50 protein-coding genes and 7 pseudogenes (2 of these 57 cut by a window edge) are annotated in these 57,671 nt (G+C 45.6%); 8 read left to right on the plus strand and 49 right to left on the minus strand.

Translation table 11 applies throughout. From position 1 onward, the window contains the following. From mutS to DW996_RS03055, 31 genes and pseudogenes are all read right to left on the minus strand, one after another. Nucleotides 1-233, minus strand: the 5' portion of a protein-coding gene (gene mutS / locus DW996_RS02915; protein WP_243098645.1) for a DNA mismatch repair protein MutS. The gene continues 2,440 nt to the left of window position 1, outside the view; the window shows 233 of its 2,673 coding nt (coding positions 1-233); the start codon lies at nt 231-233; its stop codon lies beyond the left edge, outside the window. Continuing rightward, a pseudogene (locus DW996_RS14735) lies at nt 223-1,845 on the minus strand (NAD(P)/FAD-dependent oxidoreductase). Before DW996_RS14735 ends, mutS begins: the two are co-directional and overlap by 11 nt. Continuing rightward, on the minus strand, nt 1,842-3,095 hold the full coding sequence (locus DW996_RS02925) for an NAD(P)/FAD-dependent oxidoreductase (protein ID WP_118281230.1): 1,254 nt from the start codon (nt 3,093-3,095) through the stop codon (nt 1,842-1,844). The pseudogene DW996_RS14735 and the gene DW996_RS02925 overlap by 4 nt, the downstream one beginning before the upstream one ends. 70 nt (nt 3,096-3,165) lie before the next feature. Continuing rightward, complete coding sequence (locus DW996_RS02930; RefSeq protein WP_118281231.1) at nt 3,166-3,525, minus strand: hypothetical protein; 360 nt, start codon at nt 3,523-3,525, stop codon at nt 3,166-3,168. Between the two features lie 42 nt (nt 3,526-3,567). Further along, nucleotides 3,568-4,572 carry a lipid II flippase MurJ gene (locus tag DW996_RS13920; protein ID WP_334294512.1) on the minus strand — a complete coding sequence of 335 codons (1,005 nt, stop codon included), beginning with the start codon at nt 4,570-4,572 and terminating at the stop codon, nt 3,568-3,570. A gap of 98 nt (nt 4,573-4,670) precedes the next feature. Continuing rightward, nucleotides 4,671-5,231 (minus strand): oligosaccharide flippase family protein, encoded by a 561-nt coding sequence (locus DW996_RS13925; RefSeq protein WP_330428735.1) that lies wholly within the window; start codon nt 5,229-5,231, stop codon nt 4,671-4,673. Nucleotides 5,232-5,248: 17 nt separating this feature from the next. Beyond that, nucleotides 5,249-6,343 (minus strand): DUF3048 domain-containing protein, encoded by a 1,095-nt coding sequence (locus tag DW996_RS02940; RefSeq protein ID WP_118534804.1) that lies wholly within the window; start codon nt 6,341-6,343, stop codon nt 5,249-5,251. After that, nucleotides 6,336-6,839: an rRNA maturation RNase YbeY gene (ybeY, locus tag DW996_RS02945; protein ID WP_118281234.1), complete on the minus strand. Its 504-nt coding sequence runs from the start codon at nt 6,837-6,839 to the stop codon at nt 6,336-6,338. The genes DW996_RS02940 and ybeY overlap by 8 nt, the downstream gene beginning before the upstream one ends. Continuing rightward, nucleotides 6,836-8,035: a hypothetical protein gene (locus DW996_RS02950; RefSeq protein WP_118534805.1), complete on the minus strand. Its 1,200-nt coding sequence runs from the start codon at nt 8,033-8,035 to the stop codon at nt 6,836-6,838. Before DW996_RS02950 ends, ybeY begins: the two co-directional genes overlap by 4 nt. After that, complete coding sequence (locus DW996_RS02955) at nt 8,010-9,032, minus strand: PhoH family protein (RefSeq protein ID WP_118281236.1); 1,023 nt, start codon at nt 9,030-9,032, stop codon at nt 8,010-8,012. Before DW996_RS02955 ends, DW996_RS02950 begins: the two co-directional genes overlap by 26 nt. A gap of 132 nt (nt 9,033-9,164) precedes the next feature. Beyond that, entirely contained in the window at nt 9,165-10,259 is a 1,095-nt protein-coding gene (locus DW996_RS02960) for a sporulation protein YqfD (RefSeq protein WP_118534806.1), read from the minus strand. Beyond that, a complete protein-coding gene (locus DW996_RS02965; RefSeq protein ID WP_118281238.1) occupies nt 10,256-10,546 on the minus strand; it encodes a YabP/YqfC family sporulation protein in 291 nt (96 codons plus the stop codon). Before DW996_RS02965 ends, DW996_RS02960 begins: the two co-directional genes overlap by 4 nt. Nucleotides 10,547-10,594: 48 nt before the next feature. Continuing rightward, nucleotides 10,595-11,074 carry a 23S rRNA (pseudouridine(1915)-N(3))-methyltransferase RlmH gene (gene rlmH / locus DW996_RS02970; protein WP_118534807.1) on the minus strand — a complete coding sequence of 160 codons (480 nt, stop codon included), beginning with the start codon at nt 11,072-11,074 and terminating at the stop codon, nt 10,595-10,597. 73 nt (nt 11,075-11,147) lie between these two features. Then, nucleotides 11,148-12,341 carry a chitobiase/beta-hexosaminidase C-terminal domain-containing protein gene (locus tag DW996_RS02975; RefSeq protein WP_118534808.1) on the minus strand — a complete coding sequence of 398 codons (1,194 nt, stop codon included), beginning with the start codon at nt 12,339-12,341 and terminating at the stop codon, nt 11,148-11,150. 9 nt (nt 12,342-12,350) lie between these two features. Beyond that, on the minus strand, nt 12,351-13,196 hold the full coding sequence (gene folD / locus DW996_RS02980) for a bifunctional methylenetetrahydrofolate dehydrogenase/methenyltetrahydrofolate cyclohydrolase FolD (RefSeq protein ID WP_118281241.1): 846 nt from the start codon (nt 13,194-13,196) through the stop codon (nt 12,351-12,353). A gap of 26 nt (nt 13,197-13,222) precedes the next feature. Beyond that, a pseudogene (locus tag DW996_RS02985) lies at nt 13,223-14,892 on the minus strand (formate--tetrahydrofolate ligase). A gap of 53 nt (nt 14,893-14,945) precedes the next feature. Continuing rightward, nucleotides 14,946-17,792 carry a DNA translocase FtsK gene (locus DW996_RS02990; RefSeq protein WP_118534809.1) on the minus strand — a complete coding sequence of 949 codons (2,847 nt, stop codon included), beginning with the start codon at nt 17,790-17,792 and terminating at the stop codon, nt 14,946-14,948. A gap of 26 nt (nt 17,793-17,818) precedes the next feature. Next, nucleotides 17,819-18,691 (minus strand): undecaprenyl-diphosphate phosphatase, encoded by an 873-nt coding sequence (locus DW996_RS02995; RefSeq protein WP_118281244.1) that lies wholly within the window; start codon nt 18,689-18,691, stop codon nt 17,819-17,821. 82 nt (nt 18,692-18,773) lie between these two features. Beyond that, nucleotides 18,774-19,436 (minus strand): ClpP family protease, encoded by a 663-nt coding sequence (locus DW996_RS03000; protein ID WP_118534810.1) that lies wholly within the window; start codon nt 19,434-19,436, stop codon nt 18,774-18,776. Nucleotides 19,437-19,531: 95 nt separating this feature from the next. Further along, nucleotides 19,532-20,986 (minus strand): glycogen synthase GlgA, encoded by a 1,455-nt coding sequence (gene glgA / locus DW996_RS03005; protein WP_118281246.1) that lies wholly within the window; start codon nt 20,984-20,986, stop codon nt 19,532-19,534. Between the two features lie 27 nt (nt 20,987-21,013). Beyond that, nucleotides 21,014-21,742: a YebC/PmpR family DNA-binding transcriptional regulator gene (locus DW996_RS03010; RefSeq protein WP_118534811.1), complete on the minus strand. Its 729-nt coding sequence runs from the start codon at nt 21,740-21,742 to the stop codon at nt 21,014-21,016. A 53-nt stretch (nt 21,743-21,795) separates the two neighbouring features. Then, nucleotides 21,796-23,094 carry a hemolysin family protein gene (locus tag DW996_RS03015; protein WP_118534812.1) on the minus strand — a complete coding sequence of 433 codons (1,299 nt, stop codon included), beginning with the start codon at nt 23,092-23,094 and terminating at the stop codon, nt 21,796-21,798. A gap of 49 nt (nt 23,095-23,143) precedes the next feature. After that, nucleotides 23,144-23,491 carry a type II toxin-antitoxin system PemK/MazF family toxin gene (locus DW996_RS03020; RefSeq protein WP_118281249.1) on the minus strand — a complete coding sequence of 116 codons (348 nt, stop codon included), beginning with the start codon at nt 23,489-23,491 and terminating at the stop codon, nt 23,144-23,146. 171 nt (nt 23,492-23,662) lie between these two features. Further along, nucleotides 23,663-24,729: pseudogene (gene alr / locus DW996_RS03025) on the minus strand (alanine racemase); the annotation flags it as partial. Then, complete coding sequence (locus DW996_RS03030; protein WP_442969911.1) at nt 24,726-25,721, minus strand: NAD(P)H-hydrate dehydratase; 996 nt, start codon at nt 25,719-25,721, stop codon at nt 24,726-24,728. The pseudogene alr and the gene DW996_RS03030, both read right to left, overlap by 4 nt. 3 nt (nt 25,722-25,724) lie before the next feature. After that, nucleotides 25,725-26,218, minus strand: a pseudogene (locus DW996_RS12970) (NAD(P)H-hydrate epimerase); the annotation flags it as partial. Then, complete coding sequence (locus DW996_RS03035; protein ID WP_118281252.1) at nt 26,215-26,892, minus strand: hypothetical protein; 678 nt, start codon at nt 26,890-26,892, stop codon at nt 26,215-26,217. The pseudogene DW996_RS12970 and the gene DW996_RS03035, both read right to left, overlap by 4 nt. 21 nt (nt 26,893-26,913) lie before the next feature. Then, nucleotides 26,914-27,543 (minus strand): redox-sensing transcriptional repressor Rex, encoded by a 630-nt coding sequence (locus DW996_RS03040; protein ID WP_118281253.1) that lies wholly within the window; start codon nt 27,541-27,543, stop codon nt 26,914-26,916. A 110-nt stretch (nt 27,544-27,653) separates the two neighbouring features. Next, nucleotides 27,654-29,597 carry an ABC transporter ATP-binding protein gene (locus tag DW996_RS03045; RefSeq protein ID WP_118534814.1) on the minus strand — a complete coding sequence of 648 codons (1,944 nt, stop codon included), beginning with the start codon at nt 29,595-29,597 and terminating at the stop codon, nt 27,654-27,656. A gap of 9 nt (nt 29,598-29,606) precedes the next feature. Then, nucleotides 29,607-30,815 (minus strand): NADP-dependent isocitrate dehydrogenase, encoded by a 1,209-nt coding sequence (locus DW996_RS03050; protein ID WP_118281255.1) that lies wholly within the window; start codon nt 30,813-30,815, stop codon nt 29,607-29,609. 53 nt (nt 30,816-30,868) lie between these two features. Continuing rightward, nucleotides 30,869-32,083 (minus strand): AraC family transcriptional regulator, encoded by a 1,215-nt coding sequence (locus DW996_RS03055; RefSeq protein ID WP_158575172.1) that lies wholly within the window; start codon nt 32,081-32,083, stop codon nt 30,869-30,871. 123 nt (nt 32,084-32,206) lie between these two features. On the opposite strand from DW996_RS03055, the gene DW996_RS03060 reads away from it, so the two are divergent. Beyond that, nucleotides 32,207-34,906, plus strand: a complete 2,700-nt coding sequence (locus DW996_RS03060; protein ID WP_118534816.1) for a glycoside hydrolase family 3 protein — start codon at nt 32,207-32,209, stop codon at nt 34,904-34,906. 109 nt (nt 34,907-35,015) lie between these two features. Here DW996_RS03060 and DW996_RS03065 read toward each other — a convergent pair whose 3' ends face one another. Further along, the gene (locus DW996_RS03065; RefSeq protein WP_118534817.1) at nt 35,016-35,360 is read right to left on the minus strand and encodes a hypothetical protein; all 345 of its coding nucleotides are present in this window, start codon (nt 35,358-35,360) and stop codon (nt 35,016-35,018) included. Between the two features lie 62 nt (nt 35,361-35,422). Between DW996_RS03065 and DW996_RS03070 the strand changes: the two genes are divergently transcribed. Next, nucleotides 35,423-35,635 carry a chorion class high-cysteine HCB protein 13 gene (locus DW996_RS03070; protein ID WP_118534818.1) on the plus strand — a complete coding sequence of 71 codons (213 nt, stop codon included), beginning with the start codon at nt 35,423-35,425 and terminating at the stop codon, nt 35,633-35,635. A gap of 49 nt (nt 35,636-35,684) precedes the next feature. Here the strand turns inward: DW996_RS03070 and DW996_RS13075 are convergent, their stop codons facing one another. Beyond that, a complete protein-coding gene (locus DW996_RS13075) occupies nt 35,685-35,840 on the minus strand; it encodes a hypothetical protein (RefSeq protein ID WP_199642614.1) in 156 nt (51 codons plus the stop codon). Nucleotides 35,841-35,920: 80 nt separating this feature from the next. Here DW996_RS13075 and DW996_RS03075 point away from each other — a divergent pair, with 80 nt between their 5' ends. Together DW996_RS03075 and DW996_RS03080 are read left to right on the plus strand one after the other, a co-directional pair. Next, nucleotides 35,921-36,256, plus strand: coding sequence for a hypothetical protein (locus tag DW996_RS03075; protein WP_118281263.1), 336 nt, complete (start codon nt 35,921-35,923; stop codon nt 36,254-36,256). Beyond that, complete coding sequence (locus DW996_RS03080; protein ID WP_118534819.1) at nt 36,256-36,534, plus strand: hypothetical protein; 279 nt, start codon at nt 36,256-36,258, stop codon at nt 36,532-36,534. Before DW996_RS03075 ends, DW996_RS03080 begins: the two co-directional genes overlap by 1 nt. 51 nt (nt 36,535-36,585) lie before the next feature. Here the strand turns inward: DW996_RS03080 and leuS are convergent, their stop codons facing one another. Both leuS and DW996_RS03090 read right to left on the minus strand, forming a co-directional pair. Next, the gene (gene leuS / locus DW996_RS03085; RefSeq protein ID WP_118281265.1) at nt 36,586-39,003 is read right to left on the minus strand and encodes a leucine--tRNA ligase; all 2,418 of its coding nucleotides are present in this window, start codon (nt 39,001-39,003) and stop codon (nt 36,586-36,588) included. Nucleotides 39,004-39,259: 256 nt separating this feature from the next. Then, nucleotides 39,260-40,489 carry an InlB B-repeat-containing protein gene (locus tag DW996_RS03090; RefSeq protein WP_118534820.1) on the minus strand — a complete coding sequence of 410 codons (1,230 nt, stop codon included), beginning with the start codon at nt 40,487-40,489 and terminating at the stop codon, nt 39,260-39,262. A 133-nt stretch (nt 40,490-40,622) separates the two neighbouring features. On the opposite strand from DW996_RS03090, the gene aroF reads away from it, so the two are divergent. The 3 genes from aroF to aroA are packed head-to-tail and all read left to right on the plus strand — an operon-like array spanning nt 40,623 to nt 44,046. Beyond that, complete coding sequence (aroF, locus tag DW996_RS03095) at nt 40,623-41,636, plus strand: 3-deoxy-7-phosphoheptulonate synthase (protein ID WP_118281267.1); 1,014 nt, start codon at nt 40,623-40,625, stop codon at nt 41,634-41,636. A gap of 19 nt (nt 41,637-41,655) precedes the next feature. Continuing rightward, entirely contained in the window at nt 41,656-42,750 is a 1,095-nt protein-coding gene (locus DW996_RS03100) for a prephenate dehydrogenase/arogenate dehydrogenase family protein (protein ID WP_118534821.1), read from the plus strand. 18 nt (nt 42,751-42,768) lie between these two features. Continuing rightward, nucleotides 42,769-44,046, plus strand: a complete 1,278-nt coding sequence (gene aroA / locus DW996_RS03105) for a 3-phosphoshikimate 1-carboxyvinyltransferase (RefSeq protein WP_118534822.1) — start codon at nt 42,769-42,771, stop codon at nt 44,044-44,046. Between the two features lie 75 nt (nt 44,047-44,121). Here the strand turns inward: aroA and DW996_RS03110 are convergent, their stop codons facing one another. Continuing rightward, nucleotides 44,122-44,631, minus strand: a complete 510-nt coding sequence (locus DW996_RS03110; protein ID WP_118534889.1) for an SEC-C metal-binding domain-containing protein — start codon at nt 44,629-44,631, stop codon at nt 44,122-44,124. Nucleotides 44,632-44,807: 176 nt separating this feature from the next. Between DW996_RS03110 and DW996_RS03115 the strand changes: the two genes are divergently transcribed. Continuing rightward, nucleotides 44,808-45,026: a hypothetical protein gene (locus DW996_RS03115; protein ID WP_118281270.1), complete on the plus strand. Its 219-nt coding sequence runs from the start codon at nt 44,808-44,810 to the stop codon at nt 45,024-45,026. On the opposite strand, the gene DW996_RS03120 is transcribed toward DW996_RS03115, so the two are convergent. From DW996_RS03120 to folP, 13 genes and pseudogenes are all read right to left on the minus strand, one after another. Beyond that, on the minus strand, nt 45,023-45,565 hold the full coding sequence (locus DW996_RS03120; RefSeq protein ID WP_118534823.1) for a DUF4340 domain-containing protein: 543 nt from the start codon (nt 45,563-45,565) through the stop codon (nt 45,023-45,025). The two genes, DW996_RS03115 and DW996_RS03120, sit on opposite strands and share 4 nt — an antisense overlap. Then, a complete protein-coding gene (locus tag DW996_RS03125; RefSeq protein ID WP_118534824.1) occupies nt 45,566-47,707 on the minus strand; it encodes a Gldg family protein in 2,142 nt (713 codons plus the stop codon). It abuts the gene before it with no gap. Nucleotides 47,708-47,712: 5 nt separating this feature from the next. Continuing rightward, nucleotides 47,713-48,420, minus strand: a pseudogene (locus DW996_RS03130) (ABC transporter ATP-binding protein); the annotation flags it as partial. Between the two features lie 172 nt (nt 48,421-48,592). Continuing rightward, complete coding sequence (locus DW996_RS03135) at nt 48,593-49,876, minus strand: adenylosuccinate synthase (RefSeq protein ID WP_118281274.1); 1,284 nt, start codon at nt 49,874-49,876, stop codon at nt 48,593-48,595. Between the two features lie 25 nt (nt 49,877-49,901). Further along, nucleotides 49,902-50,770 (minus strand): annotated as a pseudogene (locus DW996_RS03140) (DegV family protein). A 135-nt stretch (nt 50,771-50,905) separates the two neighbouring features. Next, nucleotides 50,906-52,525 carry a chaperonin GroEL gene (gene groL / locus DW996_RS03145; RefSeq protein WP_118534825.1) on the minus strand — a complete coding sequence of 540 codons (1,620 nt, stop codon included), beginning with the start codon at nt 52,523-52,525 and terminating at the stop codon, nt 50,906-50,908. Between the two features lie 29 nt (nt 52,526-52,554). Beyond that, nucleotides 52,555-52,839 carry a co-chaperone GroES gene (locus DW996_RS03150; RefSeq protein WP_118281277.1) on the minus strand — a complete coding sequence of 95 codons (285 nt, stop codon included), beginning with the start codon at nt 52,837-52,839 and terminating at the stop codon, nt 52,555-52,557. Nucleotides 52,840-53,002: 163 nt separating this feature from the next. Continuing rightward, entirely contained in the window at nt 53,003-54,181 is a 1,179-nt protein-coding gene (locus DW996_RS03155) for a DUF2974 domain-containing protein (RefSeq protein WP_118534826.1), read from the minus strand. Between the two features lie 21 nt (nt 54,182-54,202). Further along, complete coding sequence (locus tag DW996_RS03160) at nt 54,203-54,940, minus strand: DUF308 domain-containing protein (RefSeq protein ID WP_118534827.1); 738 nt, start codon at nt 54,938-54,940, stop codon at nt 54,203-54,205. Nucleotides 54,941-54,958: 18 nt separating this feature from the next. Continuing rightward, nucleotides 54,959-55,429 carry a methylglyoxal synthase gene (locus tag DW996_RS03165; protein ID WP_118281280.1) on the minus strand — a complete coding sequence of 157 codons (471 nt, stop codon included), beginning with the start codon at nt 55,427-55,429 and terminating at the stop codon, nt 54,959-54,961. Nucleotides 55,430-55,468: 39 nt separating this feature from the next. Further along, complete coding sequence (locus tag DW996_RS03170; protein ID WP_118281281.1) at nt 55,469-56,119, minus strand: CPBP family intramembrane glutamic endopeptidase; 651 nt, start codon at nt 56,117-56,119, stop codon at nt 55,469-55,471. Further along, nucleotides 56,112-56,939, minus strand: a complete 828-nt coding sequence (gene folK / locus DW996_RS03175) for a 2-amino-4-hydroxy-6-hydroxymethyldihydropteridine diphosphokinase (RefSeq protein ID WP_118534828.1) — start codon at nt 56,937-56,939, stop codon at nt 56,112-56,114. Before folK ends, DW996_RS03170 begins: the two co-directional genes overlap by 8 nt. 2 nt (nt 56,940-56,941) lie before the next feature. Continuing rightward, nucleotides 56,942-57,671: pseudogene (gene folP / locus DW996_RS03180) on the minus strand (dihydropteroate synthase) (it continues 79 nt past the right edge of the window).

Raw genomic sequence — 57,671 nt, forward strand, 5'->3', positions numbered from 1 at the left:
TCTGCTGCGTGATATGGCACGCCACACATGGGAGCACGTTCCTCAAGCCCACAACTTTTTCCGGTCAAAGTCAGTTCCAGTTCCTTGGATACGATCTCAGCATCCTCAAAGAACATTTCATAGAAATCACCCAGACGATAAAACAGGATACAATCCGGATTGGCATCCTTAGTCTGTATGTAATGCTGCATCATGGGCGTTAATTGTTCAAAATCTACACTTTTATGATTCATAATTCACCTGATATCTCTTTATAATCTCTTCTGCAACTTTCATGCCATCCATGGCAGCAGACGTGATCCCGCCTGCATAACCGGCACCTTCTCCGCAAGTATATCCCCTCCACACTGCCGACAAAGGATCCGTCTCTATGGATGCGGATAGGCGAAGATGTCCTGCTTTCAATGCCGGATAATATGGCATCTTTTCGGTCAAAGCCTGTCATTTTATGCCCGAACAAGGTCATGCCCTCCACAAAAGATGCATTGATCTCCTCAGAAAAAAGTTCCCGCAGATTGGCAAAATCTGTCTTTCCCTTGGTAAGCGAAGCAAAATCGCCATAGGAAGAACTTTTGACATTGCTGCAAAAATCACCGTATAACTGCTGGGGAACGGCTCCCTTTGCCAGGGTATAAGCCTTCTTTTCCAGTGCCATCTGATAAGCGATCGCTCCCATGGGATCATCTAGGGCATACTCGCCCGCCCCCACGGAAACCACAATGGCACTGTTGGCATTGGCAGAATCCCGCTTGGAATAACTCATACCGTTGACCGCCAGATGTTCCTGCATGGAAGATGCATTGACGACATAGCCACCCGGACACATACAAAAGGAATAGACACCACGTCCGTTTTTTAATTTGGTCGCCATCTTATAAGGGCTGCCGCCAAAAAGCCCGGCGCATCCTTACCGTATTGCGCCTCCTGGATCATGGTCTGTGGATGTTCAATGCGCAGTCCGACCGCAAATTCCTTGGCACTCATGGAGAGTCCGCCCTCATAAAGCATCTGAAAGGAATCCCTGGCACTGTGTCCTAAGGCAAGCACCGCCACTCCGGCATCCAGCCTAATGGTCTCATTTAGACCTGCCTGTCGGATCTTTAAGGCAGACAAAACGCCATCCTTGACCTCGAAATCCTCAAACTTTGTCTCAAAATAGACAAGTCCACCCAGGCGCCGGATCTCCTGTCGCATATTCTTTACGACTTCCTGCAGGATGTCCGTACCGATATGTGGCTTTGCATCCCAAAGGATCTGCCTTGGTGCCCCAAATTCCACAAAAGTCTGCAAAACAAATTGATTTCTGCCGGTCTTGTCCTTAGTCAATGTATTTAATTTACCATCCGAAAAGGTTCCGGCTCCGCCCTCACCAAACTGCACGTTGGACTCTGTATCAAGCAATCCGGTCTGCCAGAATTTTTCCACATCCGCCTGTCTATCTTCGACTGCGCGTCCTCTTTCCAAAAGGATGGGTGAAAAACCGGCGCGTGCCAGCAAAAGCCCGCAAAAAAGCCCTGCCGGTCCCATACCGACAATAACCGGGCGCTTAGAGAGTGGCTGTTCTCCGCTCTTTGGCATCTGAAAAGTCATCGGTTGATACAGGGAAATGTCCGTATCCTTTGCGCATTTCTTTAATAACTTCTTTTCCTGATGGATGTCCAGACGAACCGCCACGGTATAAATATAAAAAAGATCCGGCTTTTTCCTTGCGTCGATCGAACGCTTCAAGATCTCTATCTCGTAGATCGATGCCACCGTAATATGTATTTTCTTTGCGACCGCCTGCCGTATGCCTTCTGTCTCCTGCTCCGACACGGCAACCTTTAACTGTCTGATTAAGATCATTTTCTTTTTCCTATACAATGCATGCCTGCAAGGGCTCCGCTGGACCATGCCCATTGCAGATTATAGCCTCCACAGATACCGTCCACATCAAGGACTTCTCCTGCAAAGAAAAGTCCCGGCACAAGTTCAGATTCCATAGTCTTTGGATCGATCCTGTCGGTCTTTACGCCGCCTGCCGTAACCTGCGCATTGGAAAATCCATGGGTATCCGTGATCTTTACTACATAATGACGCAGGGCTGCCAAGAGGCAGGTCACATCCTCTTTGTCACAATCTCCTGCCAGTTTTTCTGCCGAAAGCCCGGCTCTTTTTAAGATCGGGGCGATCAGTTTGTCGTGCAAGAGTCCCTGTAAACTCTGCTCCAAGGTCAGGTTTCCTTCCCGCATATGCAAACGTCTCTGTAAGAGTTCTTCCGCCTCTGTCTTAGCATACTCTGGCAAAAAGTCCACATCCAGACAGACATCTTTTTTCTCCAAGAGTCCATATGCCGCCAGCCGGCTGGACTGAAAGACTACAATGCCTGAAAGCCCATAATCAGTGATCTGTAATTCTCCCTGCCAGAAAGCGGTCTTCTTATCGTCGATCCAGGTCGTGATCCCGGCATCTGCCCGAACACCCGCAGCCATTTTTACCAAAGGATCCGCCGCATGCAGTTGCACAAGTGCCGGTACCGGCTCTGCGATCTCATGCCCCAGACAGGACGCCAGATAATAACCGTCCCCCCGGCTGCCACGGATAGCAGATGCCTTGCCGCCACAGGCAAGAATGACGCTTCCTGCCGTAAAGGTCTCTTTATCCGCCGTCGTAACGAGAAATCCCGGATCTGTCATTTCGATACGTTTGACCTGTTTTTCCATGACCAGCGTCACAGACAGCCTTTGGATCTCTTGTAATAAAGCCCCCTGAACACTCTTTGCCTGCTTGCTCCGCGGATACAAAAGCCCCTCCTGTTCATAGGGCTCAATGCCAAGCCCTCGAAAGAAATCTTCCGTATCCTGCTCTGAAAAGGCAGCAAAGACCTGCTCTAAGAAAGCCCTGTCGGCTCCATAATAATTGTGCAAGTCTATAGCCCGGTTGGTGTAATTACACTTGCCGTTTCCGGTCGCCAAAATCTTTTTTCCAAGTCTATCATTAAATTCGATCACAAGGACAGATGCACCGGCTCTGGCTGCAAAAATAGCCGCCATCATACCTGCGGCTCCGCCGCCTGCCACAATGACATCATATCCCCTACTGCTAGTATTCTTCATAAAAATCACCACATGTCATTGTAGCATAAGCCCTGTCAATTCTCAACACTGGCGAGGCAGTTTTATATAACTAACTGCTGTAATTTTCCAAAAAGGCAAAGAGATCTTTTTCGCTGGAAAAATCCATGCCGTCTCTTAAGTCTTCGACCACATCTTCCGGCAGGCGCTCCTTTGCGATATCCGTCGTCAGATACTTTTTCCAGTCAACGATCTCATAAACTACGACCGTGTCATTTTCTAAGAGCACCATATACTTTGCCTGGTTTTCACTGGCACTTGGTATGCTGGAATTTTCGGTCAGAAGCATCCTGTCTTCTTCCTCCGCCTCTCTCTGGTCTTTTTCACTTGTTTTTGCAATGGCAAAAAAGATGAGTGCCAGAGCCACCAGTCCAATACATAAAAAAATACAAATACTGTTTGTTCGTTTCATTTTCATCACCACAAACAGTATTTGCATTTCAAAAAAATATATTCATGATTCCTGCAACAAGTGCATTTTCTTTGCCAGCGCAATGATAGTATTGCCTTTTGGCATACGCGCCAGTTCGGATTCTGTCAGTCCCTTCATCAGCAAAAGCAGAACAAAGTAGATCAGAACACCGACACAGATACTAAGAATCGTTGCAATTGCATTGGAATTGATGATCTTGTGCACCAGTTCATAGGACAGGAAAACTCCGATTCCCATCACGATGGACGCAAACAGCGGAATGATATAGGTCTTTTGCAGATTCACGCTTGCTCCACTATAACGGCGCAGTGCCAGATCATTTAAGATGCAGACACACAGTCCGTAAATATTATTAGCGATCACGACCGCATAGATATTCAGATCAAACAGTTCCATCAAAAGGAATAAGGCTATGACATGTACCAACAAAGAGATCACAGCATTGATAACCGGTGTCTTCATGCGGTCGATCCCCTGCAAAAGTCCATTGGTCAGGGTCGATAGTCCAAAGAGTGCAATGGAAATGGTTCCCAGCAGCATGATCATCATAGTCGTCTTGTCTCCATCATGGAATAAAAGCAGGTTGAGCGGTCTGCCCAAGATTGCCATGCCAATCGTTGACGGAATTGCAATGACCATAATAAAACGTGTCGCCAGAGAGATCTGTCGATTTACCGTATCAAAATCTTTGGCATGGTATGCTGTAGAAAGACTCGGTACACTGGATGCCGCCAAAGAAGATGCAATGGAGATCGGCACATTGGTCAGAACAATAAACTGACCGGAATATACACCCCACCATTCCGAAATCTGCTTTGCGGAATAGCCTTGTAAAGATGCGATATTTTTAAATACCCCCTGGTCAATAAGGGTGCTGACATTGTAAACGATCGTGCTGAGCAGGATCGGGAAAATGGTCAGTAAAAGCATCTTTAATACATGTCCATAGGACTCCTGCTCGCGATGATGGTCGCGCCGCATACGCTTTTTAAAGCGTTTCCGATAGACCAGATAAACAAAGAGCACAAATAGGAAAGCCAGAAAGGCACCTGCCGCCGTACCAAGGGTTCCACCCGCAGCACCATAGGCTGCCGCGTAAGCATCCGCATCACCTAATACCGCTCCTACCCTCTTTCCGTAGGATAAAGCATATAAGCGGCAACCACACTGACGATGGCATTTAAGATCTGCTCCGCTACCTGGGAAAAGGCACTCGGCATCATGGTATTTAAGCCCTGGAAAAATCCTCGGAATACACCGAGCAGAGCCACGACAAATACGGTCGGTGCCAGAACCTTAAGAGCGATTGCACTCAAAGGTGTCTTTAGCAGTGTCCCGGTAAAGTAATCGGCACCAAAATACAAGAGCAAAGCACCAAGCCCGCCACTAACGATAGCAAATCCAAGCGCTCCCTTAAATACCCGGAAAGCATCTTTTGCTCTGCCATTTCCCATTCTGGATGCGACCAGTTTGGAGACCGCCAGCGGCAGACTGAATGATGACATGATCAATATAATATTGTATATACTGTATGCCGTTCCATAATAATCATTACCCGTCTTTCCAATGATCGCCGTCAACGGGATACGATAAATAAGTCCCACGATACGGCTGATAATGGATGCAATGGCAAGGATGGATCCCTGCATAATAAAACTGGCATCACTGTTCTTTGACTTACCCAATTTTTACCTCTTAACTCTTACTGTGCTGATGAAAATTCATCTTCGGTCGCATAGAATGCGGAGTCATCTGCATACTGACTCTGGATGATGCATACCCATGTCTTACCCTGATTTAAAACGATCTCATTGCCGTCGTTGTCATAGTAATGTGTGATACCGTCATCGCCCTTGCGCCATGTGATGTCGATCATCTTACCCTGGGTAAAGAACTTACCTTCTCCGGAACCGGAAACGGTAATATTTAAGTACTGGGTTCCCTCATAGATACTATTATTGACGTTCTGGAAAATAATATTCGAAACCTCTACCTGCTTACCGTCCACAGCGTCGATCTGCTCAGCGCCAAACTGGTATCTGGCATAGGTCTGGCTATCCTTATTGTAAATAAAATACGGATGGTTGTAGAAATAATACGGCTTTACAACCACACAGTCTGTGCCTGCGGATAAGGTATTTGGACTGTCATCCTCTGCAAAGATATAGTGTCCGTCATAAGATGCATCATACTGTGTGTCGTATCCCTTCTTTGCAATACCACTGGCGATACCCTCTGCACTCGTATATGCGTTGTGTGGTGCAGCATGTTCGCTGGTACGGTAGAATGTATCTCCCAAAGATCCGTCCAAGCCGCTCAGATTATCCACGATACCGGTAGCAAGCAGCTGCTCGCCCTGTACGCTCTGTCCGAAATGCACATAAATGGCATCAAACTCTGCAGCAAACTGGGCATAATACGGACGACAACTACGCACATTTCCCATCTGTGTCAGATCGGCATAATCTTCGTAGATCGCCATCATTCTGGTGATCGAGCCTTCAACCGGAGCCTCATACAAAACACCGGCAGAATTGATACCATACTGTGGCAGAGCCGCTTTGGTATTCTCTGTCATGACGGCAACGGCACGACTGCGGCCGATCGACTGATCTACCCATTCTCCGGTCAGATAAGATTTGACCTGTCCGTCATGGTTGACTTCTTCCTCTTTTTCAACGACCTCTTTGGTCTGCCCATCATCTTTTTTCTGATGGGTGACAACAAATGCAGCAGTGCCTCCTGCGAGCGCCACTACAACGGCACAGATAATGCCGATCAATGCTTTCTTAGACATTCTTTTCTTCCTCCCTCGTAATATGTAATAAATCTAAGATATAAGACTGTTTTTCTTCCATAAGGGTTGCCTCATCCGGGGTCATATGATCATAGCCCATCAGATGCAGCATACTGTGTGCGATCAAAAAAGCATATTCCCTCTTCCGGGAATGTCCGTATTCTTTTGCCTGCGCCAAAACATGATCTACAGAAATCACAATATCTCCTAAGATCAGTTCATCATTTTCTGATGTTGCCGACAGATCAAGCAAAGAAAAGTCTCCCGGTGCCGGATAATCCATCATAGGAAAAGACAATACATCCGTAGACCGGTCCATTTCCCGGAATTGCTGGTTTAATTCATGGATCGCCGCGTCATCGGTAAGTACCAGGCTCACCTCGACTTCGTATGGAAATTCTTCCACTTCCAAAGCCTTATCAATGACATCCTCTGCCACCTTGCGGTAGTCAAAGGAAAATGGGATATCCACCTCTTCTTCTAATAATAATGTCATAACAAAGAATCCTCCCGGACTAATTTCTCACGGATCTTCAAAAACTGATTGATGCTGAGCCCCGACTCGTCATAGATCCCCTTTTGCGATAATTCATTCAACGTCTGATATATTACCATATCTTGGTTCCATGTGCTAGACATAGTATCCTGATCCAAAAGTTCGATCTTGGTCACCAGAGCATCTACCATGTGCACGATCGCCGATTCTGGTGTCTGTGGCAGGCGCAAAATACCCCCGTATTCCTCCATGACCGCCATGACATCAGTCGGAAAACAATGGTTGTTTGCCAGCCGCAGTGCATTGTCAATCTCCGGCTCGCCTTCCATCTTGCCCAGTCGGTAATAAAATCCTGCCATCATAGCACAGGGTGCATCTGCACCGATCTCACCCGCGCAGACCCCCGCCAGACGCGAAACCCTCCTGCCGTGATTGTATTCTGCCATAGAAAACCGTCGGATATCCATGACCAGCGGATAGGTATCTTCCAAAAAAAGCCGATATGATCCTTCCAGTTCTGTCTGATTTTTTTGTAGAAGCCAGGGAACCAGGGCAAGAACTACAAAAGCGTAGGCTATGCCATCCCCCAATCCCCACAAGACCTGTCGGATCCCCAGTGTGTGATGGGAAAGATAATAAAATACGATCGGCAGTAAAAATCCCAGAACAAAATAAAGCAAATGAATGCCAAAAAAAGACGTCTTTTCCCTGCCCTGCAAATAAGGGGTCAATAAAATACCACAGATGACCAAAAGGCTATAGCAGACGATCTCATACAGGCTGAGACTTTGTGTGATACCTAAGAGTAAGACCATATAAAGTCCAAGTCCTAAGGCAAGCACATCATCCATTGCCGGAAACAAAAGTATGCCGATCAGCAAGACCGGTGTAAAAAAATGCGGACAAAAGGATCCTGCAAGCAGGACTGCCCACGCCGGCAAGACCGATAAAAATACCTTTTGATAAGAAGCGGACTGCTTCTGGGGAAGTTCTCCTAATAAGCGGTGCTTCATCAGGGCAAGCATAAAGATCAGAAAGAAACTGATGTCTAAAGTTACAAGGCATAAAAGTTGATCCAAAAGGATCTCTTGTCCTAGGCAAAGCAAGACCTGCCCCGCCAGGAAAAGAAGTCCCATACCCAGACAGTATGTCAGTCTTTTGCTGGAAATATTATTTTCTTCCACGGTCTTTTCCATGTGTCTTTCCAACCTTTTTCTTTTTGTTTTTCGTATCTTCTTTCTTCTCGTAGACCTCGTATGCGTGTACGATCTTTTGTACCAGAGGATGTCGGACAACATCCGCACCGCTCAATTTACAGATACTGATCTCATCTACACTGCTAAGGACATCCACAGCCACATCCAGACCGGATCTGGCACTTGCCGGAAGATCCTTTTGTGTCGCATCTCCCGTAATGACCGCCTTGGATCCAAAACCGATACGGGTCAGAAACATCTTCATCTGCGCCGGTGTCGTATTCTGTGCCTCGTCTAGGATGATAAAGGCATTATCCAGAGTCCTGCCTCGCATATAGGCAAGCGGTGCCACCTCAATCAGACCTTTTTCCATATTGCGTGCAAAACTCTCTGCCCCCATGATCTGATAAAGGGCATCATACAAAGGACGCAGATAAGGATCTACCTTGCTCTGCATATCCCCCGGCAAAAAGCCAAGTTTCTCTCCGGCTTCGATCGCCGGTCGTGTCAGGATGATACGGCTGACTTCTTCCCGCTGAAAGGCCGTGATCGCCATTGCCATGGCAAGATATGTCTTACCGGTACCTGCCGGACCGATACCAAAAGTGATCATCTGATCCCGGATCGCATCCACATAGGCTTTTTGTCCGATCGTCTTGGGCTTGATCGGCTTACCGGAGGTCGTATGACAGATACAGTCGTCTGCCAGATCTTCCACCGCCTTGGTCGGCAGTTTCTGTTCGGTCAGTCCCAGCAGATAATTGACTTCCTGCTTGGTGATCGTCTCTCCTTTTTTTGAAAGTGCATAAAGACGCTGCATGATATCAGCTGCACTTTTGATCTTGTCTTCCTCTCCGATTACCTTTAAGCGGTCGTCGCGTGCGATAAAGGTAACCGAAAGTGTCTGTTCGATCAGTTTAATATTGGCATCAAACTGCCCAAAGATATTCTCCAGATGTTCTACTGGTATATCAAGAATACATTCTTTTTCACTCATAAATGCTTTCCTTTATATCGGATATTTCCGGCAGGTCCGTTTGTTTCTTTTCGGTCGCCGGAGATTGCAAAAGCAATTCTCCGTGCATGGTGCACAAATCATTACTGTATTCCATAATAACATTTTTATCCATTATTTGAATACCTTTTTCCTCAAAGTTTTTTTGCAAGTCGTCAAGATGTATTTGCATGATTTCCTGCATTTCTTTTTACTATGTGACGTTTTCTGCAATTTATAGGATTTTTCTGTCAAATAGTTGCAATAGATTGGAAGATCCCAAACGCCTCCCAGAGAGACCGGATGGATCTCTCTTAAGGTCGTATGCTGTGTTTTTCCCAACATATAGGGAACGACATTAAAATAAGAACCATTGGTGCCAAAGACAAGGTATTCCCTACGCTGCCCCATCTCGATCCTTTTCTGATAGGTCATTTCTTCCGCAAAGGAAAAGGCATAGACGCCCTCGATCAAAACATCCCCGTCCGCATTTTTTGGATCATATGCCAAAGTCTGGTCTCCGGCATCGTTGGTGATGGCGATCCAGCCATAGATCAGGACATCCCCCTTTTTGACATCGCTTCCCTTTTCCACTGCCGCCGTTCCATCGCGTACATAAAGAGACGTGACCTTACCATCGCATGGTGCAAGCAGGTCCATGCCGCTTTCTTCTTCCGTCTGCGCTTCTTCGGCTGCCGCCATCTTTTCTTTCATAGCGATCTGTAAGGAGGAACCTTTCATGGAAACCGATACCCAGATGACCTCCGGAAAATCTGCAAGGATTTCTTTTTCCAGAATCTCGCAATCCATGTCTTTCTTTTTGCTGCCGATTCCCTGTCCTTTCCGGCTCAGATAGGATTCCAGCATTTCCTCCGTCACAAAGGAATTGCCCGACACCCGGATCATCCAGATATAGCCTGAGACATAAAAAAGAAGGGCAAGCATGGCGAAGATGCCCAGGACATAGCCAGCCTTGTGACGGTATCTGTGCAAAGAAAAAGGCAGACCGATCTTCTTTTGTATCCGCACCTTAGATTTGGTCTTATGCAGTATGTCATGCAATTTCCAGACATCGTTTCCGTAGAGCATAGCCTGCATATGATAAGGATCCTGACTCTTTACATCCCATAAAAAAATCCCCCTGCTAATACATATTCTGATCAGACGGGGAAGATCATCTCCTGTAAATGCTACGCACACATAGCCTTTAAGAAAACGAAATAAGATCAATGATTCTTTTCCTTTACCTCTATTTTTTCAATGTTTCCGGCAATCTGCATCTCGGTCCTGGTATAATAGCAGATCCGCAGATGATCTCCCAAAATGCTGACTTCCTCCTCCTTGGACTGCACAATGATCAGTTTGTCATGATACTCGATCAGACCCTTGTAATTTTCGATCAAGGCGCTGCGGTTTCCCAGAAGGGTCAATTGGATCATACCGATCATCAAAGGATTTTCCAGCGGTTCCTCCCGCTCTAAAAGATTGCCGATCGTCCTCTTATCATTTTTCATCATAATGCAGTATATGAGTCATGCCAGAAACATATGCCTCAAAAGGTCTTTTTACTTGTGATATGGCTCGCCACGCATAATGCGGTAAGACCGGTAGATCTGCTCCAAAAGAATGACCCGCATCAACTGGTGTGGAAAGGTCATCTTTGAAAAACTCAAGGCATAGTCACTGCGTTTTAAAACAGCGGTATCCAAACCGATCGAACCACCGATCACAAAGACCAGACTGGACTTACCCGCCAGTCCCAGACGGTCGATTTCCTTGGATAAGCCTTCCGATGTCAGCATCTTTCCATCGATTTCTAAGGTGATGCAATAATCGCTGTCTTTGATGTGTTTGAGCAGACGCTCACCTTCCTTTTTGCGGATCAGATCGTTTTCCGCTTCGGATGCATTTTCCTTGGTCTTTTCATCGGCAACTTCGATCATCTGCAATTTGCAGTAGCGGCTCAGACGCTTTTGGTATTCTGCGATCGCATCACGAAAATATTTTTCCTTGATCTGTCCGACACACAAGATGGTAATATTCATACCTTAATTTCCTCCATATAAGTAAAGCATTAAAGCCACAGGAAATTCCTGCGGTCTTAATGCTTCTTTCTTACTATTGTGGTATATATTTGTAATTACACTCTAAAACGTCACTGGTCTTGCCATGCTTATCTACAAGGATCAGAGATAAGATATTGTTGCCCTCCATCATCTCGATCGGTCCTGTGTACTTGGCAGAAGCCTGTGTCGGTGTCGTACCGTCCCAGGTATAATAGACACTTGCACCTTCCGGCACTTCCACAGTGATCGTCGTTGGCGTCGTGAAACTGCCGCCGGATGGGGTGACAACCGGATAATCCGGGTCAGCATAGGTGATCTTATAATTCTTTTCAACTACCTGACTGGTCTTGTCGTCATTTTCACATACCGCCTTGACCGTCGTCGTGCCCTCCTCTAAAGTAAAGGCTTCCGTATAAAGAATGCCGCCCTCAGTCGGATCACTGCCATCTAAGGTATAATAGATCTTGCCTGTCTTGCAGGAAAGTTCGATGGTAACATCATCATCATATTTTCCTCCGTCTACGGAAAAGACCGGTGCGGACAAGAGGTTGTCATTAAAGAGATCCAGTAGTTTCTGGCTGGAAACCTGTGTCTGTAAATTGGTCAACTTATCATAATCGCCTGTGGCCAGATATAGAACGATCAGCGATTTGTAGGCAGAAACGTTATCATCATCTTGAGCGATCACCTCTAATAATAAACTTTCCGCTGTATCATATTCTTCCAACTTGATATAGTCATTGGCTGCAAGTATCTTCGCCTTTGTCTTGGTATCGTTCTTTTCTATGGCACGATTGTAATAGACCAAAGCACCTGTATAATCCTCTTTTGTATCCAAAGTCTTGCCCTTGGCGACATAATGGTCGTAAGATGTCATATAAACGGTCAAAAAGACCAGCACAAGACACAGGGCAATGATCCCACCGATCAAACCAGCTCTTGCCTTCTTATTTGCCCAAAGCCCCGCAAAGCCCTTTTTCTTTTCCGGATTCTCTTCTACTGCCTTTTTAGCGGTAGAAGCACTCTTGCCACCGGCGGAAGTCTTCTTATCCGACTGGACATTTTGTCCAACTGTCTCCGGCTGATTTTCTTCCGTTTTTCCGGCTGATTTTTCTTCTTCCAGAAGGGATATCAGAAAATCATCCTCTAAGATATTGTAGTCCGGCACCATCTGCACCGGTTCCCCACATTTTTTACAAAAAACACTGCCGGCATCAATCTCGGCTCCACATTTACTACATTTCATAGCAATCTCCTATTTTTGCAGATCAACGGATTCCAGACAATTATGCATGAGCATAGCGATCGTCATCGGTCCAACACCACCCGGAACCGGTGTAATGGCGGAACAATGCGATGCTACCTCATCATATGCCACATCCCCACACAAATGGTTGTTCTCATCCCGATGCATACCAACATCAATGACAACGACTCCCTCTTTGACATAGTCTGCCGTAATAAACTGCTTCTTGCCGATCGCAACGATCAGGATATCTGCCTGTCTGGTCACAGAAGCAAGATCTTTGGTCTTGGAATGGGTCACAGTGACCGTAGCATTTTCGCGCAGCATCAAAAGTGCCATCGGTTTTCCAACGATATTGCTGCGTCCTACGATCACACAATGCTTGCCTTCCATGTCAATATGACTGCGCTTTAACAACTGGATAATGCCTGCCGGTGTGCAGGATACAAAGCCCGGCAGACCGATGGAAAGTGCACCGACATTCTGCGGATGAAAACCATCAACATCCTTAAGCGGATCAATGGCTCTGGTGATCTTGTCCTCGTCCATATGTTTCGGGAGCGGCAGTTGTACCAAAATACCATTTACATCCTTGTCGCCATTTAATTTGTCAATGAGCGCCAGCACCTCTTCTTCGCTGGTATCCTCTGCCAGTTCATAGGACAAAGAACGGATGCCGATGTACTCACAGGCTCTTTTCTTATTGCGCACATAAACGCAGGATGCCGGATCCTGTCCTACCAGAACCACTGCTAAGGTCACTTCCTGCCCCTGCGCATGCATAGCGGCTACTTTTTCCTTTAACTCGTCCTTGATCTCCTGTGAAATCTTCTTTCCATCAATGATTTCTGCCATTGTATCTTCTCGCTTTCCAGTCTTTTTTAAAATAATCCGGTGATCACACCGTCATCTGAAACATCAATTCCAAATGCTGCCGGCTTCTTTGGCAAGCCCGGCATAGTCATGATGGCTCCTGTAACAACCACCACAAAGCCTGCACCGGCACTTGCATAGACTTCTCTTACATTCAAGGTAAAGCCTTCCGGTCTTCCCAGTTTCTTTGCATCATCAGAAAGGGAATACTGGGTCTTTGCCATACAGACAGGGAAATCTCCCATCCCTAGTTCCGTAATATGAGCCAGTTCTTTTTCCGCAGCCGGTGCATAAGAAACATCTGCGGCACCATAGATCTCCTTGGCGATTGTAGCGATCTTGTCCTTTAATGACATTTCAGACGGATAGATCGGTGCGAAATGACTTTCCTTATGATCTAGGACATCCAAAATGGTCTCTGCCAAGCAACGCCGCCCTGACCGCCTTTTTCCCATACTTCGGATAAAGCGAAGGCACAGCCGCGTTTCTCACAGAAGTCACGGACAAAGGCTGTCTCCTCCTCGGTATCTGTAATAAAGGAATTGAGGGTCACTACGACCGGCACATCAAATTTCTGTAAGTTTTCAATATGCTTTTCCAAATTGACAATGCCCTTTTTCAAAGCATCCATATTTTCCTCTGACAAGGCATCCTTTGCCACGCCGCCATTGTATTTGAGGGCACGGATCGTTGCTACCAGAACAACGGCATCCGGGTGTAAACCTGCCATGCGGGACTTGATGTCAAAGAACTTCTCTGCGCCCAGATCAGCACCAAAACCTGCCTCTGTCACACAGATATCTCCCATTTTCAGTGCCATCTTTGTCGCGCGCACACTGTTGCATCCATGTGCGATATTGGCAAACGGACCACCATGCACCAGTGCCGGTGTATGCTCTAAAGTCTGGATCATATTTGGCTTCAAAGCATCCTTTAGCAGGGCTGCCATGGAACCGACTGCCTGCAGGTCTGCTGCCGTAACCGGTTCTCCCTTAAAGTTGTAAGCCACGATAATGCGGCCGAGTCTTCTCTTTAAGTCTGCCATATCATCTGACAGACAAAGGATCGCCATGATCTCAGATGCAACGGTAATGACAAAATGATCCTCTCTTACCATACCGTCCATCTTGCTGCCCAAGCCAACGACAATATTACGGAGCACTCGGTCATTCATGTCCAGACAGCGTTTCCATTTGATCTGTCTTGGATCAATGCCAAGTTCGTTTCCCTGCTGGATATGATTGTCTAAAAGGGCTGCCAGCAGGTTATTTGCAGAAGTAATCGCATGAAAATCTCCGGTGAAATGCAGATTGAGATCTTCCATAGGAACGACCTGGGCATAGCCACCGCCCGCAGCACCACCTTTGATACCAAAGCAAGGTCCTAAGGAAGGCTCACGAAGTGCAAGGACTGCCTTTTTTCCTAACTTTGCAAATGCCTGTCCAAGGCCTACACTGGTCGTCGTCTTTCCCTCGCCTGCCGGTGTCGGATTGATTGCAGTGACAAGTACCAGTTTGCCATCTTCTTCCTTTGCCAAGCGCTCCATACACTCATCTGACAACTTAGCCTTGTATTTTCCATACATTTCCAAGTCATCTGGCGTAAGTCCTACCTGTTCTGCAATCTCGGTGATCGGAAGCATGGTCGCTTCCTGTGCGATTTGGATGTCTGTTTTCATGTTCTCTCTCCTTACATAAGTAAAATGTTGTCTGGTCTCTAGTAACCTCTATCCTAAAAGTCATCGCTGACCGGATATTCCTCTTCCACCGCTGAAACTGCTGATGGATTTAAGAATTGCTCAAACTGGGTCGGTGTCATATGTACCGTTCTAGGTTTGGTTCCCATTTCCGGTCCCACGACTCCGGCCTCCTCCAACTGATCCATAATGCGGGCTGCTCTGTTAAAGCCGATCTTGAAGTTGCGCTGTAACATGCCGATGGAGCCCTTTTCCTTGGATACGATCAGACGACCTGCCTCTGCAAAATAGGAATCCCTCGTATCTTCAAAACCACTGCCGCCTCCGATAGCGGTAGCACCATCACTGCCGTCCGCGCCGGACTCAATATGCTTGGTCACATTTTCATCATAGGAAGCCTCTTCATTGTTACCCTTGATATAGTCGACTACATCCTGCACTTCCTCATCTGAGACAAAGGCACCCTGCACACGCAGCGGCTTGGTATAGCCCTGTGGATAATAAAGCATATCTCCGTTTCCTAGGAGTTTTTCAGCCCCGAACATATCCAGAATGGTTCTGGAATCCACACCACTGTTGACCGCAAATGCGATACGGGACGGCATATTCGCCTTGATCAGACCGGTCACGACATCAACAGATGGTCGCTGGGTTGCTAAGATCAAATAAATACCGGCGGCTCTGGCCTTTTGTGCCAGACGACAGATGGATTCCTCGACTTCCTTGGCGGCAACCATCATAAGGTCTGCCAACTCGTCTACGATCACGACCATTTCCGGCATCTTTTCAAAGGTACCCAATTCTCCATTGGAATTGATCGGTAACTGATAATTATGTTCTTCCAGTTTTTTATTGTAAGATTTGATGTCACGCACACTGGCATCCGCAAATTTCTGATAGCGGTCATCCATTTCCGTAACCGCCCAGTGCAATGCCCCAGCCGCCTTTTTGGGATCGGTAACGACCGGGATCAACAGATGGGGTATGCCATTGTAAATACTAAGTTCAACGACCTTTGGATCGATCATGATAAACTTGACCTCGTCCGGTCTTGCCTTATATAAGATACTCATGATGATCGTATTGATGCAGACGGATTTACCGGAACCTGTCGTACCGGCGATCAAAAGGTGGGGCATCTTGGCAATATTTGCCGTAATGACATTGCCCGCAATATCCCGCCCTGCACAGAAAGTCACCTTGGACTCTGCCTTTTTAAATTCTGCGGAGGAAGCCATTTCCTCAAAGGATACCATGACTTTATTTTTGTTTGGCACTTCGATACCAACGGCTGCCTTTCCCGGGATCGGCGCTTCGATACGGATATCCGTAACCGCCAGATTCAACTTGATGTCGTCTGCCAGATTGGTGATACGGTTGACGCGGACACCCACTTCCGGCTGCAACTCATAACGGGTAACCGTCGGTCCACAGGTGACATCTGTCACCTCTACATTGATGCCAAAATTGCGGAGGGTCTGTTCCAGTTTGTCTGCCGTGGCTTCCAATTCTGCCTTGGAATTTCCGTTTCCGCTCGCCGCCTTCTTTTTCAAAAGTGACAGGGTTGGAAATTTATAGGCTGCCGCCGGCTTTGTCTCCTGCTTGCTCTTGGCGATCTCATCTGCCACCTGATCTGCACTCTTTCGGGTCTCCTGCATGCTTGCCGCTGTCTTGCGTGGACGTTTTTCCGGGGGTGCCACAGCCTCAGCCGCTGTGGGTGCTGCCGTCTCCTTTTCCTCAGCCCTGACAACTTCCGGCGTAGAAGGCATAACTGCCTGCCTTTGTGGCTGTACCGGAGAAGTCGGTCTTACCGGATCATTTTCTGCCTTTGGCGCTTCCGTGGTCACATTGGCGACAGGTGGGGTCGATAAATTAATGCGTCGGCTTGGACGTACCGATTCTGCCTTAACAGCTTCTACCGGTTTTTCCACATCCAGACCAATGACAGACGCAGATCCGGTGCACTTGGAAGATAAAGGCACACGCTTAACATTCTTAACCTCGACATCCTTTTGCGGTGCCATATGTACCTGTTCCACCTCATCCGAGGATGCCTGCACCGCCTGGATCTCAGGTTCCATCTTGGTATCAAATGCCACACCTGAGATCTTCCGATCTCTGCGCGGCGCGTTTTCATCTACCTGACCGGCAGCCGCCTGCCGTTTCTTATCGGCCCGGATCCTTGCCAGTCTTGCCTCGCGGTCTTCATTTGGATCTGCATAGCGTCTTTTCTTTCTACGTCTGCGACTGCCTGCCTGCTGTAGCAAAGAGCGTTCCGTAATGAGAATCAGGCAAACGATCATGATGACAAAGGTAAGCACATAAGCACTGATCAGCCCAAAACCTTCCACCAGCCCGGATGCAATCATTCCTCCCAAAAGCCCGCCGCCAGCCTTGCTCTCTCGTCCATAGTAAAAAGCACGCATGGCTGCATAAGGAGCATCCCCGTGGGCAAACAATTCCACCAAAACACTAAGAAAAACCGTAAGCACGCCACCGGCGATCAGTTTGATCGTGGCGATCCGGTTTCCCTGATTGGAAATGCCAAAGAAAGTAGCCACCAGAAGCAGGATGGGAAACAGATAGGCAACCAAGCCGAAAATGCCAAAGAAGAAACTACTGACAGCATTACCTACGATCCCACCGATCCCCAGATTACTCAAAAACAAGAGAACACAGACCGCAAGGAAGATCCACAAAAAGATCTCTTTGATGGCTTCTGCCTTTGCAACATCGACCACTTCCGCCTCGACTGTGACATTTTTGGCAGTTGTTTTCGGTTTTGTCCCCTTTTTCGTCGTCTGTTTCTTTGTGGCTGTAGACTTTTTGCTTGCGGAAGTCTTGGTCGTATTCCGTTTTGCACTTGTCGTTTTATTAGCCATAATTTACGAATCCCCTAATCTTATAATCACATACATCCTACGATCACTGCAATCACACCAACGATCATGCAATATACAGAAAAGATGGTAAATTTCTTCTTGCGGACAACAAGAAGCATGGTCTTGATACAAATATATCCTACGACAGCGGCAACCACCATACCGACAACATAATTGACGATCTCAGAAGATGCTGTTGTTGCAAGACTCAAATCCTTCAGTTCCAAAACGGCTGCCCCAAGCACTGCCGGAATGGACATGATAAAGGAGTATTTTACTGCGAAAGTGCGATCGAAGCCGCTCAAAAGACATGCCGTGATCGTTGTTCCTGAGCGGGATAAGCCCGGAAGTGTAGCAAAGCCCTGACATACGCCGATCACAACCGCATTGCCATAACTTGCGTTTTCTTCGGTCTTTTTACCGGTTTTCACACGATCGGAAATAAAGAGCAAAATACTTGTGATGATCAGACAGATGCCCGGAACCAATACCGTCGCAGATGCTGCTTCGATCAGGTTCTGTCCCAGAACACCCATGATACCGGTAGGGATAGTCGAGACAATGATCAACATAACAAAGCGGCGATACGGTGTATCCACCATCTTGCGGTACTTCTTTTTCCTGGAAGAAGAAAGATTGCCGATCGCGATGCCAACATTGGCAAGAAAGTCGATCACGATAGATACGCCCTCACAGATCAACTCCCAGATATCTTTATAGTAAACAGCAAAAATAGCAACCAGAGTCCCTAAATGCAGTAAAACGTCAAACATAATCCCGGTATCTGTCTGCACATGAAATAATGCCTTAAAAAGTGCAAGATGCCCGGAACTGCTGACCGGCAGGAACTCTGTTAATCCTTGAATCAGCCCCATGAAAATAGATTGCAATAATGACATAATGACCTCCATATATGTGATTTTACCAACTTTTTAATATTACCATATTTTCCAGAAGCTGTCATTATTACTTTTCTACAGATTACACGCCTTTTTGCGCCGTCTTTTTGCCTGCTATCATTCTTTCCAAGGTCAGCATGGCATCCCCCAGACTGCCCACATGAGAGATCAAACCTTCATTGACTGCTTCTTCGCCTACCAGAATAGTTCCCAGATCCTTTGCCATGGTATCTTTAGCAAGCATGAGTTCTTCCAGACGTGTCTTTTTGATAGCCGCATGCCTACAGATAAAACCAATGATCCGCTCCTGCATCTGGTTGAATTGATAATAGGTCTGGGGTGCTCCCAGTACGGTTCCACTCATACGTACCGGATGTGCCAGCATAGTCGCGGACGGCACGATAAAAGAACAATCCGTTGCGACTGCCAGTGGGATGCCGATGGAATGGCTGCCGCCGATCACAAGAGAGATCGTTGGCTTTTGTATGGCAGCAATCAATTCTGCCATCGCCAGACCGCACTCCACATCCCCGCCAATGGTATTTAAGACAAAAAGAATGCCGTCTACAGAGGCATCATTTTCCATGCCGATCAGAAGCGGTATCATATGTTCATATTTAGTTGTCTTAGCATTTGCAGCCAGAAGCGTGTGTCCTTCGATCTCGCCTATGATGGTCACAATTCCGATCCTGTGTCCCTTTTCTGTTGTAATGACTTCCTGTCCATATTCCTTCACACTATCCATTTTAATCTTCCTTTTTCTTTTTAGTGTGCATCAAAGAATATGAAAAAATACAAAAAGCGCCCGTTCCTAAGAACTGACGCATCTTTTTGTATCTATTACGACTCGCCCATCAGATAGGAGTAAAGTCCCTCATAATTGGCTTTAGAGTTTTTCCATGAATAATCTTTTTGCATGCCACGGTCTACCATCTTGTTCCACTCTGCCTTCTTTTCAAAGAAAACATACTTGGAATAATTGACAGTGTTCAAAAGTTCATCCCCATTATAATTGGCAAAGGAGAAACCATCCCCGGTATGCTCATATTCATTGTAAGGGATGACCGTATCCTTTAAGCCGCCTGTCTCGCGCACGATCGGCACGGTACCATAGCGGAAAGAGATCAACTGGGTCAGACCACACGGTTCAAAGCGCGACGGCATCAAAAAGGCATCTGCCGCTGCGTATAACTTGTGAGCCAGATCCTCGGAATAACAGATGTTTGCGGATATTCGGTCCGGGTATTTCCATGCAAAGTGACGGAACATATTCTCGTACTGGGCTTCGCCGGTACCGATTACGACCAGTTGGGTGTTGTCATCCACCAGACGCTCGATACAGTAATTGACCAGATCCAGTCCCTTTTGGTCTGTCAGACGTGAGATCAGCCCGATCATGTACTTTTTCTTGTCTACGACAAGCCCAAGCAGCTCCTGTAACTTCTCCTTGTTGACCTTTTTGTTTGTTCTGAAATTGGATGCACTGTAATTTTTGAAGATCAAATCATCCTTTGCCGGATCGTACATAGCATAGTCAATACCATTGACGATACCGCGCATGTCAAAATGTCTGGCTGACAGAAGTCCGTCCAAGCCCTCGCCATAATAAGGGGTCTGGATCTCCCCTGCATAGGTATCACTGACGGTCGTAATATAGTCTGCATAGACCAGACCGCCCTTTAACATATTGGCACCCTTTTTGAACTCCAATTTGTCCGGTGTAAAGAGTTCCATCGGCAGACCGGAGATCCCCTGAATGGTCTCGATATCCCAGACACCCTGGAACTTGAGGTTATGTATAGTCATGACTGACTTCATACCCCAGAAGAAAGGATTACCGGCAAATTCTGTCTTTAAATAAACAGGGATCAATCCTGTCTGCCAATCATGGCAGTGAATGATATCCGGCTGAAAGTCAATGAGCGGTAACATGGAAAGTACTGCCTTGTCAAAGAAAATAAATTTCTCGATATCGTAGCGCGTATCCCCATAAGGATAAAAGCACTCAAAGTACTCCAGATTATCGATAAAATAGTATGTGATTCCCTGATACTCATACTGCATGACGCCTACATAGCGCTCGCCGATATAAGATCCCATCCCCATCTGGAAATGACACACATACTGAAAGGAATCACGGTATTGTGGCGGGATACAGGTATAGTCCGGCAGGACCACACGGATATCCCATTCTGATCTGTCAAATTCTTTTGGCAAGGCTCCTACCACGTCAGCCAATCCCCCGGTCTTGACAAATGGCACACACTCGCTTGCCGCAAAAAGTACTTTCTTCATAGTAACCCCTCCTAATGAATCAAAATACTACTCGTCCCAGTTATGATATACTTCTTGAACGTCATCATCTTCATCCAGCAAAGATAAGATCTTGTTGATGTTGTAAAGATCCTGCTCATCTGTAAGTTCTACATAGGTCTGCGGGATCATGGTCACCTGTGCATCTGCCATAGCGATCTTCTCCTGCTCCAATGCTTCACGGACAGCAGAAAAATCATCCGGATCTGTCAGCACGATGAAGGAATCTTCTTCCTCTGTGAAATCCTCTGCACCTGCATCCAGTGCCATCATCATCAGATCATCTGCATCCAGATCACACTCTTCCTTGTCAATGATGATCTGTCCCTTTTTATCAAACATGTAAGATACACAGCCCTGGGTTCCAAGACTGCCCTTGCCCTTGGTGAAAGCGCTGCGCACATTGGCAGCGGTACGGTTCTTGTTATCGGTCAAAGCATCAACGATGATGGCTGTACCGTTTGGTCCATAGCCTTCATATGTAACCGATTCATAATTGACTGCATTTGCATCACCGGCAGCTTTCTTGATACCTCTTTCAATGGTATCGTTTGGCATATTGTTGGCCTTTGCCTTGGCAATAACATCACGAAGTCTGCTGTTATTGTCAGGATCCGGTCCGCCTTCCTTGACCGCTACTGCGATCTCACGTCCGATAATGGTAAATACCTTACCCTTTGCAGCATCATTTTTCTCTTTCTTATGCTTAATGTTAGCAAATTTTGAATGTCCTGACATAAAATTATATCCTCTTTTCTAAAGTATTCTTATCCAGTGTATCATTTTTTGTTTTATATGGCAAACACCTGTACCTGCCGGATCATTTTTCCTTCTACATCCAGCACTTTGAAGCGGTAGCCCTTGTATTGCACTTCAAAAGTCTCATGTTCCTCCGGGATCTTGTCAATATGGGAGATCAAGAAACCATTTAAGGTCTCGTAGTCCTCCGGGAAGGTAATCCCCAGAACCTCTGCCGCTTCTTCTAGGGAAGTGCCGCCATCCATGCGGTAAAAATTCGGTGCGACCTGTTCGATGGACGCTTCCTCCTTGTCGTGTTCGTCCTGGATATTGCCCACGATCTCCTCTAAGATATCCTCCATAGAAATAATACCGCTGGTCTGCCCATACTCATCCACCACGATCATCATGTGCTTTTTCTTGGACTGCATCTTGGCAAATAAGGTATTTAAACTGTGGGTCTCCGGCACAAATTCCGGTGAGTGCAGTAGTTTGTCAAAATCCCGCAGTTTCTGCCCGTAAGTCTTATGGTCTTTGGCAAAGACTAGTGCATCTTTAATATGTAAAAGACCGATGATATTATCCAGATCGTTCAAATAAACCGGATAACGGGAAAAAGGTGCATCCTGCATAAAGGTAAGCGCCTCGCCAAAGGTCATTTCGCCATCCAGGGCAATGATCTGCCTGCGGTGGACCATGATATCCTTGGCGTCCTTGTCGCCAAATTCAAAGATGTTATGTATCATGGCGGCTTCACTGGCTAACAGCACCCCATGCTCATGTCCCTCATTGACAATGGAAATGATCTCATCTTCCGTGACATCATCCACTTCCTCCTTGGGATCTACCCCAAAAAGACCGCTGATCTTCTTGCTGAGAAGATCATACAAAAGGATCAGAGGTCGAAAAACTTTTCGCAAGGTCTCATAGGCTCCCAGATAGCGCAGTGCGATCTTACAATGCTTTTTGGAACTGATACGATAAAGAGTTCCAAAAAAGAAAACCGCATATAATACGACAAAGACCACATACACAAGAATTGCAAATAAGACCCTTTCCCATGTATTTTCTGCAATGTCCGACAGTCCATTGTAAAGCAGGTAAAAAGAACTTGCTACAATGCCGATCCCGGAAAAAATCCGCAAAAAGGAACTGCTGATGACCAGCAAATGATCATCACTGTGATAACGCTCTAAGCACCCTGCCTTGGCAGGATCCCCTTTTTGTAACTCCTCCAGATCACTGTCGTTGATATGATCGATCGCGATCTTAAAACTACTAATGATGATCTGCATGATAGCACATAGGCAAAATACGATCATGCAGATCAAACACCTGACTCCTTCATCCATGGTATTCTATTCCCTCATTTCCTTTCTTATGTGAAAATCTTTGAAACTGCTATGTAAGCAATTCCAGACTGATCTCTAATGCTTTATCAATCTCAAATAAAACCTGATTATCCAGATGACATATCTTATCCTTAAGTCTGGTCTTATCGATGGTGCGAAGCTGCTCCAACAGTACGACCGAATCCTTGACCAGATCATATTTACCACTATCCAATGAAACGTGTGTCGGCAATTTTGCCTTGTGCAACTGTGATGTAATCGCTGCACAGATCACGGTCGGAGAATGGATATTTCCGACATCATTTTGAATAATCAGTACCGGTCGGATCCCGCCTTGTTCCGAGCCGACGACCGGTCGCAAGTCTGCATAATAAATATCGCCTCTTTTAATTGTCATACTACACTCTCCAAAATTGAATTTATAAATAGTATTTCCACAATTTCAAAAGCTATTCATATTAGATTATGCAAAATAATTCATTTCGTCAACGCATGCGCCGTCCTTCTGATAAAAACGTGGAATGCGGTCTCCCAGATCACATGCCAGTTCATAGTTAAAACGCCCGGACATTTCTCCCAGTGTCTCCATAGAAATGACTGCGTTCCCATCCTGACCGATCAAGGTCACGCGGTCCAGATACTCTGCATCCGGGATATCCGTTACATCCACCATCATCTGATCCATGCAGACCCTGCCCACGATCGGTGCAGGCTTGCCGCGCACAAGCACATAGCCCTTGCTGGATAAAGAACGAGGATAGCCGTCGCCATATCCTACCGGGATCGTCGCGATCCGGCTTTCTCTTTCAGTGACATAGGTGCCGCCATAACTGATCGCACTTCCCGCCGGAAGGGTCTTGATGTGTACGATATGACTGTAAAGAGATAAAATCGGATACAAAGGAAAGGCATGATCCATCTCCTCTGACGGCCACAGACCGTATAAAGTAATGCCTGCACGCACCATATTTTCATGATAGCCCGGCAGTTCTAAGATAGCGGCACTGTTGCAGCAATGGCATATCGGAAATGTAATGTCCTCTTTTTGCAGTGCTCCTATCATATCCTTGAATAAGCTATATGCCTTTTTTGCATAAGATTTATCCGCTTCATCCGCTCTGGCAAAATGGGTAAAGATACCTTCCAGGCAAAGATGTTTGAGCCCTGCAATATCTTTGATCTCTTCTACCGATTCCTGACAGACCGGATAGCCGATCCTGTGCATACCGGTATCGATCTTGATGTGGATCAGTGCCTTTTTATGACATTTTTCCGCTGCCGCATCCAAGCTTGCGCCACATCCTTGCGGTAAATTCCAAAACGGATATCCTGCAGAATCAGATCTTCATAATCTTTTTCAAAGACATAGCCTAAGATCAGAATCATCTTCCCAATGCCTGCTTTTCGCAGTTCCAAGGCTTCTTCTGCCGTTGCAACCGCATAACCGCTGATGCGGTCATTGTCCTCTAAATGCTTAGCAATTGCCTTAGCACCATGCCCGTAGGCATTGGTCTTGATAACAGCCATCATGCCGACGTCCTGCGGCAGTTTTTCTTCCATTGCCTGCACATTTTGATCTAAGGCATCAAAATCTACGATGGCGTAAACACGCCTTTTTTCTATTTCCACTGTCATCTTCCTTCTTTCTGATAGATCGTTTTTATTCCTTTTATGATGTCACCTGCCTGCATGCAAAGATTAGCCTCTGTCCTTGCGGCCTCCTCTCCCGCAAGTCCATGCAGGTAAACGCCCAGTGATGCCGCATCTTCCGGTCTTAAGCCCTGCGCGATCAATCCTGCGATCACACCGGTCAAGACATCACCACTGCCGGCTGTCGCCATACCGCTGCAGCCGCTCGCATTGATATAAGTCGTGGCATAAGGCACGGATACGATCGTAGCCGCATCCTTAAGTGCACAAATGACCTGATAATCTCTTGCAAAATCCTGTGCTATGGATAATTTATGGTCAGTCACATACATAAGCGGACTGCCCATCAGGCGTGCCATTTCACCCAGATGCGGAGTGATGACGGTCTCTGTATGCGGCTTTTTCAGCCACTGTAAATGTTCTGCCAGAATCCCCAACGCATCCGCATCCACCACCATCGGCACTGCAGCATTTTCTAAAGTCGTGCGAACCAGGTTCTCCGCCAGATTAGACTTTCCAAGCCCCGGTCCTATGGCTATGGCATCCGCCCAAGCAAGTTCTTCCAACAACTGCTTTTCATTCCATTTATCATAGGTAACAAGAATGGCTTCCGGGAATCGTGTCAAAATGATGTCACGATTGCATCTTGGTGTATAGACCTTGACCATGCCGGCACCACTCGTCAGAGCACTTTTCGATGCAAGATAAGCCGCGCCTGCCATATCCTCACTGCCTGCGATCACAAGCACCTTTCCCCGGCTTCCCTTGTGATCATCCGGGCTTGCCTGCGGTAGTTGTTTTAGATCTTCTTTTTCCAGGCTCTTACAAGGAAGAACCTGATCTGCCAGACTGCATGATTCGATTCCGATTGCAGATACGATCAATTCACCACAGTATTTTTTCCCCGGATAAAGCATCTGTCCGACCTTGGCAAAAGCAAAGGTTATGGTCGCATCCGCCAAAAATGCCTGCCCCATGATCTGTCCGTCATCCGCAGATACACCGGATGGTATATCCACCGCCAGCCGGTAGGCATCCATGGCATTGACCTCTTGCAAAAGTGCAGGATAGTCACCGCCCAATTCTCTGGAAAGCCCGATACCAAACAGGGCATCCACGATCACCTGGGCGTCTGCAAGTGTATCCGTAGAACTAGACAATTCCATGCCATACTGCCGACAGATCTTTTGCTGCGCCATGTTTTCCGGCGAAGCTTGGAAAAATCGCCCACCAGGAATACCGACACCTGCCCCCCCTCTAAGTATAAAAGCCTTGCAATGGCGAGTCCATCCCCACCATTGTTGCCACTTCCACATAGTATGACGATCTTCTTTTGCCACAAATCTCTTTCATGCAAAAATGAAACAACCGATAACGCGGCTCTCTCCATCAGCACCATGGAAGGCAGACCATAATGCTCGATCGTGCGGCTATCGCATTGTTTCATTTCGCGACTGTTTAAAATATATTTCATACGTCTCCTTTTTGTACATCTTTTGATAACTGTTTGTCCTGGGTCGTATCACCGGACGGGCGATCCTCTCCTGTGATCAGATCCACATCATCATTTTGCACATCAAAAAGATTGATGATATCTTTTCCAAATATATCATGCATATATGCATAGATTTCTTTATTGTTGATCTCCCGATTCTGTTTGCGGATGATGTTCTTTTTTAATTCTACCCGGACCTTTTTGATCCATTCCGCAATCTCCTCGGCTTCTTTGCAATTGGTGCGCAGACGATCATAACAAAAGGTCATGGTCTCCATCATCAGCGCGTCATTGCAGGTCTGTATCTCCTTTGGGATCTCCAAAAGGGCATCCTCGTTGGCTGCGATCTTTTCCTTGACTTCCTCGATCAGCCGTTTGTTCTCGTCCATCTGCCGGCTGTGCGTCTCCTTGTCCTCCTCTGCGTCCATATGCTCTACGATATTCTGCATAAGGGATGACTTGACCTTCTTTAAATCCTTTAACTCCTGCGTCAGGCGTCCCTGCCGCTCCAAGATCTCCTTCAACTGGCTTTCCAGTTCCTGCACCTCTTTGGGCTTGCCATCTAAGGCAAAAAGCCGGTGCCATTTCTGGTCCAAGACCAGAATGGGTATTTTTGTTTTCGCCAGTGCTTCTGTAAACGCCTGTCGTTCCATACGCTCACCTTCTTTTGAAAACTATTTTTTGTGGTTGGCAATATTGTAAGAAAGCTGCATCAGACTATCGGACAGATGCACATTCTCTACGACCATATCCTCCACATCATCCAGATCGACATGGGCAAAATTCCAGATGGCATGTACGCCCAGGGAAGATAACTGTGCCGCGGTCGCTTCTGCATTCTGCTTTGGCAGGGTCAGTGCCGCAATATCCACACGTGTTGTCTTTACAAATTCTGGTAATTCCTCCAACATACGGATTGGGATATCTCTTACCTCTTTCCCCTTCAATGCCGGATTGACATCAAACAGACCGACGATCTTGAAACCTAATTTTTCAAACTTAACATAATTGGCGATTGCCTGCCCCAAGTTACCGATACCGATCACGATCACATTGTGTGTCTCATTCAATCCTAGGATCTTGCCGATTTCATCATATAAGTACTGAACATTATAGCCATAGCCCTGCTGACCGAAACCACCAAAATTGTTGAGATCCTGCCGGATCTGGGATGCCGTCACATGCATACAACTGCTGAGTTCGTTGGACGAAATGCGCTCCACTCCTGCATCAAGCAATTCTCCTAAATATCTGTAATATCTTGGCATACGACGAATGACTGCCTGGGATATTTCCTTTTCCACGTTAAATTCCCCCTACTTCCACTGTCAATGATGACATGTATATCATATTTATATAAAAATTATAAATATTTTAAATATATATGTCAAATTTTTAACAGAATCCGCCTATCCTATGCGAAATCATTTGTCAGTGTCTCCGACAATTCTTCCCAACTTTCATAGAGGGCATCCAATTCTTCCTGTAACTTTTCCTGTTTTTGTGATAATTCATTAAGCTTTGCCGAATTTGTCGCCACATCGTCCTTGGCAAATTCTTCCTCGATCTGACGCAGGTCTTCTTCGCAGGCGGCAATGCGGTCTTCCACCTCTGCCAGACGATTTTCTACCTTGCGCTTTTCGCTCTGGATCTTCTTTTGCTGCTTCCAATCCGTCTTTCCTTCAGATTGTCCGGAAATCGATTCTGTATCACCACGCTTTGCGTCTTGTACTGCTTTTTCCTGTGCCATACGCTCTGTTTTCTTTTGGATGAAATAATCATAATTCCCCAGATATACGCTGAACTGATGGTTTTCAAGTTCTAAAATCTTGTCTGCAGTCTGGTTGACAAAATAACGGTCATGTGACACATAAAGCACCGTTCCCTCATAGGCATTGATGGCATTTTCCAGGATCTCCTTGGACTCCATATCCAAATGGTTAGTCGGCTCATCTAAGATCAAAAAGTTGGCACCGGACAACATGAGTTTGGCAAGGGAGATACGTCCACGCTCTCCACCGCTCAGATCGCCGATCCTCTTGTAGCAGTCATCCCCTAAAAACATGAATGCCGCAAGCACATTGCGAATCTTTGTATTGTTTAAGTTTGGATAGGCATCGCTCATTTCTTCAAAGAGTGTTTTGTCATCATCCAAAACCTGTTGTTCCTGATCGTAATAACCAATCGTAACATTTGCGCCGAGCCGGAAAGAGCCGGAATCTGCGGTCACAATCTCATTGATGATCTTAAGCAATGTTGTCTTTCCTGTACCGTTATCACCAAGGATGGCAACGTGCTCACCTCTTTGCAAAAGGAAATCTACGTTAGAAAAGAGCGTCATGCCATCATAGGATTTTGAAAGTCCGATCAGTTCCAGTACATCATTGCCGCTTGTCACATCTGGTTGCAAGGATAATTTCATATGTTCCTGCGCATCGATCGGTTTTTCCATAACATCCATTTTATCGAGGGCTTTCTGACGGCTCTCTGCACGTTTGATGGATTTTTCACGGTTAAACTGTTTTAACTTATCAATGACTTCCTGCTGATGGGCAATGGATGCCTGCTGTTTTTCATATTCACGCATCATGGTCTTACGAATCTCTTCTTTTTGCATGGCAAAGGCAGAATAATTCCCTTTGTAAACATGTGCAGTATGCATGCTGATATCAATAACCTTTGTAACGATACGATCCAGAAAATAACGATCATGTGCTACAATAACAACGGTTCCCTTATAATTCATAAGGAAGTTCTCTAACCACTCAATAGAATTCAGATCCAAATGGTTGATCGGTTCATCTAAAAGCAGGATGTCCGGTTTCAAAACAAGGAGTCTTCCGAGAGATACACGGGTTTTTTGTCCACCGGAAAGCATATCCATCGTCTTTGAAAAATCCTCTTCGGAAAAACCAAGTCCACGAAGCACGCCCTGTACTTCCGATTCATACGCATAACCGTTCATATGATCAAAAACATCATGCATCTCATGATAGCGGACAAGCAGTGCATCTAAGGCATCATCTGTCAGTTTTGTCATCTGTTCTTCCATTTTTTGCAGGTTTTTCTGCATTTCCAAAATATCTGTACGCGAAGAATAGACGGTCTGATAGACCGTCTCATTTCCTTCCATATTCTGATACTGCGCCAGATAACCGATGGTGGTATCCTTGGCAAAAACAACCGTTCCTGCATCGGTATCCAACTCACCCGTTATCATCTTTAGCAGTGTTGATTTTCCTGCACCATTATTTCCGACAATGGCTACCTTGTCTCCTTCATTGATCTGAAAAGAGACATTCTTTATGATGTCATCACTTCCGAAAGATTTCGAAAGATTCTGGCAGGATAAAATCATGGCTTCCTCCTATAACATGCCCTCAAGCCTTGTTCTGATGGCTTTGATAAATTCCTCACTATTCAAAACGACTGGATTTGGAATACTTGTGATCAGAGCAAGATCTTTTGTCATCTTTCCATCCTCAATCGTCTTGATGCATGCCTGTTCCAATTTGTCTGCAAAATCGCAAAGTTCCGGTGTGCCATCCAACTCACCGCGTTTTCTCAGTGCGCCTGTCCATGCAAAGATCGTAGCAACAGAGTTCGTGGATGTCTCCTCTCCCTTTAAGTGCTTGTAATAATGTCTCTGTACGGTTCCATGAGCCGCCTCATACTCATAGACGCCCTGTGGAGATACCAGAACAGAGGTCATCATGGCAAGAGATCCAAAAGCAGACGATACCATGTCACTCATGACATCGCCATCGTAGTTCTTACAAGCCCAGATGTAACCGCCCTCAGACTTCATCACACGAGCTACGGCATCATCGATCAGGGTATAGAAATAAGTAATGCCTGCCTCGGCAAACTTATCCTTATAAGACTCCTCATAAATCTCCTGAAAAATATCCTTAAAGGTATGATCGTATTTCTTAGAGATGGTATCCTTGGTCGCAAACCAAAGATCCTGCTTTGTATCTAAGGCATAGTTAAAGCAAGCCTTTGCAAAACTTTCGATAGAATCATTCAGGTTATGCTGTCCCTGAACGACACCGGTGCCGGTAAAGTTATGTACCACTTCTCTCGTCTCACTGCCGTCTTCAGCCGTATAAACAAGTTCTACTTTTCCCGGTCCCGGAACAATCATCTCTGTATTTTTGTAGACATCTCCATATGCATGACGCGCGATCGTGATCGGTTTCTTCCAATTCTTTACGCAAGGCTCAATTCCTTTTACGATGATCGGTGCGCGGAATACCGTTCCGTCCAAGATGGCACGGATGGTTCCGTTTGGACTCTTCCACATCTCTTTCAGATCATATTCACGCATACGCGCTGCGTTTGGTGTGATTGTGGCACATTTTACAGCAACGCCGTATTTCTTTGTTGCCTCTGCTGAATCGATTGTCACCTGATCATTTGTCTCATTACGATATTCAAGACCGAGATCATAGTATTCTGTCTTTAAATCTATAAACGGCAGTAACAATTCATCCTTGATCATCTTCCAAAGGATCCTTGTCATCTCATCACCATCCATCTCAACCAGTGGTGTCTTCATCATAATCTTGCTCATGTCATTTGCCTCCTTAGCATTTTCACTATTGTACTTTAGTATAGCAAAACTTTTTACTGTGGTAAAGTCACGAATATTCCATGTCGGTAAGCGTGGGGGCTTACCCCCACTGTTTGCTTGAAAATTCTGGTAAAACTGGATGCATTCTCGTATCCACACTCCATTGCGATTCTTTCCACGGGCAGTGTGGTATCCCGCAAAAGCATCTTTGCTCGTTCCATCTTCATATCGCGAATCACATCTTTAAAATTTTTCCCTGTTGCATTCTGCACAATGCGGATCAACTGGCGTCTGCTATAATGAAACCTATCCTCCAGTTCTTCCAGAGTCACACTGCGATAATTCTCACTAATATACCAAAAAATCTTAGCATATTCCTTTTTCCAGTTGGCTTTACAGTCCTGTGGAAAAACCAGATTCTGTTCATAATAGCGAAGCAAGTGCACAAAAATCGCATTCATGATAGTCTCACACATCTCACTGTGGTATTTTTCCTTGCATTTCTGTTCCTCCCAAAGATGATCAAACAAACGTGCAACCGTCATATCCGGCTTATCCTTTTCTGCTGTATGAAAAAGAATATAACTTATCTCTTCCTCTCCACGGAAAATCCGTTGAAAAAAAGAATATAGTAAAGGATTGCCGGAAAATACCCGAAAGAAAATCTCTAAAAAGGTCCGCTTGCGGATCGCTGATGTCATCGTCCTGCCATCGAGATCTCGCACACCTTCTCCATGCTCAATATCCGGCGGCACGATCAGCACATCCCCCGCAACCAGTTCAAGTTTCTCCTGACGGAAAAAGCACTGACTTTCTCCCTCCATAACATAAATAATATCGAAATAATCATTCTTATGCCAGTGTGGAAGCATGCCCGGCTGCAAAAAGGCAGATGAAATACTGCTATCATTTTGTAAAAAAATTTCTTCCTGCTGTACACGGAAGATCTCCTGCAGACGCTTTTGCGCATCCTGATCAGGTTCACTTTGTACTTCCAGAAACAATTGTGCCAAGGGTGTCCTATAACTTTGTGGCAATTCGCTGACTGTTTCAAATGCCTGCCAGCGATATTCCCTGTCATTCTCCTCTTTCAGACATTGGGCTGTCCGTATCATGCAGGCAATATAGTCATCGTTCTCCAAAATCTCGCAATCCCCGGAACATAGACTGCGAAAGATCCTCCCATACTCCTTTTGCATTTCCTCTTTCTGTCTCATATAGTCGTCCCTGCTTTCCGATTCTTTTTCCCCCTCGTCAAATGCATTCATGTTTTCTACCTCTGTTGATATACATGTCACTTTCTGCATATTTTTCTGTCATTTTATCCTATTCCATTTTTTCTTTTTCTGCAATATGCTTTAGGTAGAATTTATTTATTCAAGGAGGTTTTTATGTACACAGAAAACACAAGCATAGGAGAACTCTTAGAGTTGCCCCAGGTCATGGCACTTCTGGAAAAAGCCGCACCACAGATGGTTAGCGGTCCTGCCAAGGGCTACCTGCCCCCCCTTACACTTGCACAGTTAAAAGTCGCACAACCGGAATCTGCACAACTTGCCGATGCCATACTCGCGCTGGCAAATGGAGCGGACGTGGATCTGACGCCTTTGGATCCAAGTAAGAAGAAGCCCATCCTAAAGGGAGGTTCAACCGTGGCACAATATGACATTGATGATGTCGATGGCAAGATGTATATGCTCAATCATGCCTTTTCCGGTTGTTTCATCCTTTCCTTTTCCAAACCGATAGATGAACATATCAAAGGTCAGGTCACTTACGATGGAATTCCTGTCAAATACATTCTTTCCACCATGTCTATTGCGGGCGGTGTGCAGTTAATGGGCGTCTATGTTCGCGACATCTGCACCCAATACGGCACAGACTATACCTTCCACTTTGAAGGATTTACTGATACCGACGGTAATGTTATGGATCCACAGGATTATATCATTTCCACGGTTGCTAAAAATCTGCCGGATCCTGCCTACGCTACCCACGAAGCCATCGCGCAAAAGGCTGCTGAGGAAGGCATGGTTCTCTTAAAGAATGATAATGGACTGCTTCCCCTTGTCAAAGATGCTAAACTCGCCGTGATCGGTGAGGAAAATTTCCGTGACGGTGCTGTCGGTGCCGGAAAGATCAATCCGCGCTACCATGTACGCCTTGGACAGGCATTGGCAGACAGTAACTTTATCCTCACTGAAGATGCCGACACCTGTCTTTTTGTAATCTCACGCGCATCCGGAGAGAACTTTGACAACGGAACTTTTCAGGGGGAGTTTTATCTGACCGATGCGGAAGAAAAACAGATTTGCGAAGCCAAGAAAAAATATGCCCACATAATTGCTATCATCAATTCCGGCTATCCTATGGATGTCCGCTGGACACTGGACGTGGCAGTTGAGGCTGTTATCTGGACCGGATTTTCCGGCATGCTTGGCGGTAAGGCACTGGTAAATATCTTAAACGGAACGACCAATCCATCCGGTAAACTGCCAGATAGCTGGAGTCTCGATTACTTTGATATTCCTTCTGCACATAACTTCTATGTTGCACCAAGTGCAGAAGAATCCGTTGGCGCAGATGATGATATCTGGATCGATACCGTGTATGAGGAAGATATCTATGTAGGCTATCGTTATTTTGAAACGTTCAAAAAAGATGTCGCCTATGCATTTGGACACGGTCTGTCCTACACCAACTTTGCCATCCAATCTTTATGCACGGGACAGGACTTATCTCATATTTCCATTTCTGCCACTGTCACCAATACAGGAAAGGTAAGCGGAAAAGAAGTCGTTGAGATCTATGCCACCATCCCGGATGGGAAACTGGAGCAACCGGCACTGCGTCTGGTTGCCTTTTCCAAAACATCACTGCTTGCTGCCGGAGCCTCCGAGATTTTAACACTGGATGTTCCTGTAGAAAACCTTGCTTCCTACGATGAAGAAAGGCATGCCTTTATCACAGAGGCTGGCGAATATCATTTCTATTGCGGGGATGACATCCATGCCCTCACAGAAGTGGCTTCCATTACAGCAACAGAAACCCAGACCATCAAAATTGTTGGTGATTATATGAAACCACCGGTAGACTTTACCCGCCTTTCCAAAAAGGATGAAAACACGTATCCTAGCGGCAAAAAGAGTGGTATCATCGCAGACGTGCATGAACTTCAGCATAAGACCATCCGTGCAAACATTCCGGATACAGAAGCCATCGACGATTCCTTTATCGATGACTGGTCTGTCGAGGAACTAGCCCGCTTCTCTGTCTGTGCAAGTTCCGGCTGGGGTATGCAGGATGTCGGCGTTGCCGGACGCATCTATCAATTGGAAGGACGAGATATTCCTTACTTTGCTGTTGCAGACGGCAATAATGGTGTCAATATCAACAAACCAAATATTGGTATGCCTACCTCTAATCTGGTCTGTGCTAGTTGGAATCCTGATCTGGCTTACCAAGTCGGTCGCGTGATTGCCGAAGAAGCCAGAGAAAATAATGTGCAGATGATTCTGGCGCCGGCCATGAACCTGCATAGGAATCCACTCTGCGGCCGTCATCCGGAGTATTTTTCTGAGGATCCGCTGCTGGGCGGCATCATGGCAGGAAATCAATGCAAGGGATTGGAAGAAAATGGCGTATCTGCATCCATTAAACATGTTTGTTGTAACAATGCAGAATCATCCAGAAAGCGTAATCATTCCATCGTCTCACAGCGTGCCCTCCGCGAACTCTATCTGCGCACCTTTGAGGTAGCCTTTGACATCCACATACCGGATTCTATCATGACCGGTTACAATGCATGTAATGGTGTCTTTACAGCCGAGGACGAAGAGATGATCCAGGGCATCTTCCGAAATGAATTCGGCTTCAATGGCTATGTAATGACAGACTGGAACAGTTACGATACCGCCGATGTTGCCAAAGCCATTGCCGCAGGCAACTGCTGGATGACACCAGGCACTACGGACGATACCTATGTAAGTCCGATTATCGAAGGTATTAAAAATGGCACAATTAGCGAAAATCGCCTGCGCCAGAATATCAAGTATATGTATCGCGTCATCCGTAAGCGGACACAGGCCTAAATAAGCCCCTTCTATTTATAGACAGTAAAAAGCAGTTTGTGAAGACAATCTATCATGTCTGATCACAAACTGCTTTTCTATTTTACACTTATATATGTTATCACTTTGTTTATATAACTGGTATCCGACATTCTACCAATGAGCCATCTTCTGTCTTAGCCTGAACCGTGACAACATTGGCATCCGTCACCCGGATGACCGCCAGTGCATTACCGTAGTATGTCGTATATTCCCCGGCATCAAAGCGATCTTCCGTTCTTGGATTGGCACTGCCAAAGCCAAGCAATTCTCCGCCTTCGACGGTAACTTGTACCTTGCTATCCTGATTGGATTCCACATTGCCGGAATCATCCGCGAGCACTGCCTTGACATAAACAATTATAAGTATAAAGAGAAAATGCGGTTCGCAATACCGTTTTCTTGCCTTTATTGCCGTTTGCTTTACTTTTTGCATTTTCTGTAACCAATTGTAAAAACCAGCATAAGATACAGTGTAAATATTTAGGAGGGTTTCTTATGAGTGACCTAGTTGCAACAAATTGTGGATGTGGAAATGACAACAATAACGGATGCTGCTCTTCTTTGATCTGGATCATCCTGATCTTAGCATTGTGCGGCAATGGATCAACATTTTCAAATGACGGATGCGGATGTGGAAACAGCATCTGGATCATCCTCTTACTTCTTTGCTGCTGTAACGATGGCGGCGGCTGCGGAAGTTTCTTCTAAAAACCTTCATCGAAAAAGGCGTCCTTATTTAGGGCGCCTTTTTATTATGCTATCTTCCTCTCTTTTTCCTGTCATTCCAACGATCGTCTTTTCCTTTTTCGTTCTTTTTACAGTGCATATATTCTTCTCCCTGCATTTTCTTTTTCCGCAGGCATTCCTCATCCACTTCAAAACATTCATTTCCACGCAGGATCAATCGTCTCATATTTCTATTTTCCTATAAGTATTTTCTTATTATCTTATTCTAACTTTTAAAATCCGTCATATAGTAAATAAAAAACGCTTATGGAAAATGAATCTCTTTCTCTTTATGACAACCGTTTACAAAATAAGGAAATAAACATATTAAAAACGATCCTGCCTTACCTGGGATCGACGGCACAAAAGAATATCTCCATGATGATCTCCTATCTGCAAATGCAAAAGACGATGGAATATTTTGAAAATCCGGAAAATACCATGCAGATCAGTGCCATGGAAAAAAAGAATTCAACATCTGACATCTTAAATGCCATCAAGGTCTATTGTAACGACAATGAAAAGAGACAGATCGATCAGGTATTAAACGCCATGCAGATGTTATCCACCTACGAAATCCTATTTAACGGAGGCAACGACTAATGGATCCTTCTTTTCTGAACAACCCGATTTTCCAATCCATTCCCAAAGAAAAGCAACAGTTTTTGCAGGCTTTTGCCGCCAGATCCCACACGGGGACAGCCAATGAACTGGCAAGCCAGTTATCCAGTGCCGCAATGGAGGCAAGATCCAAGGGACTGACTTTTACCGATTCTGAGACGACACTGCTCATCGGTATGTTAAAGCAGAACATGTCACCGGAAGAACAAAAAAAGGCGGATCGTATCATCCAACTGGTACATACTTTCCGCCCACATTAAGACAGACAATAAGGACGACCCACATGAGTCGTCCTTATGTATATCTTGCTCTTATTTTGCTACGATGTTGACAATGCGTCCCGGTACATAGATCTCTTTGACAATGTTACCGGTCAACTTATCTGCAATAGATTCTTTTGCTTTTGCAATAACATCATCTTTTGCATCGTCTTTACCAATGGTTATCGTTCCTTTTGTCTTTCCGTTGATCTGTACTGCGATCTCAACGGTTGACTCCACGGTCTTTGCTTCATCATATTCCGGCCATGTCGTCTGGTAAAGGTATCCCTCTCCACCAACGATCTGCCATAACTCTTCTGTAATATGAGGTGCAACCGGATTCAATAAGGTGATCAGGGTCTTATATTCGCCCTTGGTAACGGCATTCTTCTTATAGAAGTCATTGATCAATGCCATCATTGCTGCAATTGCTGTGTTGTATTTTAAGTTTTCAAAGTCATTGCTGACCTTCTTGATGGTCTGATGCATCTTTGTCTCTAAATCCGCAGAATAACCTTCCTCATCTGTCATGATATCCTGTAATTTCCAGACACGCTCTAAGAAACGGCGGCAGCCTTTTACGCCATCTTCTGACCAGGATGCTGCCAAGTCAAAGGCACCGATAAACATTTCATAAGTTCTTAAGGTATCAGCCCCGTACTCTCTTACAATGTCATCCGGATTTACGACGTTTCCTCTTGACTTAGACATCTTTTCGCCATTCTCACCGAGGATCATTCCGTGGGATGTTCTCTTCTGATATGGTTCCGGTGTCGGAACGACCTTCTGATCATAGAGGAATTTATGCCAGAATCTTGAATAAAGCAAATGCAGGGTCGTATGCTCCATACCGCCATTGTACCAGTCAACCGGAAGCCAGTATTTTAACGACTCCGGACTGGCAAGTGCCTTATCATTATGCGGATCACAGTATCTTAGGAAATACCATGAAGATCCTGCCCACTGCGGCATGGTATCTGTCTCACGTTTTGCCGGTCCTCCACAACATGGACAGGTGGTATTTACCCAGTCTGTCATGGCAGCAAGCGGTGATTCTCCGTTATCGGTAGGCATATAACTCTCTACTTCCGGAAGCATCAATGGAAGTTCGCTTTCATCAATCGGCACATAACCGCATTTCTCACATTCTACAATCGGGATCGGCTCGCCCCAGTAACGCTGGCGTGAGAACACCCAGTCACGTAATTTGTAGTTTGTCTTTGCAGTACCGATTCCTTTTTCCTCTAAGTAAGAGATCATCTTTTCTTTTGCATCTTTTACTTCCAATCCGTTTAAGAAATCGGAATTGATCAAAACTCCTGTTGCAACATCTGTAAATGCTGCCTCATTGACATCAACAGCCTCGCCATTTTTTGCGACCACCTGAATAATCGGAAGATTGAATTTCTTTGCAAATTCCCAGTCTCTCTCATCATGTGCCGGAACCGCCATAATGGCTCCTGTTCCATAACTCATCAGTACATAATCAGAAACCCAGATCGGCACTTCTTTTCCATTGACAGGATTTACGGCAACAAGACCATCGATCTGAACGCCTGTCTTATCTTTTGCAAGTTCTGCACGCTCAAAATCGGATTTCTTGGAAGCAGCCTCACGGTATGCTTCGATCTCAGACCAGTTTTTGATCTCTGCCTTGTATTTGTCAAGATATGGGTGCTCCGGAGATACTACCATGTAAGTGACACCGAATAAGGTATCACATCTTGTTGTATAAATGCGGAGTTTGTCTTCTTTTCCCTTGATAGAAAAATCAACTTCTGCTCCGGTTGATTTTCCGATCCAGTTCCTCTGGGATACTTTGACACGCTCAATGTAGTCGACATCATTCAAGCCTTCGATCAATTTGTCAGCGTATTCTGTAATCTTAAGCATCCACTCGCTCTTTACCTTGCGGACAACCTCAGAACCACATCTCTCACAACGTCCGTTGACAACTTCCTCGTTTGCAAGACCTACTTTACAGGAAGTACACCAGTTGATCGGCATCTCTTTCTTGTATGCAAGTCCGGCTTTGAATAATTTTAAGAAGATCCACTGTGTCCATTTGTAATAATTCGGATCTGTTGTGTTGATCTCTCTGTCCCAGTCAAAAGAATATCCAAGGGAATGTAACTGATCCTTAAAATGTGCCACATTGTTTGCAGTTACGATCTTTGGATGTACTTTATTTTTGATGGCATAGTTCTCGGTTGGAAGTCCGAACGCATCCCAGCCCATCGGATAAAGTACATTGTATCCCTGCATTCTTCTTTTTCTTGCCACAATATCTAATGCGGTATATGGTCTCGGATGTCCTACATGAAGTCCCTGTCCGGATGGATATGGGAACTCCACCAATGCATAATATTTTGGTTTTGAATAATCATCTGTTGCGGCGAAAGCCTTCTCATCATCCCAGACCTTCTGCCATTTCTTCTCAACGACTTTGTGATTGTAAGGTTTTGACATTTTCTTTTCCTCCTAAAAACAAGCCCCTAACTAGAATCATCTAATTAGAGGCGAAGTATCTTACTCCGTGGTACCACTCTATTTCGTATGATACAGATACCTTTCCTAGTCGATTTCATTTGTACATTCACGATAGCAATATCATATATCACGAATGCAATTCGTAATATATTTTAGCATATCACTACTATTTGTCAATAAAGAAATCTTATTCATCTGTCAGCAGCAGAGCTTATAAAACTGGCTTTTACACGCTTCAATCATAAAAAATGCTCTCCCCGGAAAGCAGGAGGATTTTATCCAGCGGATACTTGCAGGTTCCCTTGCCGTCGCTCCCCTCAAAATATTTATAGGAAGCCGTCTCAAACAAAACATAGCAAAGCCCGTTTTCCACAGCGATCGCCTCCGATCCCGGCGGCATTTCCACCCGTGCAGAAGGCGTCCAGAAATTTTTCTGTAAATGGTCCACGTCGGAATAAATATTTAAATAGGAAGACTGATTGCGCCCATAGGACAGGCTTAAAAAAATACGTCCAGTCTCATCCCGGCAGATCCCCTGCACCTTGGGCGGCAGCAAACACTTTTTGTCTGCTGTAAGGCTTTTGCCATCATAAGTATAAGCACACAGGATCCCGGGCGTATAAACATGATGGGTTGCGACATAGATCTGACCATCCATACAGGCAATGGCAGACGGTGTATTGTCGACCGGATAACGTTCAAAGCAGGAAGTGATGTCGATAAAATTCTGCCGGCTCACCCCCGCCAGTTTTTTGATAAAGGCATAGGAGATCCGCTCCACTTCTTTGCTATTGGAATGACAGATCCAGAGTGCCTTGCCGTCATAAGCGATCCCGCCAAGATGGCTGTCTGCCTCCATGCCAAAAGACATGATATAGGTATGACTTGTCCGGTCATACAAGGTCAGGGCGCCCAGTTTATCTTCTTCCAGTGCATAAGACGATACGATGATATAGTCCGGTGTGATGCAAAGCCCCTGCGGACACTGATACTCTGAGGCATACTTTTGCTGCAAAAGATCCTGGATCCGGGTTCCGGGATTGCCCGGCGTTTCCAGTTCATATAAAAAACTGTAGGTCAGGTCTTTGAGCAAAAGATCACCATCCTTTGCCTTGTAAGGATATTCCTGCACATTGCGGTTGGGTTCGATGCAAAGATTCCATTTGGCATACAACCGTTTGCCCCCGGTATCCTCTATGCGATAGATCCGTTCTTCCCAATTTTCGTCCAGATACCAGCCGCCAAAGAGATATCCCTCTCTTTTTGGATTTTTTAAAAGGATAGGCAGTTCATCTTCTGTCACAGACTCCGGGTTTAAGATAGAATTGCTCCCGCCGCCCAGTTCATAAAGGATCTGTCCTTTTTCTATGACATCTTCCAATCCCCATTTTGCCTCTAATGTCTGCCGCATGCCAAGCAAGGCGATCACAAAACAGGCAATGATACACGTTTCTTTTACTTTCATAAAAGTAGTCTTCCCAATTTTATGGATTTGATTATTTTTCGTACTTTAAACTTTTACGCTTTAAAGTGTTGACTTTAAGAATAAAAGTGACTATGATAAAATCTGTATTTAATATGAAAAGGAGTAATGCACTATGATCTTAGTAGTCAAACCACAAACACCTGAGGATGCCCTGCATCACCTTATAAAAGATATCGAAGCCACCGGATTACATACACACCTGTCCCGTGGCGAGGAAGTCACGATCATCGGTCTGATCGGTGATAAGACCAAGATCGACCTGACTGCCATCGAGTCCAACCCGATCGTCGACAAGATGATCCCGGTCACGGAAAGTTACAAACTTGCCAACAAAAAGTTTCATCCACAGCCAACCGAATTTGCTGTCAAAGACACCAAAATCGGTCCAGACAACATCACGATCATGTCCGGTCCTTGTGCCGTGGAATCCGAAGAACAACTGCTTACGATCGCCAGAGCCGTAAAGAAAGAGGGTGCGACCATCTTGCGCGGCGGTGCCTACAAGCCACGCACTTCCCCATACTCTTTTCAGGGCTTGGAAGAAGACGGTCTCCGCTATATGCAGACCGCATCCAAAGAGACCGGTCTGGCTACCATCTGTGAAGTCACTTCTGCTCACGCCGTAGCATCTGCTTTTAAATATGTAGATATGTTACAGGTTGGTGCTCGCAATATGCAGAACTTTGAACTCTTAAAAGAAGTCGGAAAAACCGGTATGCCGGTACTTCTAAAGCGGGGACTTTGCGCTACGATCGATGAATGGTTAAATGCAGCAGAATATATCATGTCTTCCGGCAGTTCCAAGGTAGCCTTATGCGAGCGCGGTATCCGCACCTATGAGACTTCCACCAGAAATACCTTGGATTTGTCTGCTGTCTGCGTCTTAAAGGAACGCACACACCTTCCGGTCATCGTCGATCCAAGCCATGCTACCGGCGTGCGCTCTTTCGTAGAACCTTTGGCAAAAGCAGCCATCGCCTGCGGTGCTGACGGTCTTATGATCGAAGTCCACAATGATCCGGCACATGCCCTGTCCGACGGTCCGCAGTCGCTTGATTTTGACCAGTTTGCTTCTGTGATGGAAGGCTTAAAGCCTTATATTTCACTTGCAGGTCGGACATTATAGTTACATAAGGAGAATCATTATGTTATACCCAAAAATCGGATTTATCGGTCTGGGATTGATCGGTGGATCCATCGCTAAGATTATCAAAGAAAAATACCCAGAAACGGAAATGATTGCGATCGCCTCACGCGAAAGCACCATACAGGCTGCCTATGCCGATGGCATCATCACAAACGATACTATGCTGGATTTGGAGGCTTTTGCGGATTGTGACCTTTTATTTTTATGCGGTCCGGTCAGGGTCAATGTCGATTACCTTACCCGTCTGGCGAATATTCTGCCGGCTCACTGTATCATTACAGATGTAGGAAGCGTCAAGGGGGATATCACAAAAGCCGTTGCTGATCTTGGACTGACCTCCCGCTTTATCGGCGGTCACCCAATGGCAGGTTCAGAAGCCATCGGTTACGACCACTCCAGTCCATACCTTCTGGAAAATGCTTATTATATCCTTACGGTAACAGATGATTTTTCTAGGGAAAGACTGGCAGACTTTTCTGCCTTTATCGCTTCTCTTGGTGCGCTCACACTGATCATGAGCCCGGAAAAACATGATTTTGCAACGGCTTGCATCAGTCATCTGCCTCACGTCATTGCAGCATCTTTAGTCAATTTTGTTGCAGAGAATGATTTTGTGGATGAGACCATGAAGACGATCGCCGCCGGCGGTTTTCGCGACATTACAAGGATCGCATCCTCCTCTCCTGTCATGTGGCAGCACATCTGTGCCACCAATCGGGATGAGATCTTAAAGGCTGCTGCCCTTTACCAGAAAAGCCTGCAGGACTTTATCACATCTATCACAGACCAAAAGGAAGATGCTGTGATAAGGCTCTTTTCTTCGGCAAAAGATTACCGGGATGATCTTCCCCTCAAAAAACAAGGGGTACTTCCTTCGTCCTACGAGTTTTATCTGGATCTTGCAGATGAAGCCGGTGCCATTGCCACGATCGCGACAACACTGGCAGCCAACGGCATCAGTATCAAGAATATTGGTATTGTGCACAACCGAGAATTTGAAAAAGGTGTCCTGCGTATCGAGTTATACGATCAGGCTGCCATGGATGCAGCAGAACTTGTTCTCAGCAAGCATTACACGATTCATGAATCCTAGACTATCCGAGGTAAGAAAATGGAAATCAAAAAAGCAAATCATATCAAAGGTCAGATCCACATTCCCGGTGATAAATCCATATCCCACCGCGGTGTCATGTTCGGCGCCATTGCCGATGGCACGACCGAACTGACCGGCTTTTTGGATGGGGCAGACTGTCGTTCCACGATCGCCTGCTTTCAAAAAATGGGCATTGCCATTAAACAGGATGCCGATCACGTCGTGATCCAAGGAAAAGGCTTACATGGTCTGACGGAGCCAAGGAACATTTTAGACGTTGGCAACAGCGGCACCACGACAAGACTGATCAGCGGTATCCTATCCGGCTGTCCTTTTACCTCTACCTTAAATGGGGATGCATCCATCCAGAAAAGACCTATGCAGCGTATCATCAAGCCACTTTCTATGATGGGGGCAAGAATCACCTCCCTGCGTGGCAATGACTGCGCGCCTTTAGAGATCAAAGGTGGTGATCTGCATGCCATCCACTATGACTCTCCTGTGGCTTCCGCCCAGGTCAAATCCGCCATCCTTTTGGCTGGACTTTACTGCGATGGCACGACTTCTGTCACAGAGCCGGTCTTATCCCGTAACCACACCGAACTTATGTTGAGGGGTTTTGGTGCGAATGTGACCTCATCCGGAAGAACTGCAAGCATTGAGGGCAATCCGCACCTGGTCGGACAAAAGATTCAGATTCCGGGCGATATTTCTTCCGCTGCTTATTTTATTGCAGCCGCTTCTATCGTTCCGAATGCAGAACTTATGATCTACAATGTCAACTGTAACCCTACCCGCGACGGTATCCTAAAAGCTGCCGAACAGATGGGTGCAGATATCACTTACGAAAACAGACGCAAGGTATCCGGTGAGGAGGTCTGTGATCTGATCGTCCGTTCTTCTTCTTTACACGGTACGACCATTGAGGGAGACCTGATCCCGACGCTGATCGACGAGATCCCGGTCATTGCTGTCATGGCTGCATTTGCAGAGGGCGATACCATTATCCGGGATGCCAAAGAACTCCGTGTCAAAGAGTCTGACCGTGTTACCTCAGTTGTAGAAAACCTCAATGCCATGGGGGCTGATGCCATCGGAACAGAGGACGGCATGATCATTCATGGCGGACGATCCATGCATGGAACTCAGATCAAGACCTATGCAGATCACCGCATTGCTATGTCCTTTGCCATTGCCGGACTTGCCGCGGATGGCGTAACAACTTTTGATGACCCGGATTGCGTTGTCATCTCCTATCCAAACTTTTATGACACTTTACAAAAGATCTCATCGTAGATCGATCCTTCGCACATAAAAAAACCTCTGGCTTAAGATGCATTACATCCTAAGTCAGAGGCTTTTTTGTATTTCTTATTTATTTTTCTTGCCGCAGCACTGCTTGTACTTGCGACCAGATCCACATGGACAAGGATCATTGCGTCCAACCTTAACGGTATTACGGATCGTGTGTGCATTCTTTGCCTCACGATACAAGGTTTTTTTCTTGTCTGCATCAAAGATTTCATCCCACTGTGGAAGTTCATAGAGCCAGTCAGCCTTAGCATCTACCATATTCTCATATAACTTCTCCTTATCAAAAGCCAGAGAAACTACGGTATCCTCTTCCATGGTCTCGATCGGGTTCGGTGTGATCAGACTGTCATTGATACCATCCAAAAATCCGGTCATAGCCATAATGTCGATCTCATACTTATCAGCCAATTCCTTGACGGTGCCGGAAACTTCTTCATCCGGATTGTCCAGTAATTTTTCATAGATACCCTTCTCGATCAAGAAATAATTCTGCCAAAATCTCTGTAATGTGGCACGATCCTGCTCCTGGTTGTAGGAGATTTTCTGCCATTCCTGTAATAATGCCATATCTTTTTCCATCCTTTATCACTTTTGTAGCACATATACGATACCACAGACCATAAAAAAAAGCAAAACATAATTTTGCCAGAGGGCAAGGACGGCTCGCGCTCTCTCCACCGTCCTCTAGCACAATCCCTTTATATGTGGTATCATGTCCTTATCAATTATGAAGGAGAACCCTTATGCAACGTTTACGACAGATCCTTGCCATCATCGGCATTATCTTATTGGTCGGCATGTATGTCCTCACCATCTTTGCCGCCGTCTTTGACAATACCAAGACCATGTCTTATCTGACAGCCTCCATTGCGGCAACCATTCTCGTGCCATTTACCCTATGGCTGTTAAATATCATGATCCAGAACAAAAAGAAAGATCAGGACGAAAAAAAGGAGCACTAAGACTCATCCAGCATTAAGTCGGAAGTGCTATAGCTGCATGCCGTCAACATAGAAGAATCGATCACATAGACCTTGCTCTCATCATAATTTACCATGAGATAATATTTATCGGTGATGGCGTTCTGCATACCGATCATAAAGGTCGTCTCACTATCTTTGGTTGTGACGGTCACTTCATTGGTGGCTGACGAAAATCCATACTGGCTGATATCGTCTGTGTCCTCAATGACATCACTGGCTTTGATGGTGGTAAGATAAGATAACATGGTCCTGACCTTGTCATCATCTAAGATCACACCGTCCGCATCCTGCCACTGATCATCCGTTTTCGTCAGTGTCACCTGCGCACCATTGTTATAATAGGCTACCTTTGTCACATCATCCGCATCCACCGAATAGACCTGAATACTTTCCTCCGCAGAGTCAATGGCATCTGCCTTTTCTTTTTTATCTGCCAATTTCTTAGCCCCCAGCAATCCCAGCAGTGCTACACCCAATAGTACTGCCAGAATGAGCAGGGTCTTTTTTTGCTTATCCATCTAACGTTTTCTCCTTCTCGCCCAGACAATGATACCGATAATGATAAGGACGATCGGCATAAAGATGCCCCAAAGAATACCATAGACAAGCATAGCATTTGCTGAAACTGTCAGGTTGGATACCGTATAATCCTTTGCTGCGATCACTACCGCATTATCACTGTTTTCATCATCTGTTGTCACAAGTGCATTTACGATACCATTGAAAAGCGTTGCATTATGACCGGATACGATCTGATTGGCACTATCTGTACACATCATAGCTGAACCAAGCACACAGAGTTCGCCTCCATTTTCATTTGTGACCATCATGCCCAGACTATATTGTCCCTGGGTATCGCCATCCTGAACACTCGCTATATTGGCCGCATCCGCCTGTGACTGAACGGCAGCAATATTGGCCGCTGCTTTAGCAATCGTAGTGTCTGAAGTCGTCATAAATGATGTCACATTGCTGTCATCCTCTCCCGTATAGGTAAGTCCCACACTGTAAGGCACAAAGACCTGTGTCATACCAGCCACAGAAGAAGACACTTCCGTATTTTCTACATTTGGCAAAAGATAAAATGGACTCTGATAATAATAAGAACGATCTGTCTCTGCCAAAAGACTCTCAGTTGTCTCAATGTTATTATCAGAAAGTAATTTCTTAAAGTTTGTCAGATCATTCCACTTGGAATAATCGATCGACAGATAGATCTTTCCGCCATTTCCCAGATACTGGCTCAATTTGCTCAGATCATCCTCAGACAGATCCGACTGCGGTGCTGTGATAAAGATTGCCTGACAATCCTCCGGGATCGCATCTACGGTCAAAAGGCTGAGTGATCCTACATTCATGAAACGCTTCTGGAATACTTCTGAAAAGTCACCGGAAAGCGTTGACTCATCATGCCCTGTCAGTTCATATACATTAGTCGTAGACTCGGATGTCACATACTGGATGGCTGCTGTCACCTGTCCCTCACAATCATATCCTGTCACGGAATAATTGTAACTGGAGTCATAAGAATACTCATAAATATCGGAATTGTAGTCAATGACCTTAGAGCGGTCTCCACAGACAACAATAATGGAATTACTGGTCACATCACTGTCCGTATACTTGGATGCAAAAGTCGGACTGACATTCGGATCCACATATTTTACCTTGACATGCTTGGATGCAGATGCATATTTCTGCAAGGTGCGGTCTACATTATCATCTTTGCTGTTTTTATTTACCATGACATAAAGTGTCACATCATCTTTTAAGGTATCCAGATACTTCTCCGTGTCTTCCGTAATGGAATAAAGTTTCTGGGATGTTGCATCGATCTGCGTATAAGTCTCTGGCAAAGCGGATGCGATCAGATTGACAACCACCGTCAGTGCCACGACAATAGCGATCATACCGGTACTAAATACGGAGGTAGAGATCATGTTGCGGCTGATCGTCCATCTGCGCTTCTGGATCATCTGCTCTGTCAAAAAGAGTGCCAGCGCGATCACAGAAAGATAATAGACGATACCGGTAACAGAAAGGGTTCCATTGAAGAAATCATCCAATGGCGTATAAAGGTCATAACATCCTAAGATCTTGGTCAAAAGATTACCGGATGATGAGATCACGCTGCAGATGGATGACATCATATAGCCAACAAAGATCAAGCCAAAGGATACAACAGCGGAAATGACCTGGCTCTCTGTGAGTGAAGATACAAAGGTACCGATGGCGATCGTTGCCAGACCATAGAGCCAGAATCCTAAAATACCCACATAGGTCTCTGCCAGCGGCACATCACCAAAGATCATAAGTACCAAAGGTGACACACAGATAACGCCGATACAGATCGTATAGACAAGGGCAAGCGCCAAAAACTTGCCAAGTACGATCTTTCCTACGGATATCGGTGCCGTCAAGAGCAACTGGTCGGTCTTGGCATGTTTTTCCTCTGCTAAAACACGCATGGTAAGGATCGGCACGGTCACCATAAATAAAAAGGCGATGGCCGACAAAGAATAAGATATATAAGGATAACCATAGGACAGATTATAGACAAAGAAATAGAGTCCAAACAGTGCTAAGGTAATACCGATGAACAGCCATCCGGTAATGTTCCAGAATAAGGATTTAAATTCTCGTTTAAAAATTGCAAGCATTATTCTTTGTCCTCCTTTCCTGTCAGTTCGATAAATATTTCTTCCAAGGATGCTGCTTTCTCTTCATCCATGGCAAAATCTGCCACTAATTTTCCATGATCAATGATATAAATGTAGTCACATACGGCACTGACCTCGGATAAGATATGGGAACTTAAGATCACGGTATGGTCTTTGCCAAGTTCCTTGATCAGATCACGCATTTCGATCATCTGCACCGGATCCAGACCAACGGTAGGCTCATCCAAAATGATAATGGATGGGTTGCCTAGGATTGCCTGTGCCAATCCGACACGCTGTTTGTAACCTTTTGACAAATTGCGGATCAGGCGATGCTCCATCTCAGAGATGCCGGCTTTTTCCATGACATCCACGATATGTTCGTCGCGCTCTTTTTTACCGATGCCTTTTAACTCTGCACAAAAGTCCAGATATTCATATACGCTCATATCCGTATAAAGGGGCGGGATCTCCGGCAGATAGCCGATCTCCTTTTTGGCAGCCTCTGCCTCTTTGAAAATGTCATGCCCACACACTTTGACACTGCCGGATGTCGCACCGATATAACCTGTGACCATATTCATTGTCGTTGTCTTGCCTGCACCATTCTTTCCAAGCAAGCCATAAATATGCCCCGGTTCAATCTTCATGCTCAGATCATCTACAGCCGTGAGCGAGCCATATTTTTTTACCAGATTTTCTACTTCTATCAAATTAATTTCCTCCCTAATTTTTCCAAAATTACACAATGCATATTGTATTTCATCTATGTGCTGATAAGGTGTTGGAATTGTGTCAATTCTGTGAATGAGATAAGGCGTACCACGAAAAAAGAGAGCCCTCCGCCAAGTGCTCTCTTTCGTCTTGCCTTTATCTTATCTCATATTACTTTACGTCGCGGTAAATAATATCTTCTCTTCCCGGTCCATTTGAAATCATGGTGATCGGGAAGCCGATCTCTTTTTCTACAAACTCAATGTAGTTACGGCAGTTTTCTGGAAGATCTTCATACTTTCTGATACCGCGGATATCACATTTCCAGCCCGGAAGTGTCTTATAGACAGGTTTTGCCTTTTCCAGTAAATGGGTAACCGGGAAGTCGGTCGTAACCTGACCATCGATTTCATAGCCCACACATACCGGGATCTCATCCAGATAGCCCAATACATCAAGCACGGTAAAGGCTACATCCGTCGTGCCCTGCATACGGCAGCCGTATTTGCTGGCAACACAGTCAAACCATCCCATACGTCTTGGACGACCTGTTGTGGCACCAAACTCACCGCCATCACCACCGCGTCTGCGGAGTTCGTCTGCTTCATCACCAAAGATCTCGCTGACAAAAGCACCGGCTCCAACTGCGGAAGAATAAGCCTTACATACGGTAACGACCTGCTCGATAGACTGTGCCGGAATACCTGCACCAATGGCACCGTAAGCAGCCAAGGTAGAGGAAGATGTTACCATCGGATAGATACCATGATCCGGATCCTTTAAAGTACCAAGCTGACCTTCCAAAAGAATAGTCTTGCCTTCCTTTAAGGCATTCCACAAATAAGAAGAAACATCGCAGACATAAGGTGCGATCATATCGCGGTAACTATGTAAAGTCTCCAACAAATCATCCGGGTCAATGAGTGGCTTGTGATAAAGGTGCTCTAACAATACATTCTTGGACTCACAGGTACGTGCAACCTTTTCCTTTAAAAGTTCATCATCAAAGAGTTCGCTGACCTGATATCCAACCTTTGCATACTTATCAGAATAAAATGGTGCAATGCCGGATTTGGTAGAGCCGAAGGAAGCCTTTCCTAAACGCTCCTCTTCATACTGATCAAATAAAATATGATACGGCATAACGATCTGTGCACGATCTGATACCTTGATCTTTGGCATTGGCACATTTTTGTCTGTAATAGACTTGATCTCGTCAAACAAGACAGGAATGTTTAAGGCTACCCCATTACCAATAACGCTTGTTGTGTGATCATAAAATACGCCGGATGGCAAGGTATGAAGGGCAAACTTACCATAATTATTGACGATGGTATGTCCTGCATTCGCTCCTCCCTGAAATCTCACAATGATATCTGCATTCTGCGCAAGCATATCTGTGATCTTACCCTTTCCTTCGTCACCCCAATTGGCACCAACAACTGCTTTTACCATGCTCTTGTTCCTCCTAAAAAATTTATTAAAATGATGTTAATTTCTTTGTACAAGTCACTGCAAGTGCACCCGGTCCAATATGACTGGATACGACTAAAGATAAAGGATCCACAAAAATATCATGTCCCGGGAAGCGTTCTTCCACTTCTGCCTTGAACTTGGCGATCTCTTCCTCATTCTGGGTATGTGCCATAGCAATGATAGTATTCTCGCCGGTCGGATCATGGAGCACTTCGTCCATATCCTTGGCAATGGCATCCATCATGATCTGCTTTGCCTGTTTGACCGTTCTCGCCTTAGCAAAACTGTCTAACTTTTCTCCGCGGATCTGCAATACCGGTTTTATCTTAAGCAAAGAACCAATAGCCGCAGCAGCCGGTGTGATCCTTCCACCCTTTTTGAGAAACTCCAGCGTATCTACCATGATGTAGATGGTTGACTCAAACTTCATCGCCTCTAATATCTCTTTGATCTCTGTGGCAGACTTTCCTGCATCTGCAAGTTTCTTGGCATCATAAACGGATAACTTCATGGTAACGGAAATACGCTGATTGTTGACAACCTGCACCTTACCATCGTAATCCTCAGCCAGCATGATGGCTGTCTCACAGGAACTGCTGAGTCCGCTGGACAAAGGAATATATACGACCTCATCATATTCCTCAAGCAGACTTTCCCACTTGTCGATCACATCACCTACGACCGGCATGGAAGTTTGATCTCTGCCCCCTCTGCCTGTCTTGCAAAGAACTGGTCTGTCGTAAGATCCACGCCTTCATAAAAGACCTCGTCATTGATATAGACCGGTGTCGGGAAGACGTAAATCCCTGCCTGCTCGGCTTCTTCCTGTGTGATTCCGCTGTTACTGTCTGTTAAAATCGCTACTTTACTCATATGGTCCTCATTTCGTTTTTATCCATCTTGTGCATGTCTTCACACACATGGTTTATCATACCATACTTTATAGGTACTGGCAAATGCGTTTTGCACAAAAAAAGGGCGGCGTTTCCGCCGTCCTTTTTAAAGATCTTACATCATTCCCATACCCGGATTTGCTGGCATTTCTGGTGCCGGTTCCTTGATGTCTGCAACAACAGATTCTGTTGTAAGCAAGGTAGATGCAACAGAGCATGCATTCTGTAATGCGCTACGTGTTACCTTGACAGGATCCAGGATACCTGCCTCTACCATATTGACATAAGTCTCATTATAAGCATCAAAGCCAAATCCCGGCTGTGCTTCTCTTACCTTATTGATGATAACGCTTCCTTCCAATCCGGCATTTGCTGAAATATGGAAAAGCGGAGCCTCCAGCGCCTTTAATACAACCTTGGCACCTGTCTTTTCATCACCTTCCAGAGAATCAACCAGTTTTGCAACTTCCTTGGAAGCGTGGATGTAAGCAGATCCGCCACCTGCGATGATACCTTCCTCTACAGCAGCACGTGTTGCGTTTAAGGCATCTTCCATACGGAGTTTGCTTTCTTTCATTTCTGTCTCGGTAGCAGCACCTACACGGATAACGGCAACGCCACCGGCAAGTTTAGCCAGACGCTCCTGTAATTTCTCTTTATCGAACTCAGAAGTTGTCTCTTCGATCTGTCCACGGATCTGTGATACTCTGGCTGCAATGGCATCCTTATCACCCTCGCCGTCAACGATAACGGTAGACTCTTTCTGAACCTTAACTGATTTTGCACGACCAAGTTGATCCATGGTAGCATCCTTTAATTCCAGACCTACTTCTTCAGAGATTACCTGACCACCGGTAAGGATGGCGATATCCTGTAACATTTCTTTTCTGCGGTCGCCATAACCAGGTGCCTTAACAGCAACAACATTGAAAGTACCTCTCAACTTGTTCAGGATCAGGGTTGTAAGGGCTTCACCCTCTACATCCTCTGCAATGATAAGAAGACGGGATCCTGACTGCACGATCTGCTCTAAGAGTGGCAGGATTTCCTGAATATTGCTGATCTTCTTGTCTGTGATCAGGATATATGGATCATCCAGAACGGCTTCCATCTTATCCATATCGGTTGCCATATATGCTGAAATATAACCACGGTCAAACTGCATACCTTCTACCAAGTCAAGTTCCGTCTGCATGGTCTTAGATTCCTCGATCGTGATAACGCCATCATTGGAAACCTTTTCCATGGCATCTGCTACCATGTTACCAACGGCTTCATCACCTGCTGAAATTGCAGCGACCTTAGCGATCTGCTCTTTTCCGCTGACCTTTTCAGACATGGAAACAATAGATTCTACTGCGGCATCTGTAGCCTTCTTCATACCTTTACGAAGAACGATCGGATTTGCTCCGGCTGCTAAGTTCTTCATACCTTCTTTGATCATAGCCTGTGCCAATACGGTTGCGGTTGTTGTACCATCACCGGCAACATCATTGGTCTTGGTAGCAACTTCCTTGACAAGTTGTGCTCCCATGTTCTCAAACGGATCTTCCAATTCGATCTCTTTTGCAATGGTAACACCATCGTTTGTGATGAGTGGAGCACCGTAAGACTTATCCAAAACAACGTTGCGTCCCTTTGGTCCGATCGTAACTCTGACAGTGTCAGCCAACTGATCTACACCTGCTTCTAATGCTTTCCTAGCTTCTGCGCCATATTTAATTTCCTTAGCCATAATTTAATCCTTCTTTCTTATATCTATTTTTACTCTACTACAGCAAGAATGTCATTCTGACGAACGATGATATAATCTTCGCCTTCTAACTTTACTTCTGTTCCGGCATACTTGGAATAGATGACCTTCTGACCAGCCTTAACCTGCATAACAACCTCTTTACCCTCTACCATTCCGCCAGGACCTACGGCAATAACCTCTGCCTCCATTGGCTTTTCCTGTGCTGCACTTGCCAGGATAATGCCTGACTTTGTCGTTTCTTCTGCCTGACACTGTTTTAAAACAACGCGATCTGTTAATGGTACTAATTTCATTTCTATATGCCTCCTTATATTTCTCTCATTCTTTGTTAGCACTCACTTTGTACGAGTGCTAACCACAATTCATATAATAGGATTCTAAGAACCAAGTTGCAACTTTAGTCACATCCAATAATTCCAAGAATCCTATCTTTATCTAACGTATACTCTTATTTTCTCACTTTTTCTTACGCTCAATACTTTTTGTCGTATTCATAAGCATTTCTGACAGCGGGTTGTGAAAGAGTTTTTCCTGCACATTATCTGCAAAGGTCTCTCCGCTGGAATAGGCAAAACGGCGAATGACATCCTTTAAGACCTGCTGCTTTTCCACCGGCATGGCAGATAGGGTCTTAGAGATATTGGTCATCATGGAAAATTTGTTTGCCGTCAGTTCGTCCAGCGTCGTTGCTCCGGTCGATTGCAGGGTACCAAATAAGATATTGACAAATTCTTCCCTCTCCTCCGCACTCAGACCATAGATCCAATTTTTTAAAGTACGATCCAGCATCACGGAAGACTCTGACAGATTTTCGGCAAAAACAAAATGATTGCCAAGGACTTCCCATGACATGGCATCATGCTGCATGGCGCCGGTCTGTGAACTCTTTACCACCCGATGATCCATCTCGTTTTCCAAAAGCATGCCAACAATGGAAGATTCCGGTATGGTACTGACGACCCGGGGCATAATGCGCTCATAAGACTCCTGCGTCGTGATCTCTTTTAAAAAGCCCGGACCATCATTGGAATAAACACAAGTAATGCGATCCTGAATGGCAGGCTGGCAAAATGCAGATGCATATACGGCAAAGTTGCCGCCCTTGGAATGTCCTCCTACAAGCAGTTCATAAGAAGTATCGCCATAGCAGTCATTCAGATACTGGGCTGCCCGGATCTGTCCCTCCGTCTGATAAAGGAAAGACATATTAAAGTCTTCTTTCCAGCCGACAATGGTATTATCCGTCCCGCGGAATGCCACATAGACCCTGTCATCATCTAAAAGAAAAGACAAAACCGAAAACTGGGTCTGATTTTCTTCGTCGATCTCATTGACATAGTTCATAAGCCGCAGATTTTGAAAACGTGCAGATGCTACCATCTTGTGCATCAAAAAAGGTGCGACCTTGGTGGTAGAGTTCTTCGCCATGATCTCTTCTTCTGAATACATAGAAAAGAAGCGATCGTGTGCCTCCCGGATCGTGATCCATTGTCCCTTTTGATTCAAGCCCGGGACAATGCCGCCAAAATCTGTGTATGCCAGTTCTGCTAAGACCAGATTATCTACTTCATTAAAGGGGTCAATCTCCATGGTAATATCACCACGCCAATCTAAATAATCCGAAATATTTGCCATGCCAAACTCCTTTCAAAAATCCTACACTTCTTCCTCTACCAAGGCAGAATCCGCTTGATCTGTATCCGGCAGTGGATCACTTTCTGTCTCATCGGCATGGTCCTCTTCCACTTCCTCCGTAATAGCCGTGGTCGTCTCCTGCTTGCCTTCAAACCACTGGTCGGATTCTTCGATATTGCGTTCCAACTCCCGTTTGCTTTCCTTGTGATAATGCTTGGTCCTCACCCCAACAAAACACAGGGATAAGAGTGCAAATGCACCAACCATGATCAGGATACCATAAAAGGCAGTCTCATACCTTGTTATCATATTCCTGATATCCAGTAATATGACAACCGATCCTGCTACGGAAAGCAGGGAAAAGATCAGACTGACGATCCAAAGATCTCCATGTAAGTTCTTTAACTGGACGGTGTTCTGCAACATGACAACGCCCTCGATCAGAACCAGGATACCCAGATAATTGGGTATGGAGTCCGCAATATCCTGTGCACGGATCAAATCAATGGCTCCCAAGATCACGACCAGCGTGCCGACCGAAAAGCCATAATTGGTCGTTCTCTGAAATTCCTTATGTAAAAAGTAACGGCTGATCATCCAGATGCCCCATACCAAAAGACAGGCACCGGCACCGTAGCAGAAATAGATCATCCTGACCGCATCCGTAAATAACATGATGCAGCCCACGGCGATCAAGAGGATCGACATAAAGACGATCGCAATATTTCCAACAACATTGGGATTATCCTGTTTGCTCATCCATTCCTCCCCACTGTCTTACAGTGTTTCTGCTCTCTCTGAAATGTTCTTCTTGAAGTTGATCACATCATGATTGTATTCCTTGTCGATGAAATCCGATGTGATGATAAAGTCAGCCGTTGCCTTGTTGTTAGCGATCGGAATGTCATAGACCTGTGCGATACGAAGCAGTGCCTTTACATCCGGGTCATGCGGCTGTGCCGTAAGCGGATCGGAGAAGAAAATGATCAGATCGATCTTGCCCTCTACGACCTTGGCTCCTACCTGCTGGTCACCGCCTAAAGGACCGCTGTTATAACCGCGTACCGGAAGTCCTGTACGATCTGTGATCATACGCGCGGTCGTGCCGGTACCGCATAAAAAGTGCTTCTTTAATTCTTCTTTGTGTTCTTCACACCATGCAATGATCTCAGCCTTTTTTCCGTCATGTGCAATGAGTGCAATGTTCTTTTGCTTACCAATGGTAAGTGTGATCTTGCTGTCGTCCATAATCAGATCCTCCTTATGTCTCTTTTAAAAATGTCTTATCTATCCGAGGCTTGCCAATATGACAACGATAAAATTCGTCAATCCATGAGCCACGATAACGACCCAGAGTTTGCGCGTTTTGATATATACCGTTGCGATCGCAAGACCTACCAGAAATCCATATAAGAATTGTACCACATTAAAGTGCATGATACCAAAACAAAATGCAGAAATAATGACTGCAATTTTTTCGTCATACCAGAGGCTCAACTGCCCGCATACGATCCCACGGTAGACCAGTTCCTCCAAAATCGGAATACTGATGCAATTTGCAAAGATCTTGGTCAAAAGACCGCCCGCATAAAGCGTGGCATTCGCCTGGGCATAGCCGGAAGAATAAGCCACCAGCGGCGTATGGGAAATGATGAAATTTAAGATCAGTCCCAATGCCACAACACCAAGGATATACAGACATTCTCTTGGGAAAGTCTCTTTATCCCAGACTTTTTCTGCCCGCACGATCGGGGCTTTTTTGTAAATACCATAGCAAAAAGGTATGGTCAAAAGGCTGGCGATCCCCAGCAAAAACAAATGACTGGCGTGTGCGCCAAAAAGCAGGCGCAGTGCCACGAAAAATACATTGTATAGCAGATAATATACCACAATCGGATAAATGATCTGCCAGAGTCTGTTTGTCCGAAACTTACGCATTTTCTTTTTCCTTCAACATGTAATAGAGATCATAGATGGTACGTCTTCTGACCGGATGTACCAGTCCCGGTGCGATCTGCATGAGCGGTTCTAAGACAAACATGCGGTTGCACATATCAATATGCGGCACGATCAGGTTTTTGGTATGGATGCAGGCATCATCATACAAAAGAATATCCAGATCCAGTGTCCGTGGTCCCCAGTGGATCTCGCGCTTACGGTCTGCTTTCTCCTCGATCCTATGTAAAAAGGCAAGCAGGTCTTCCGGTGATAAAAGGGTCTCTATGGTCGCTGCCCCATTTAAGAACTTATCCTGATCCACATATCCATAAGGCTCGGTTTCTATATAGTCTGAAACAATGACATTTCTGACATTAGGATCACTGATCAACTCTTCCATGGCATCGGTCAGATACTTTTCCTTGTCGCCCATATTGCTTCCGATTGCAAGGGCTACCTGATGCCATGCCTTTTCTACCTTGACACCCACGTTTGCAAACTCCATAGGAATCGGTGCATGCGGTTTTTTGATCTCTAAAACTAACTTTTGTACGCCCGGAAAAGCATACATGATGGATGTTGCAAGTTCGTCTGCTACCTTTTCCAAGAGATCATGTGCATTTTCCGCAAAATATTTTTTGATAAAAAGACATACATTTCCATAGTCCACCGTATTTGACAGGTCATCGGAATGAATCGCTCCGGCAAAGGAAGTATCAATCCAGCAATTCACGACAAAGATCTGTCCTTCCTCTTTTTCCTGTTCATATACGCCGTGGTATCCAAATACTTCTAATCCTTCTACTATGATCTGTTCCATTTTTACCTGCTTTCCCGGATGCGTTCTAACATCTGAATCAATTCCACATTTTCTTTGACATCATGCACACGCACGAACATACAGCCTGTCTGTACGGCTACGGCACTTGTCGCCAGAGTTCCCACCAGACGCTTGTCGGTCGGCACATCTAAGACATAACCGATCACAGACTTTCTGGATGTCCCCAGTAAAACCGGATAGCCCAGTGCCTTGAGGCGGTCCAGATTTGCGATAGTCATAAGGTTCTGTTCCTGGGTCTTGGCAAAGCCTACCCCCGGATCCAAAATAATCCGCTCTTTCTTGATGCCGGCATCCAGTGCCCTTTTTGCATCTTCTTTCATCTGCCCGATAAAAAGATCGGCGTCCATCTCCTCCGTGATCTTATCCCGATTGTGCATGAGGCAATAAGCGACACCGCTGTCTGCTACGATCTTTCCCATGGCAGGATCATACTGTAAACCCCAGATATCATTTAAGAGATCGGCTCCTGCCTGAATTCCCTCTTTTGCCACGGCTGCCTTATAGGTATCTAAGGATACCGGGACGGAAAATTCCTGCTTGATCTTTTCGATCACCGGAAGGATGCGGTCGATCTCCTCCTGGTCTGTGATCTTTTCATGTCCCGGTCTTGTAGACTCTCCACCAACATCAATGATAGCCGCACCATCTTTTATCATCTGCTCAGTATGTTTTAGGCAGCGTCCAAATGATTATATCTGCCGCCATCCGAAA

The sequence above is a fragment of the Roseburia sp. AM51-8 genome, assembly GCF_003478275.1.
GTDB classification, from domain to species: Bacteria; Bacillota; Clostridia; order Lachnospirales; family Lachnospiraceae; genus Pararoseburia; species Pararoseburia lenta.

Coding starts and splice junctions, on each gene's coding strand:
- DW996_RS03070 (WP_118534818.1), top strand. CDS start 35,423: ATGAGTGACCTAGTTGCAACAAATTGTGGATGTGGAAATGACAACAAT.
- DW996_RS03075 (WP_118281263.1), top strand. CDS start 35,921: ATGGAAAATGAATCTCTTTCTCTTTATGACAACCGTTTACAAAATAAG.
- DW996_RS02955 (WP_118281236.1), bottom strand. CDS start 9,032: ATGAGTGAAAAAGAATGTATTCTTGATATACCAGTAGAACATCTGGAG.
- DW996_RS03170 (WP_118281281.1), bottom strand. CDS start 56,119: ATGCGTAAGTTTCGGACAAACAGACTCTGGCAGATCATTTATCCGATT.
- DW996_RS03125 (WP_118534824.1), bottom strand. CDS start 47,707: ATGCTTGCAATTTTTAAACGAGAATTTAAATCCTTATTCTGGAACATT.
- DW996_RS02995 (WP_118281244.1), bottom strand. CDS start 18,691: ATGTCATTATTGCAATCTATTTTCATGGGGCTGATTCAAGGATTAACA.
- DW996_RS03050 (WP_118281255.1), bottom strand. CDS start 30,815: ATGAGCAAGATTATGATGAAGACACCACTGGTTGAGATGGATGGTGAT.
- DW996_RS03115 (WP_118281270.1), top strand. CDS start 44,808: ATGCAACGTTTACGACAGATCCTTGCCATCATCGGCATTATCTTATTG.
- aroF (WP_118281267.1), top strand. CDS start 40,623: ATGATCTTAGTAGTCAAACCACAAACACCTGAGGATGCCCTGCATCAC.
- rlmH (WP_118534807.1), bottom strand. CDS start 11,074: ATGAATATTACCATCTTGTGTGTCGGACAGATCAAGGAAAAATATTTT.
- DW996_RS03010 (WP_118534811.1), bottom strand. CDS start 21,742: ATGTCAGGACATTCAAAATTTGCTAACATTAAGCATAAGAAAGAGAAA.
- DW996_RS03155 (WP_118534826.1), bottom strand. CDS start 54,181: ATGGCAAATATTTCGGATTATTTAGATTGGCGTGGTGATATTACCATG.
- DW996_RS02925 (WP_118281230.1), bottom strand. CDS start 3,095: ATGAAGAATACTAGCAGTAGGGGATATGATGTCATTGTGGCAGGCGGC.
- DW996_RS03020 (WP_118281249.1), bottom strand. CDS start 23,491: ATGACAATTAAAAGAGGCGATATTTATTATGCAGACTTGCGACCGGTC.
- DW996_RS03110 (WP_118534889.1), bottom strand. CDS start 44,631: ATGGCATTATTACAGGAATGGCAGAAAATCTCCTACAACCAGGAGCAG.
- DW996_RS02990 (WP_118534809.1), bottom strand. CDS start 17,792: ATGGCTAATAAAACGACAAGTGCAAAACGGAATACGACCAAGACTTCC.
- DW996_RS03015 (WP_118534812.1), bottom strand. CDS start 23,094: ATGGATGAAGGAGTCAGGTGTTTGATCTGCATGATCGTATTTTGCCTA.
- aroA (WP_118534822.1), top strand. CDS start 42,769: ATGGAAATCAAAAAAGCAAATCATATCAAAGGTCAGATCCACATTCCC.
- DW996_RS03000 (WP_118534810.1), bottom strand. CDS start 19,436: ATGGATAGTGTGAAGGAATATGGACAGGAAGTCATTACAACAGAAAAG.
- folD (WP_118281241.1), bottom strand. CDS start 13,196: ATGGCAGAAATCATTGATGGAAAGAAGATTTCACAGGAGATCAAGGAC.
- DW996_RS03165 (WP_118281280.1), bottom strand. CDS start 55,429: ATGGACGACAGCAAGATCACACTTACCATTGGTAAGCAAAAGAACATT.
- DW996_RS03035 (WP_118281252.1), bottom strand. CDS start 26,892: ATGGAACGACAGGCGTTTACAGAAGCACTGGCGAAAACAAAAATACCC.
- DW996_RS03080 (WP_118534819.1), top strand. CDS start 36,256: ATGGATCCTTCTTTTCTGAACAACCCGATTTTCCAATCCATTCCCAAA.
- DW996_RS03120 (WP_118534823.1), bottom strand. CDS start 45,565: ATGGATAAGCAAAAAAAGACCCTGCTCATTCTGGCAGTACTATTGGGT.
- leuS (WP_118281265.1), bottom strand. CDS start 39,003: ATGTCAAAACCTTACAATCACAAAGTCGTTGAGAAGAAATGGCAGAAG.
- DW996_RS03150 (WP_118281277.1), bottom strand. CDS start 52,839: ATGAAATTAGTACCATTAACAGATCGCGTTGTTTTAAAACAGTGTCAG.
- DW996_RS03100 (WP_118534821.1), top strand. CDS start 41,656: ATGTTATACCCAAAAATCGGATTTATCGGTCTGGGATTGATCGGTGGA.
- DW996_RS03135 (WP_118281274.1), bottom strand. CDS start 49,876: ATGGTAAAAGCAGTTGTTGGTGCCAATTGGGGTGACGAAGGAAAGGGT.
- glgA (WP_118281246.1), bottom strand. CDS start 20,986: ATGAAGAAAGTACTTTTTGCGGCAAGCGAGTGTGTGCCATTTGTCAAG.
- groL (WP_118534825.1), bottom strand. CDS start 52,525: ATGGCTAAGGAAATTAAATATGGCGCAGAAGCTAGGAAAGCATTAGAA.
- DW996_RS03065 (WP_118534817.1), bottom strand. CDS start 35,360: ATGCAAAAAGTAAAGCAAACGGCAATAAAGGCAAGAAAACGGTATTGC.
- folK (WP_118534828.1), bottom strand. CDS start 56,939: ATGGAACAGATCATAGTAGAAGGATTAGAAGTATTTGGATACCACGGC.
- DW996_RS03090 (WP_118534820.1), bottom strand. CDS start 40,489: ATGAAAGTAAAAGAAACGTGTATCATTGCCTGTTTTGTGATCGCCTTG.
- DW996_RS02930 (WP_118281231.1), bottom strand. CDS start 3,525: ATGAAACGAACAAACAGTATTTGTATTTTTTTATGTATTGGACTGGTG.
- DW996_RS03160 (WP_118534827.1), bottom strand. CDS start 54,940: ATGAGCAAACAGGATAATCCCAATGTTGTTGGAAATATTGCGATCGTC.
- DW996_RS03030 (WP_442969911.1), bottom strand. CDS start 25,721: ATGGGGCAGGCATTTTTGGCGGATGCGACCATAACCTTTGCTTTTGCC.
- ybeY (WP_118281234.1), bottom strand. CDS start 6,839: ATGACATTATTATTAGAAGAAGAGGTGGATATCCCATTTTCCTTTGAC.
- DW996_RS02965 (WP_118281238.1), bottom strand. CDS start 10,546: ATGATGAAAAATGATAAGAGGACGATCGGCAATCTTTTAGAGCGGGAG.
- DW996_RS02940 (WP_118534804.1), bottom strand. CDS start 6,343: ATGTCTAAGAAAGCATTGATCGGCATTATCTGTGCCGTTGTAGTGGCG.
- DW996_RS13075 (WP_199642614.1), bottom strand. CDS start 35,840: ATGAGACGATTGATCCTGCGTGGAAATGAATGTTTTGAAGTGGATGAG.
- DW996_RS03045 (WP_118534814.1), bottom strand. CDS start 29,597: ATGATTTTATCCTGCCAGAATCTTTCGAAATCTTTCGGAAGTGATGAC.
- DW996_RS02950 (WP_118534805.1), bottom strand. CDS start 8,035: ATGGAAAAGACCGTGGAAGAAAATAATATTTCCAGCAAAAGACTGACA.
- DW996_RS03055 (WP_158575172.1), bottom strand. CDS start 32,083: ATGAATGCATTTGACGAGGGGGAAAAAGAATCGGAAAGCAGGGACGAC.
- DW996_RS03060 (WP_118534816.1), top strand. CDS start 32,207: ATGTACACAGAAAACACAAGCATAGGAGAACTCTTAGAGTTGCCCCAG.
- DW996_RS02975 (WP_118534808.1), bottom strand. CDS start 12,341: ATGAAATGTAGTAAATGTGGAGCCGAGATTGATGCCGGCAGTGTTTTT.